Source organism: Nocardioides sp., from assembly GCF_051876515.1.
GTDB lineage: Bacteria > Actinomycetota > Actinomycetes > Propionibacteriales > Nocardioidaceae > Nocardioides.
The window spans coordinates 1-47,825 of the sequence record NZ_JBJEHY010000076.1; the positions used below are offsets into that span (position 1 = coordinate 1).

At 72.5% G+C, this 47,825-nt stretch carries 43 protein-coding genes and 1 tRNA gene; 18 read left to right on the plus strand and 26 right to left on the minus strand.

All coding sequences use genetic code 11. The features are described from left to right. Positions 1-177: 177 nt before the first annotated feature. The 11 genes from ACI379_RS04885 to ACI379_RS04935 are packed head-to-tail and all read right to left on the minus strand — an operon-like array spanning position 178 to position 13,481. Positions 178-705: a flavin reductase family protein gene (locus ACI379_RS04885; RefSeq protein ID WP_439790946.1), complete on the minus strand. Its 528-nt coding sequence runs from the start codon at positions 703-705 to the stop codon at positions 178-180. After that, positions 702-2,147 (minus strand): amidohydrolase family protein, encoded by a 1,446-nt coding sequence (locus ACI379_RS04890; RefSeq protein WP_439790947.1) that lies wholly within the window; start codon positions 2,145-2,147, stop codon positions 702-704. Before ACI379_RS04890 ends, ACI379_RS04885 begins: the two co-directional genes overlap by 4 nt. Before the next feature lie 5 nt (positions 2,148-2,152). Continuing rightward, positions 2,153-3,058: a polysaccharide deacetylase family protein gene (locus ACI379_RS04895; RefSeq protein ID WP_439790948.1), complete on the minus strand. Its 906-nt coding sequence runs from the start codon at positions 3,056-3,058 to the stop codon at positions 2,153-2,155. A 3-nt stretch (positions 3,059-3,061) separates the two neighbouring features. Then, positions 3,062-4,534 (minus strand): NAD(P)-binding domain-containing protein, encoded by a 1,473-nt coding sequence (locus tag ACI379_RS04900; RefSeq protein WP_439790949.1) that lies wholly within the window; start codon positions 4,532-4,534, stop codon positions 3,062-3,064. Beyond that, positions 4,531-6,573: an amidase family protein gene (locus ACI379_RS04905; protein ID WP_439790950.1), complete on the minus strand. Its 2,043-nt coding sequence runs from the start codon at positions 6,571-6,573 to the stop codon at positions 4,531-4,533. Before ACI379_RS04905 ends, ACI379_RS04900 begins: the two co-directional genes overlap by 4 nt. Continuing rightward, positions 6,570-7,814, minus strand: coding sequence for an amidase family protein (locus ACI379_RS04910; protein WP_439790951.1), 1,245 nt, complete (start codon positions 7,812-7,814; stop codon positions 6,570-6,572). The genes ACI379_RS04905 and ACI379_RS04910 overlap by 4 nt, the downstream gene beginning before the upstream one ends. Then, positions 7,811-9,286 (minus strand): 4-hydroxyphenylacetate 3-hydroxylase family protein, encoded by a 1,476-nt coding sequence (locus tag ACI379_RS04915; RefSeq protein WP_439790952.1) that lies wholly within the window; start codon positions 9,284-9,286, stop codon positions 7,811-7,813. Before ACI379_RS04915 ends, ACI379_RS04910 begins: the two co-directional genes overlap by 4 nt. 10 nt (positions 9,287-9,296) lie before the next feature. Continuing rightward, on the minus strand, positions 9,297-10,277 hold the full coding sequence (locus tag ACI379_RS04920) for a hypothetical protein (RefSeq protein ID WP_439790953.1): 981 nt from the start codon (positions 10,275-10,277) through the stop codon (positions 9,297-9,299). Continuing rightward, positions 10,277-11,203 carry a GntR family transcriptional regulator gene (locus ACI379_RS04925; protein ID WP_439790954.1) on the minus strand — a complete coding sequence of 309 codons (927 nt, stop codon included), beginning with the start codon at positions 11,201-11,203 and terminating at the stop codon, positions 10,277-10,279. The genes ACI379_RS04920 and ACI379_RS04925 overlap by 1 nt, the downstream gene beginning before the upstream one ends. Next, a complete protein-coding gene (locus ACI379_RS04930; RefSeq protein WP_439790955.1) occupies positions 11,200-12,585 on the minus strand; it encodes an amidohydrolase family protein in 1,386 nt (461 codons plus the stop codon). The genes ACI379_RS04925 and ACI379_RS04930 overlap by 4 nt, the downstream gene beginning before the upstream one ends. After that, positions 12,582-13,481 (minus strand): carbon-nitrogen hydrolase family protein, encoded by a 900-nt coding sequence (locus tag ACI379_RS04935; RefSeq protein ID WP_439790956.1) that lies wholly within the window; start codon positions 13,479-13,481, stop codon positions 12,582-12,584. The genes ACI379_RS04930 and ACI379_RS04935 overlap by 4 nt, the downstream gene beginning before the upstream one ends. Before the next feature lie 222 nt (positions 13,482-13,703). Between ACI379_RS04935 and ACI379_RS04940 the strand changes: the two genes are divergently transcribed. After that, the gene (locus ACI379_RS04940) at positions 13,704-14,750 is read left to right on the plus strand and encodes an AbrB family transcriptional regulator (protein WP_439790957.1); all 1,047 of its coding nucleotides are present in this window, start codon (positions 13,704-13,706) and stop codon (positions 14,748-14,750) included. On the opposite strand, the gene ACI379_RS04945 is transcribed toward ACI379_RS04940, so the two are convergent. The 5 genes from ACI379_RS04945 to ACI379_RS04965 form a co-directional block, all read right to left on the minus strand. Then, on the minus strand, positions 14,747-15,049 hold the full coding sequence (locus tag ACI379_RS04945) for a hypothetical protein (RefSeq protein ID WP_439790958.1): 303 nt from the start codon (positions 15,047-15,049) through the stop codon (positions 14,747-14,749). The two genes, ACI379_RS04940 and ACI379_RS04945, sit on opposite strands and share 4 nt — an antisense overlap. A gap of 1 nt (position 15,050) precedes the next feature. Beyond that, entirely contained in the window at positions 15,051-15,407 is a 357-nt protein-coding gene (locus ACI379_RS04950; RefSeq protein ID WP_439790959.1) for a hypothetical protein, read from the minus strand. Beyond that, on the minus strand, positions 15,404-16,387 hold the full coding sequence (locus ACI379_RS04955; protein ID WP_439790960.1) for a WXG100 family type VII secretion target: 984 nt from the start codon (positions 16,385-16,387) through the stop codon (positions 15,404-15,406). The genes ACI379_RS04950 and ACI379_RS04955 overlap by 4 nt, the downstream gene beginning before the upstream one ends. Before the next feature lie 95 nt (positions 16,388-16,482). Further along, on the minus strand, positions 16,483-17,241 hold the full coding sequence (locus ACI379_RS04960) for an ABC transporter permease (RefSeq protein WP_439790961.1): 759 nt from the start codon (positions 17,239-17,241) through the stop codon (positions 16,483-16,485). Further along, positions 17,238-18,284 carry an ATP-binding cassette domain-containing protein gene (locus ACI379_RS04965; RefSeq protein WP_439790962.1) on the minus strand — a complete coding sequence of 349 codons (1,047 nt, stop codon included), beginning with the start codon at positions 18,282-18,284 and terminating at the stop codon, positions 17,238-17,240. The genes ACI379_RS04960 and ACI379_RS04965 overlap by 4 nt, the downstream gene beginning before the upstream one ends. Before the next feature lie 128 nt (positions 18,285-18,412). Here ACI379_RS04965 and ppgK point away from each other — a divergent pair, with 128 nt between their 5' ends. Next, positions 18,413-19,153 carry a polyphosphate--glucose phosphotransferase gene (ppgK, locus tag ACI379_RS04970; RefSeq protein WP_439790963.1) on the plus strand — a complete coding sequence of 247 codons (741 nt, stop codon included), beginning with the start codon at positions 18,413-18,415 and terminating at the stop codon, positions 19,151-19,153. Between the two features lie 19 nt (positions 19,154-19,172). On the opposite strand, the gene ACI379_RS04975 is transcribed toward ppgK, so the two are convergent. After that, positions 19,173-19,658 (minus strand): MarR family winged helix-turn-helix transcriptional regulator, encoded by a 486-nt coding sequence (locus ACI379_RS04975; RefSeq protein WP_439790964.1) that lies wholly within the window; start codon positions 19,656-19,658, stop codon positions 19,173-19,175. Positions 19,659-19,740: 82 nt separating this feature from the next. Between ACI379_RS04975 and ACI379_RS04980 the strand changes: the two genes are divergently transcribed. Beyond that, positions 19,741-21,900 carry an MMPL family transporter gene (locus tag ACI379_RS04980; RefSeq protein ID WP_439790965.1) on the plus strand — a complete coding sequence of 720 codons (2,160 nt, stop codon included), beginning with the start codon at positions 19,741-19,743 and terminating at the stop codon, positions 21,898-21,900. Positions 21,901-21,913: 13 nt separating this feature from the next. On the opposite strand, the gene ACI379_RS04985 is transcribed toward ACI379_RS04980, so the two are convergent. Both ACI379_RS04985 and ACI379_RS04990 read right to left on the minus strand, forming a co-directional pair. Next, complete coding sequence (locus tag ACI379_RS04985; RefSeq protein ID WP_439790966.1) at positions 21,914-22,399, minus strand: glutathione peroxidase; 486 nt, start codon at positions 22,397-22,399, stop codon at positions 21,914-21,916. Then, the gene (locus ACI379_RS04990) at positions 22,396-22,872 is read right to left on the minus strand and encodes a hypothetical protein (protein WP_439790967.1); all 477 of its coding nucleotides are present in this window, start codon (positions 22,870-22,872) and stop codon (positions 22,396-22,398) included. The genes ACI379_RS04985 and ACI379_RS04990 overlap by 4 nt, the downstream gene beginning before the upstream one ends. 119 nt (positions 22,873-22,991) lie before the next feature. Here ACI379_RS04990 and ACI379_RS04995 point away from each other — a divergent pair, with 119 nt between their 5' ends. Next, positions 22,992-23,150 carry a hypothetical protein gene (locus ACI379_RS04995; protein ID WP_439790968.1) on the plus strand — a complete coding sequence of 53 codons (159 nt, stop codon included), beginning with the start codon at positions 22,992-22,994 and terminating at the stop codon, positions 23,148-23,150. Positions 23,151-23,400: 250 nt separating this feature from the next. Continuing rightward, positions 23,401-24,714 carry a PAS domain-containing protein gene (locus tag ACI379_RS05000; protein WP_439790969.1) on the plus strand — a complete coding sequence of 438 codons (1,314 nt, stop codon included), beginning with the start codon at positions 23,401-23,403 and terminating at the stop codon, positions 24,712-24,714. Positions 24,715-24,717: 3 nt separating this feature from the next. Here ACI379_RS05000 and ACI379_RS05005 read toward each other — a convergent pair whose 3' ends face one another. Continuing rightward, entirely contained in the window at positions 24,718-26,247 is a 1,530-nt protein-coding gene (locus tag ACI379_RS05005) for a hypothetical protein (RefSeq protein ID WP_439790970.1), read from the minus strand. A gap of 42 nt (positions 26,248-26,289) precedes the next feature. Beyond that, positions 26,290-27,075, minus strand: coding sequence for an alpha/beta fold hydrolase (locus ACI379_RS05010; protein ID WP_439790971.1), 786 nt, complete (start codon positions 27,073-27,075; stop codon positions 26,290-26,292). A 266-nt stretch (positions 27,076-27,341) separates the two neighbouring features. On the opposite strand from ACI379_RS05010, the gene ACI379_RS05015 reads away from it, so the two are divergent. Together ACI379_RS05015 and ACI379_RS05020 are read left to right on the plus strand one after the other, a co-directional pair. Continuing rightward, positions 27,342-28,940: a condensation domain-containing protein gene (locus tag ACI379_RS05015; protein WP_439790972.1), complete on the plus strand. Its 1,599-nt coding sequence runs from the start codon at positions 27,342-27,344 to the stop codon at positions 28,938-28,940. 100 nt (positions 28,941-29,040) lie between these two features. After that, positions 29,041-30,210: a YibE/F family protein gene (locus ACI379_RS05020; protein ID WP_439790973.1), complete on the plus strand. Its 1,170-nt coding sequence runs from the start codon at positions 29,041-29,043 to the stop codon at positions 30,208-30,210. 7 nt (positions 30,211-30,217) lie between these two features. On the opposite strand, the gene ACI379_RS05025 is transcribed toward ACI379_RS05020, so the two are convergent. Continuing rightward, a complete protein-coding gene (locus ACI379_RS05025; protein ID WP_439790974.1) occupies positions 30,218-32,668 on the minus strand; it encodes a DUF6351 family protein in 2,451 nt (816 codons plus the stop codon). Between the two features lie 151 nt (positions 32,669-32,819). Here ACI379_RS05025 and ACI379_RS05030 point away from each other — a divergent pair, with 151 nt between their 5' ends. The 6 genes from ACI379_RS05030 (at position 32,820) to ACI379_RS05055 (ending at position 39,576) form a co-directional block, all read left to right on the plus strand. Beyond that, complete coding sequence (locus tag ACI379_RS05030) at positions 32,820-33,371, plus strand: TetR/AcrR family transcriptional regulator (RefSeq protein WP_439790975.1); 552 nt, start codon at positions 32,820-32,822, stop codon at positions 33,369-33,371. 220 nt (positions 33,372-33,591) lie between these two features. Further along, positions 33,592-34,500, plus strand: a complete 909-nt coding sequence (gene cysD, locus ACI379_RS05035) for a sulfate adenylyltransferase subunit CysD (protein WP_439790976.1) — start codon at positions 33,592-33,594, stop codon at positions 34,498-34,500. Next, positions 34,500-36,392 (plus strand): adenylyl-sulfate kinase, encoded by a 1,893-nt coding sequence (gene cysC, locus ACI379_RS05040; protein WP_439790977.1) that lies wholly within the window; start codon positions 34,500-34,502, stop codon positions 36,390-36,392. The genes cysD and cysC overlap by 1 nt, the downstream gene beginning before the upstream one ends. After that, positions 36,389-37,543 carry a hypothetical protein gene (locus ACI379_RS05045; RefSeq protein ID WP_439790978.1) on the plus strand — a complete coding sequence of 385 codons (1,155 nt, stop codon included), beginning with the start codon at positions 36,389-36,391 and terminating at the stop codon, positions 37,541-37,543. The genes cysC and ACI379_RS05045 overlap by 4 nt, the downstream gene beginning before the upstream one ends. Positions 37,544-37,575: 32 nt before the next feature. Then, a complete protein-coding gene (locus tag ACI379_RS05050; RefSeq protein WP_439790979.1) occupies positions 37,576-38,733 on the plus strand; it encodes a sulfotransferase family protein in 1,158 nt (385 codons plus the stop codon). A gap of 24 nt (positions 38,734-38,757) precedes the next feature. After that, positions 38,758-39,576, plus strand: a complete 819-nt coding sequence (locus ACI379_RS05055; RefSeq protein WP_439790980.1) for an SDR family oxidoreductase — start codon at positions 38,758-38,760, stop codon at positions 39,574-39,576. Between the two features lie 102 nt (positions 39,577-39,678). Here the strand turns inward: ACI379_RS05055 and tpx are convergent, their stop codons facing one another. Both tpx and ACI379_RS05065 read right to left on the minus strand, forming a co-directional pair. Beyond that, positions 39,679-40,173 (minus strand): thiol peroxidase, encoded by a 495-nt coding sequence (tpx, locus tag ACI379_RS05060; RefSeq protein ID WP_439790981.1) that lies wholly within the window; start codon positions 40,171-40,173, stop codon positions 39,679-39,681. Between the two features lie 91 nt (positions 40,174-40,264). Next, positions 40,265-41,818, minus strand: coding sequence for an Ig-like domain-containing protein (locus tag ACI379_RS05065; protein ID WP_439790982.1), 1,554 nt, complete (start codon positions 41,816-41,818; stop codon positions 40,265-40,267). A 146-nt stretch (positions 41,819-41,964) separates the two neighbouring features. Here ACI379_RS05065 and hemG point away from each other — a divergent pair, with 146 nt between their 5' ends. Beyond that, on the plus strand, positions 41,965-43,437 hold the full coding sequence (gene hemG / locus ACI379_RS05070) for a protoporphyrinogen oxidase (protein ID WP_439790983.1): 1,473 nt from the start codon (positions 41,965-41,967) through the stop codon (positions 43,435-43,437). Then, the gene (locus ACI379_RS05075) at positions 43,434-44,570 is read left to right on the plus strand and encodes a TIGR04053 family radical SAM/SPASM domain-containing protein (RefSeq protein ID WP_439790984.1); all 1,137 of its coding nucleotides are present in this window, start codon (positions 43,434-43,436) and stop codon (positions 44,568-44,570) included. Before hemG ends, ACI379_RS05075 begins: the two co-directional genes overlap by 4 nt. Before the next feature lie 38 nt (positions 44,571-44,608). Here the strand turns inward: ACI379_RS05075 and ACI379_RS05080 are convergent, their stop codons facing one another. Both ACI379_RS05080 and ACI379_RS05085 read right to left on the minus strand, forming a co-directional pair. Further along, positions 44,609-44,980: a hypothetical protein gene (locus tag ACI379_RS05080; RefSeq protein ID WP_439790985.1), complete on the minus strand. Its 372-nt coding sequence runs from the start codon at positions 44,978-44,980 to the stop codon at positions 44,609-44,611. Positions 44,981-45,239: 259 nt separating this feature from the next. Then, positions 45,240-45,323: transfer RNA gene (locus ACI379_RS05085), tRNA-Leu, on the minus strand. 288 nt (positions 45,324-45,611) lie between these two features. On the opposite strand from ACI379_RS05085, the gene ACI379_RS05090 reads away from it, so the two are divergent. From ACI379_RS05090 to ACI379_RS05100, 3 genes are all read left to right on the plus strand, one after another. Next, a complete protein-coding gene (locus ACI379_RS05090; RefSeq protein WP_439790986.1) occupies positions 45,612-46,313 on the plus strand; it encodes an FhaA domain-containing protein in 702 nt (233 codons plus the stop codon). Beyond that, the gene (locus ACI379_RS05095; RefSeq protein ID WP_439790987.1) at positions 46,306-46,776 is read left to right on the plus strand and encodes an FHA domain-containing protein FhaB/FipA; all 471 of its coding nucleotides are present in this window, start codon (positions 46,306-46,308) and stop codon (positions 46,774-46,776) included. Before ACI379_RS05090 ends, ACI379_RS05095 begins: the two co-directional genes overlap by 8 nt. A gap of 5 nt (positions 46,777-46,781) precedes the next feature. Beyond that, positions 46,782-47,825 (plus strand): PP2C family protein-serine/threonine phosphatase (locus tag ACI379_RS05100; protein ID WP_439790988.1); only part of this gene is annotated, 1,044 nt, incomplete at its 3' end.

Here is a 47,825-nt window from a genome sequence, read left to right on the forward strand (position 1 = left end):
GAAGTCCTCAACACCATGAAGACGGTTGCCTCGGCAACGACAACGCTCCACGGAGTACCCATCTGCAGCTACCACGTCCGCGAGGTGCACGGAAGCGCGACGTCAGGTGCGGCCAAGGCCGTCCGTCGTCTGGTGTTGTAGGGAACTCAGGGACCCGATAAGGACGGTAGGCACGCCTCACACCACGTCCACCAACCCCCTGAACCTCCGGTCCTGGTAGACCAGCGGCGCGTGCACGCGGCGTACGACCTGCTCGACGTGGAGGACCAGCATCACGTGGTCGCCGAGCACGGGGGTCTGGACAACCCGGCCCACGATGGCGCCCATCGCGTCGTCGATCACCGGGGCCGACGGGTACCCCGCGTCCAACTCCACGTGGGCGAACTTGTCGTCGACCTTCGATGCGAAGACCCCGGCCACGTCGGACTGCTCGTCGGAGAGCAGGTTGATGGCCACCACCTCGGCGGCACGGAAGGTGTCGTACGAGCGCGACGTCTGGCCGACGAACACCCCCACCAGCGGCGGCTCGACCGAGATGTTCACGAAGCTGCTCGCCGTGAAGCCCACCGGCCCCGACTCCGTGTACGTCGCGACCAGGGTCACGGGCGCCGGCACCCGGGCGATGGTGCGGCGGAGCTCGTGGGGGTCGACCGTGGTGGGCCCGGTTTCGACAGGCTCAACCAGCGTGGACGTGGGGGTGGTCATCGGACTCCTGTTCGGGGTGAGTGGGTGGACACGAGCTCGGCCAGCGAGGCGGCGCAGGCAGCGGCCTGAGCAGCAGCGGACTCGCGCAACGGCAGAGCCCCGCCGTGCAGCTCCTCCACCAGCTCGAGGAACCGACCCCGCGCACCAGCCACGTCGACGCCGACGGGCGCACCGCCGGCCAGCACCGGCCGCCCGCCCACGTACACGTCGCGCACGTCAGCAGCGCGCCCGGCGGTCACCAGCTGGTTCGTCAGGTCGTTCACCGGCCAGAACGCCGGCGCGTCGAGGTCCCACAGGACCAGGTCGGCGGCGTACCCGGGCGCGAGCACGCCCACGTCCGACCAGCCGCACGCCGCGGCACCGCCCGCGCTGGCGGCCGACAGGGTCTCCTCCGGCGTCAGCCACGACGGCGGTCCGCCGCCGGAGACCCGCGACAGCAGCGCAGCCAGCCGGGCGGCGTCGAGCTGGTCCATCCGGTCCGCCGAGTTCGCGCCGTCCGTACCGACCGCGAGACGCACCCCGGCCGACAGCAGCCCGCGGATGTCCGCCACGCCCGACCCCAACCGCAGGTTCGAGCCCGGCACCGTCACCGCCACGGCACCCGCCTCAGCGAGCAGCTCACGATCAGCACCGTCCACCCACAGGGCGTGCGCCACCGTCAGCCGGCCGTCCAGCACCCCCTGCGCCGCCAGCTCGGCGGTGATCGAACGGCCGAACCGCTCCCGCCCACTCACCGCCTGCGGCACCGACTCCGCCAGGTGCAGGTGCACCCGCAGGTCGTGCTCGACCGCCACCCGGTGCAACCCAGCCACCAGCTCCGGCGTGCAGTGCGCCGGGATCGTCGGCGCCACCGCCGCCTGCACACCCGCGGGCCGGGCAGTCGAGGCCCAGCGCGCCGACAACGCCACCAGCTCGGCAGCAGTAGCCGCTGAGCCAGGCACCCCGCAGCACTCCCCGATCACCGGCACCGCCTCGTGCACCGACCGGTCCGCCACCATCGGCGCCAGCACCGCACGCACCCCGGCCGCGGCGTACCCCTCGGCGACCGCCGACAGGCCCTCCACGTCCGGCAGCGGCGACTGCGCCACCAGGTCGAACGCGCCCGTGCACCCCGACCCCAGCAGCTCCACTCCGCACAGCAGCGCCGACAACCGCGCCAGCTCCGCCGTACGCGGGGCCGACAACCAGCCGCCGTGCAGCAAGGAGGTCTCCAACGTCCAGTCCCGGTTCACCCCACGCGCGTGCAGCGCCTGCGAGTGCGTGTGCCCGTTCACCAGCCCCGCCGTCACCAGCCGCCGCGAGGCGTCCACCCGCTCCGCGTCCACGTGGTCGAAGCTGCCGTGCGGCTCGAGCGCGGCCACCACGCCGTCCACGACCAGCACGTCGGCGGCCTCGGGCACCCAGTCGGCCCCGGCCAGGACGGTCCCTCCCGTGAGGAGCATGCGTCTCATCGCGGGTGCACCGCCCGCCAGTGCTCCGCGATCTCCGAGCGCGTCGCCACCCACACGTCGTCGTGCGCGGCCACGTGGTCCAGGAACCGCGCCAGCCCCGCCGCCCGCGCCGGGTGCCCCGTGATCCGCGGGTGCAGCGACACCACCAGCATCCCGCCGCCCTCCGCGTACAACACGTCGAACGAGTCCCGCAGGTACGTGAACGCGTCGTCGGCCGTCGCCCACCAGCCCTTCGCGTACTTGTTGTCGTTGGCCGAGAACGTGTGCGGCACCACCAGGTGGTCGCGCCCCGCCACGCTCGTCCAGTACGGCAGCTCGTCGTCGTAGGCGTTCGAGTCGTACGACAACCTCGCCTCCACCAGCAGCCGCCGCGTGCTCAGCGACGGCCCGTAACGGCAGTACCAACCAGCCGGCCGGCTCCCCCAGGTCCGCTCGAACGACGCCAGCGCCGCACCGATCTCCGCACGCTCCGCCTCCTCGTCGAGGAGGTAGTGCTTCGTGAACCGGTACCCGTGACCCAGCAGGTCCCAGCCCGCCTCCCGCGCCGCCGACGCGATGTCGGGCGTACGCTCCAGCGCCAGCGCGCACGCCGACGTCGTCGCGACCAGGCCACGCTCGGACAGCATCCGGTGGATCCGCCAGAAGCCGACCCGCGACCCGTACGCCACCATCGACTCCGCGGCCAGGTCACGGCCCGGCACGTCGGCACCGGCGGCACCGCCGTCGGTCAGCGGCGACTCGCTCGCCGGGTCGCCGTCGCCGACCTGGTACTCCGCGCCCTCCTCGACGTTGACGGTCAGGTTGAGCGCGATCCGCGCACCGCCCGGCCACGCCGGGTCCGGGCGGTGCCGGCCGTACCCGACCAAGTCGCGGTCGGTCCCCGGCCCCGGCAGTCCGGGCACGGCTCAGACCCCGACCGGGGCGGGCACCGGCACCGTCTCGGCCGGCCGACCCGTGTCGACCAGCTCGGCCACGTCGAACGCCTGGTACGAGGCGAAGAAGCCGTCGCGGTCCTCGAGGAACATCGAGCGTGACAGGGCGTCCGCGAGCCGTCGTCCGCCGGCGCCCAGCCCGGAGTTCATGTTGCCGTTGAGCCCCATCGACAGCCGCGCGCCGTAGGTGAAGTCGTGCACGTGGCCGATCCACGGCGCCCGGCCCGGCTCCACCTCGGTGAAGGAGAAGTCGTCGGCCAGGTACGGGTACGTCGCCAGGGCGTCGTCCTCCCAGCCCTCGGGCGCGGTGAACCGGTCGCGCCACGACGCCACCTCCGGCGCGAGGCGCGCCAGCTCCGGGCGCGCGGCCAGCTCGACCGTCGGCCCGGTGGCGCTGATGACGGAGTCGAACCGGAACTCGCCCGCACCGGAGTCGACCACGATCTCGTCGCCGTCCATGCGCACCGCGTCCCAGCCGGCCGACGTGTGCCACCCGAACCCGTCGAAGCGGGTGCAGCGGAACCAGGTCGGCTGCGGCGGAGGCTGGTTGACCCGCTGGAACTGGACCGTGAAGCGCCACTTGTCCTCGTCCGGCAGGTCCGGGAAGTGCGCCCCGAACGCGTAGAACTCCATCCACCGGAACGGGTTGACCCTCGGGATCTCCGCGCGCCGGTAGAAGAGGTCCACCGACTGCGCACCGTGCTCCAGCGCCGAGGCCGCGTAGTCGAACGCCGACGCGCCGCCGCCGAGCACCCCGACCCGCTGCCCGGCGAAGCGGGAGAAGTCGACCGGCGCACCCGTGTGCACGTACCGCTCCGTCGGTACCGCGTCCGCGATGATCGACGGCACGCCCCAGGCGCCGTTGCCGGCGAGCCCGGTGGCCAGGACCACCCGGCGCGCCAGCGTCGTTCCCGAGGTGTGCGTGACCTCCAGCAGGCCGTCGTCGGTCGGGCGTACGTCGGTGACCGCGTCCTCGTTGTTCATCCGCGGCGCCGTCACCTGGCGGAACCACGCGAGGTAGTCCTGCCAGTGCTCCTTCGGGATGTGCGTCAGCGACTCCCACGCCGCGTCGCCGTGCGCGGCGCGGTACCAGGACTCCGGCGTCAGCGCCGGCACGCCCTGGTCCGGCCCCGTCAGCGCCTTCGGCGTGCGCAGCGTGTGCATCGCGGCGTACGTCGTCCACGGGCCCTCGCTGCCCGCCGGGGCCGCCTCCAGGATGAGCGTGTTCGTGATCGCCCGACGCTTCAGCGCGAACGCAAGCGTCAGACCCGCCTGACCGCCGCCGATGATGAGCACGTCCACCGCCTCGCGACCGTCCGCGGCCACCTTCGGGGTCAGCCACTGCGGGCGCGGGTACGCGGTGAGGCCGAGCTGGCGCTCCACCTCGGCCTCCAGGGCGGCCAGGCTGGCCAGACCGGTGTGAGGGGTGGGGTTGGGAGTGTTCATCGGGTCTCCTCCTCGAGGATCTGAAGGGTGTGGGCGGCGGCGAGGAGCTCCTCGTCGCGGCCCGCGAAGCCGAGCAGCTGGACGCCCAGCGGGCGGCCGTCGACGGTGAGCCAGGGGGCGGACAGGGCCGGCACCCCCAGCAGGGACGAGGTCGCCGGCATCCGCCGGCACCCGGTGCTGTCGTGCCCGTACGGCGCGGGGCCCGTCGTGGCCAGCGTCAGCAGCACGTCGACCTCGGCGGAGAGCGCGGCGTACTGCTCGGCGAGGACCGCGCGACGCTGCAGCGCGAGCGCCAGACCGTCCGGCCCGGTCGCCTCGGCGTGCGCGACCATCTCGCCCAGCCGCGGGTCGGGCTCCCCGGCGGCGACGTACGACGCCAGCGCCGGGGCGCTCTGCCCCGCGAAGATGTCGAAGCAGACCAGCCCGGACCCGGCCAGCGCCTCGTCCAGGGCCACGAGCGGCGGGGTGCCGCGGACGACCTCGACCGCGGCCGTGGTTGCGAAGCGGTCCACGAGCGCCGCCAGGGCCGTACGGGTCTCCTCGTCCGGCAGGTCGCCGTCGTCGAGCCGGACCACCCCGACCCGCAGCCGGGCCGGCCGAGCGACGTCGCGCCAGTCGTCGGCCAGCACCGGCAGCACCGCGGCCAGGTCGTCCCGCGTCGCCGCCAGCACCCCGAGGTCGTCGAGGTCGTCGGCGAGCAGGTGCATCCCGTCCCGCGGCAGCCGCAGGTGCGTCGGCTTGAACCCCCACACCCCGCAGTACGACGCCGGGCGCAGCGTGGAGGCTTGGCTCTGGCTGCCGAGCGCGACGGAGACCAGTCCCGCCCCGACGGCCGCGCCGGAGCCGGCCGACGAACCGCCCGGCGTGTACCCGGGGGCGGCCGGGTTGTCCGTCACCGTCGTGGTGCCGCAGGCGTACGGGGTCGTGGTCACCATGCCGGCCACGTGCGCACCGGCCGCCCGCAACCGGGCGACGGCCTCCGCGTCGGCGGACGGGACGCGGTCGGCGAAGACACCGGAGCCGTACGTGGTCGGCATCCCCGCGACGTCGATGATCTCCTTCACCGCGACCGCCGTCCCGGCGAGCGGGCCGGAGGTCAGCGGCGCCTCGCCGGAGAGGTGGGTGAAGGCGCGGACCTCGTCGTGGAGCGGGGCCGGCACCTGCGCGGCGTACCAGTCGTGGACCTCGCCGGCCGTCACCGCGCGCACGCCCGGCGTACCCACGAGCAGCTCGACGATCTGCTCCAGCTCGGCGATGCGGTGCGGCACCCCCATCACGTGCGGGTGCAGGCCGACGGGCATCACCACCGGGTTGGCCGCACCCTCGGCGAGGTGCACGGCCAGCGTGCGGCGGGTGCGGTCGAGCAGCGCGCCGTCGGCGAGCTGGGCGACCTGGTAGACGGTGACGTCGTTGAGGGTCAGCGTGTACGGAAGCCCCAGCACCGGCCCGGCCGCGCTGTCCAGCCACACCGGCCGGTCGTCGACCATCCAGTCGTGGTTGTACGCGATCCCGTGGCGCGCCAGGTGGGCCAGCGAGTCGTCGGTCTGGTTCATGCCGGGGCTCAGCCAGCCGCGCGGCGCCCCGAAGCGGGCGGTGATCGCCTCGACCGTCCCGGCCACCCAGGCGGCCTCGTCGTCCACCGACTGGACGGACTGCTGGCGCAGCCCGTGGGCGGCGACCTCCCAGCCGTACGACTCGACGAGGTCGGCGACCGCCGGGTAGCGCTCGATCACCTCGGCGTTGAGAGCGACCGTCACCTTCGTACCCAGCGGCGCCAGCGCGCGGGCGACCCGCGGCAGCCCGACCCGCAGGCCGTACAGCACCCACGAGTGGTTGGCCACGTCCGGCACGACGCTGAGGCCGTGCGGGGCGGGCAGGGCCGCCCGCGGCATCGGCCGGTCAAGCGTCCAGTGCTCCAGGTTGAGCACCACCTGCGCCAGCACGGCGGCGCCCTCGAGGGGTCGCAGCACCGGCGCGTCGGTGCTCAGCACGAACGGGGTCGGCGCGACCCGCTCACCGGTCGCGGTCCGGGCGGTCACGAGACGACCCCGGAAACGTTCCGCACCCCGACCAGGTCGAGGAGCAGCTCGTCGTCCCCCGGCAGGCCCAACAGCGACACCCCGACCGGGGCGTCGGTGCCGGCCGCAGGCGAGGCGAGACGTCCGACCGGCATCGAGACCTGCGGCGCGCCGGTCAGCGAGGCGGGGACGACCAGGGCCAGGTTGCGGTCCCGGAACGCCATCAGCTCGGCGTGCGAGGCCGTCCGCAGCGGGGCCGTGGCGACCGTGGTCGGCAGCACCGCCACCCCGCCGTCGGCCAGCAGCGCCTCCAGCCGGGAGACCAGCGCGGCACGCTGCTCCTCCGCGCGAGCGACCTCGGCGTCGGTGACCAGACCGGCGTCGAGGATCCGCTCGCGGATCCCCTCCCCCAGCACCGGGTCCGCCTCGGAGACCCACGCCCCGTTCGTACGCCACAGCTCGCGGCTCATCAGCGGCCAGAAGATCTCGCGCAGCCCCGGCCAGCCGGCACCTGCGGGCACCAGGGTCTCCTCGACGACCTCCACGTCGAGGCGGGCCGCCCAGCCGGCGGTGCTCAGCCGGGTGCGGGCGGCGACGTCGGCGTCGGCCAGGTCGAGGAGATCGGTGAGCAGCACCAGCCGGGTGCAGGTACGCCTCTCGGCCACCGGGGCGGCCAGCGCCGCGAAGGCGGCCGCGACCCGGTCCGGGGTACGGGCCAGCAGCCCGACCGTGTCGAAGCGCGGCGCCATCGGTCGTACGCCGGTCAGGTCGATCCGGCCGTGGGTGGGCCGCAGCCCGACCAGGCCGCAGAACGCGGCCGGCACCCGGATCGAGCCGCCCGTGTCGGTGCCCAGGCCCAGGTCCGCGGCACCCGCCGCGACCGCCGCCGCGCTGCCCGACGACGACCCGCCCGGCACCCGGTCCACGGCAGCCGGGTTGAGCGGCGTGCCGTAGTGGGAGTTGGCGCCGAACATGCCCATCGCGAGCTCGTCGGTGGCGACCTTGCCGACCACCTCGGCACCCGCCGCGAGCAGCCCCGACACCGCGGCGGCGTGCCCGGTCGCGGGGGCGCCGGCGGCCAGCGTCGGGTTGCCGGCCGCGGTGACCCGACCGGCCACGTCGAAGAGGTCCTTCACCGCGACCCGGACGCCGTCCAGACGACCGCGGGCGGTGGCCGGGACGTGGACGTCGCCGGCGGGAGCCAGCAGGTCGGCGGGCAGCGCCGACCCGGCGGCGGGTGCCGGACTGGTCGTCGCCGTCATCGTGCGGGGGCGGAGAGGAAGCCGTCCACCAGCGCCTCGGCGTCGGCGAACGGGTAGTGGCGGAACGCGTATCCCTTCACCACCGGGGCCGCACCGGAGTAGAAGCGCTCGTACTGCACGTGGCGGCCCGCGAACTCCGACCCCACCAGGTCCCAGCAGAGCTTGAAGAGGCGCACCCGGTCGCGCACCGACAGGTGGTCCGACCCCATCACGACGTCCATCGAGGCGACCGTCTCGTCGTCGTCGAAGTCCAGCACCGAGCCGGGCACCTGGATCACGCCGCCGCCGGCGAGCTCGCCGAGGAGCTTGACCGCGCGCGGGTACACCTCGGTCTGCATGCCCAGCGCGGCGTACAGGAACTGCCCCTCGGGGCGCCACACGCCCTGCTCGTCCGGTCCGCCGAACGCCTGCGCCGACTCGGTCAGCGAGCGCGACACGGTGTGGATCGTGGCGAGGTCGGCCAGCTGCATCTTGATCGCCATGTCGGCGTCGCGGCCGTTGGCCTTCGCGATCCGGCTGGCCACGCCGACCAGGAACTGCAGCTTGGCGGTGAGCCGCACGATCGACTGCATGTTGCCGATCTGGTGGGCGGCGGTGCCGAAGAACTGGCGGTTCACCACGGCCACGTCGCCGGCCGCGAAGACCCGCCACCACGGCACGAACACGCGGTCGAAGACCACCATCGCGTCGGTCTCGTCGAAGCGGTTGCTCAGCGGGTAGTCGAACTCCTCACCGGCCGTCGCGTACGGGCGGCGGCAGATCAGCCGCAGCCCCTCCGCGTTGACCGGCAGCACGAACGACAGGGCCTTCTCGCCCTCGTTCGGGCCGAGCGGGCGGACGCTGGTCACGAAGATCTCGTCGGCCACCGCGGCGCCCGTGCCGAGCATCTGCGCGCCGTCGACGACGATCCCGTCCTCGCGGACCTCCACCAGCTGCACCGGCTTCACGCGGCTGGTCGGGTCGTGCGGGTTCTGCTGCGGCGGGACGATCGAGTTCGAGATCCACAGCCCGCGGGCGGCGGCGTACGCGTGGAACGCCTCGACGGTGCCGGGCACGTCGCGGTCGGTCCCCTCGCCCGTGGTCGGGGTGAAGGCCGCCGAGTTGCCGGCGAAGCCGGCGAGCAGGCCGGCGACGTGGTCGGGTCCGCGACCGATGAACCCGTGCGTCATCCCCACCCACGCCTCCAGCGCCGCCTTGCGGAGCGCGTGCTGCTCGGCGGTGCGGGGGATCGTGAAGAAGGCGAGCTGCCCCGTGGCCGGGTCGACCAGCGGCGACCCCGGCTCGTGGGCGGCGTCGTACGCGGCCGCCATCGTCAGCGCCATGCCGCGGAACGCCGGGTGCGCGGCCAGGTCGGCGACGCGCTCGCCGTCGACGCGTACGTCACGCCCGTCGTTGAGGCTCTCCAGGTAGTCGTGGCCGGTGCGCAGGCCGGCGTCGACCTGGGGGGCGGGAGTGGTGGGGGTAGTGCTCATGCGGGGCTCCTCAGGTGTGCAGGACGTCGGTGTCGCCGGGACCGCGGAACAGGTCCTCGGGCGTGAACTCGGTGGTGATGAGGCCGTCGGCCAGGCAGTACTCGACGGTCGTGGCGAGCATGTGGCGGTTGGCGGCGAGGCCGACCGGCCACGGGTCCGGCCCCAGCTGGCGCTCGGTCTCGAGCAGGTCGTCGAGCTCCCACGGCAGGAACGTCTCCAGCGCCGCGGAGTCGAGCAGCTGCGCGCGGGCCACGGCCTGGGCCTGCGTGAATGCACGCAGCAGCGCCATCGGCAGCTCCGGGTACGCCTCGGCGACGCTGCGCTTGAGGGCCACCACGTGCATCGCCGGGAAGATCCCGGTCTCGCGGTGGTACGCCAGCTCCTCGGCGCGCGGGTCCTTGAAGAACCGCCGCACGCCGCCGTCGGGCCACGTCGAGGGCGCCCGCGCCGTCATCAGGGCGTCGATCTCGCCCGCGGCCAGCAGGTCCGCGAGGCTGGCATCCGTACGGTGCTCGAAGGTGAAGCCGGGCGGGTAGTACTGCGGGTGCTCGTCGCCGGTGCGGGCGTGCTCCAGGCCCCCGATGACGTACGTCGGGGCGAACCGGTCCAGGCCGTAACGCTCCTGCAGGATGCCGCGCAGCCACACCCCGGCCGCCATGTCGAACGTCGGGATCCCGATCCGGCGCCCGGCCAGGTCGGCCGGCACCACCACGTCGCTGCGCTCGGAGGCGTACACGCTGGACAGGCGGAAGTGGCGCGAGGGGAAGACCGGGACCGCCAGGTACGGCTGGCCCGGCTGCTCCAGGCTGCGCAGGTACGTGCCCAGCGGGAACTCGCAGATGTCGAAGGTGTGCTCGGCGAGCTGGTGGTTGAACAGGTCCTGGACGCCCATCAGGGTGACGTCGAGGTCGGCGCCCTCGACGACCACGCGGCCGTCGGCGAGCGGGCGGGTACGGGCGGAGTCGGACAGGCCGACGCGCAGACGGGACATCAGGAAGCCTCCAGTCGTGGGGTGCGGCGGGAGTCGATGACCGCGTCGATCCGCCCGGCCAGGCCGGCGGCGAAGCGGTGGTCGAGCTCCCACTCGATGGCGATGACGCGGTGCAGCTGGTTCTCCAGCGCCGCCGGGACGTTGGCGGCGTTGTTCACGACCACCGCGGGCGCCTCGGCGAGCAGCTCGGGGTCGTCGGTGCCGATGACGAAGCCGTCGATCTCGCCCGGGTAGTACTGGCCGACGATCGCCGTCATCCACTGCACGCCCCGCGCGGTCGGCGCGACCACCACGACCCGCTCCAGGTCGCGCAGCGAGATGAGGCGGCGCAGCGCCGTCGGCGACGTCACCAGCGGCAGCTCGATCACGGCGTCCATGTCGCCCACCAGCGCGGCGACGTCGTTGAGGTGGAAGACCGGGACCGCGACGGCGTCGAACTCCTCGTCGAGGCGGCGGCCGACCGCGTCGCAGAGCAGCACCGGCTGCACCTCGACCCGGCCCGCGGCCTGCACGATCTCCTGCAGGCGCCGCATGTCGCGGTCGTTGCACTCGACCAGCGCGATCCTGCGCATCTGGTCCACCCGGTCGCGGGCACCGGCGAGCAGCTCGTCCAGCTCCTCACGCGTCAGGCCGAGCCGGCGGGCCCGCAGCAGCACCTCGTCGAGCTGGGCGCGGACCACGTCGCGGGCGTCGCTGGCGCCCTCGCCGGAGTCGACGACGTACGTCCCGCGCCGCGGCACCGTACGGACCCGGCCGCGGTGCGCGAGGCGGCTGATCGCCCGGTCCACGGTGGTGGAGTTGGAGTTGAGGTCGGCGGCCAGGGCACGGCACGACGGCAGCTTCGAGCCGACCGGGTAGGCGCCGGAGACGATCCGGTCGAGCAGGGTGCGGTGCACCTCGTCGAGGGTCGGGGCGATGTCGCTCATGACGCCCCCACCAGGGCCGGCTCCGCGAGAACAGACTGGGCGGCGAGCCCGGACCGGGAGACCAGCTCGACCGCCACCGGCCGCGACTGCGCGGCGACCTCGGCGGCGTCGACGGTGACGACGTCGTGGTCCAGGACGCTGGCCCGGCCGTCGACCCAGACCTCCTTGACCTCCCGCGACCCCGCCACGAAGACGACCGCCTGGTACGGGTCGTGGACGTTGGCGAGCGTGGGGCCGGTGCCGTCGAGGATGACGACGTCGGCCTTCTTGCCGACCTCCAGCGAGCCGATCTCGTCGTCCATCCGCAGCGCCCGCGCACCACCGATGGTGGCCATCTCGTACGCCTCCCTGGCGTGCATCGCCGTCGCCTGCAGGTCGCGAACCCGGGCCAGCAGGGCGGCCGTCTTCACCGCCTGCAGGAAGTCCTGGGAGTCGTTGGAGGCGGCCCCGTCGACGCCGATGCCGACGTCGATCCCCAGCGCCCGCATCTCCGCGACCGGCGCGATCCCGGAGGCGAGGATGCCGTTGGCGACCGGGTTGTGGGCGACGCCGACGCGGTGCTCGGCCATCAGCGCGCGGTCGTGGCGGTCGACCCAGACGCAGTGGGCGGCCAGGGTCGGCGCCGCGAACAGGCCCTCGTGGGCGCAGTGGGCGACCGCGGTCCGGCCGTACGCCGCCATCACGGCGGTGACCTCCTCGCGGATCTCCTGCAGGTGGATGTGGACGCCGTGCCCGCCGTCGACGGCCAGCGCGACGGTCCGGCCGAACATCTCCGGCGACTGGGCGCCCAGCGCACCGACGCCGACCCGGAACGTCGAGAGCCGGCTGGCGCGGGCCGCCTCCAGCAGCGCCTCGTGCTCGGTGAACTGCGGCTCGAGGTCGTCGTTGTCGCGGTCGCCGGCCCCGAAGGAGACGACGCCGCGCAGGTTGAGCTCGTCGAGCGCGGTGACCACGGCCGGGGTGACCGGGCCGTCGGGGCGCGGCTGCGTGACGAACATGTCGTTGGCGGTCGTGATCCCGCTGCGCAGCATCTGGATCCCCGACACCAGCGTGCCGGCGCGCGCCACCTCGGCGGTCGTGTGCGGCTTGAGCCTGCGGATCAGCGCGTCGATCCACTCCCACAGCGTGTACTGGCTGGCGATGCCGGTCACCAGGCCCTCGGAGAAGTGGCCGTGGGTGTTGACGAACCCGGGACCGACGATGTCGTACGCGCTGCCGCGGACCTCCGCGTCCGGGTACTGCGCGGCCAGCTCGGCGTACGGACCGACCGCGACGATCCGGTCGTCGCTCCACACCACCGCGCCGTCGCGGACCGGGGTCGGCGCCATCACCCAGGCGCCGCGGGCCAGGACCGTACGGCCGCCGCCCTCCACCGGGGTCATGCCGAGGCTCCGGCGGGGCGACCGTTGGCGTAGTCGTACGCGTCGGGCTGCGGGGCGGCCAGCTCGGCGTACAGCTCGGGGCGCCGCGCCCGCAGCAGGCCCGGGATGGAGGTGAACGCCTTCGGTGCGGCCATCGTGTCGTCGTGGGCGCGCAGCCACCGCAGCCGTGCGAGGTCGAGCTCGCAGACCAGCAGCTCCTCGCGGCCGGCGTACCCGAGCGGGTACTCCGGGCCGGTGATCATCGCCGCGCCCTCCTCGACGCCGAAGCGGTTGTTGGTGAGCGCGACGTAGCACTGGTTCTCGATCGCACGGACCTGGTTGACGAGCTGCCAGTTGCGGGTCAGCGCGGTGAAGCCGCCACCGGCGGGCGACAGGATGATCTCGGCGCCGCGCAGGGCCACGATCCGGGCCACCTCGGGGGTCCACATCTCCGAGCAGACGACGATGCCGAGGCGCAGGCCGTCGATGTCGAAGACGCCGAACGCGTTGCCGGGGCTGATCACGCCCTTGGTCTCGGCCGGCGGCAGCGTGGCGGGGTGGGTGCGTTCGTAGCGCAGGTGGCGGGCGCCGGTGCGGTCGGTCACGTAGACGACGAGACGGTCCAGGCCGTCCTCGCACCGCTCCGTACGGCTCCACACCACGTTGATGCCGTGCTCGGCGGCCGCCGCCGACAGGGCGGGCTCGGCGTCGTAGAAGGGGTCGCCGGCGTCGACCGGTCCGGGGCAGAACTCGGGGAAGAGCAGCAGGTCCGCGCCACGGGCGGCGGCCCGGCCGACGATCGCCACCGCCTGGTCCACGTTGGGGGTGCCGTCCTCGCCCACGATGCGCAGCGGCTGGGTGGCCGCCACGGTGTAGCGCTCCGGGGTGTCCGTGGCCTGCTGGTTGAGGTCTGGCACGAGTCCCGCTCCGATCCCTGGGGCCGGGCCGAGTGCCCGACGACAGGGCTGAATCTAGGGACGAATTCGGCCTGTCCCGCCGGGGTTCACAGGCTGTTTACAGCGGTCGGAGCAGACTTCTCGCGGCTGTTACATGGACTGGGACAGCGGGACACACGATCGTAAAATCGCAGGTCAGGCGGGGTTTTGTGTCCCGGCTGTCCCGCGTTACATTCCCGCGCCATGCGCCGTTGGTCGATCATCCTGCTGCTGGCCCTGGCCGCCTCGGGCCTGCTCGCGTGGGCCGGGCTGCCGACGCCGTTCCTGTTCGGCGGACTGCTCGGCGCGCTCGTGTGGGCGCTGCTGCCGACCGAGGGCGCCCGGCTCCCGGCGGTCGCGTTCAACGGCGGCCAGGCCGTCGTGGGCGTCGTGGTGGGCGCGTCGGTCGACTGGGCCTCCATGCGCGACCTCGGTGGCGGCTGGGCGATGGTGCTGCTGGCCTCCTGCTTCTCACTGGTGGTCAGCGTCCTGGCCGGACGGCTCCTGCTGCGCCACGGCGTCTCGCGCCCCACCGCCACCTTCTCCACGATCGCCGGCGGGGCCGCCGGCCTGACCGCACTCGCCGAGGACCTCGGCGCCGACGACCGGGTGGTCGCGGTGCTGCAGTACCTGCGGCTCCTCGTCGTGCTGGTGACGATGCCGGTGGTGGTCGTGGTCGTGCTGGGCGCGGGGGCCAACGGGTCCGGAAGCCCCGTCGAGACCGGGTCGTGGGTCGACTGGGTGTACGCCGCCGCCGCCGTCGCGCTCGGGCTGGTCGGCGGCAAGGTCGTACGGATGCCGTCGTTCCAGATGCTGGGTCCGCTGGTCGCGGCCGCGGTGCTGTCGTTGACGCCGGCCTTCTCCGACGCGGCCGTGCCGCCGGTCGTGAAGGCGCTCGGCTACCTCGCCATCGGCGTCCACGTGGGTCTGAAGTTCACCCCCGCGTCGATCCGCCAGATCGGGGCGCTGGTGCCGACCGCACTCGTCGCCACCAGCATCACCCTCGTCTCCTGCGCGGCGCTCGCGTGGCTGCTCACCGTGACCACCGGCGTCAGCGCGCTCGACGCCTACCTGGCCACCACGCCCGGAGGCATCTACGCAGTGATGGGTACGGCCGAGGCCACCGGCGGTGACGTCGGCTTCGTGGCCGCCTCGCAGGTCGTACGGCTGCTCATCATCCTCGGCTCGGCGCCGTTCGTGGCAGCGTACCTGCGGCGCGGGGAGCCGGGCCGCTCGTCGGGGCGAGGCTAGGCGGCCTTCCACATCCAGACGAGCAGGCCCACGTCGAGGAGCAGGATCGGGACCACGAGTGCCCACATGGCCGGGTCGCTCCACTTGCGTGCCATCGCGAACCACGGCAGCGCCATGCCGAGCACGCCGACGACGACGCCGACCGCGATCCAGGCGGGCTGCTTGGTGATGATGCCCGCGATGAGCACGATCAGCGACATGAAGATCGCGCCGTTGCTCACCGCCTCCAGCAGGAACCCCTGCACCACCCGGAGGAACCCACCACCCGCAGAGACCTCGTCGCCACGCTGAGCGTCCACGTCACTCCTCCACGGGGCTGGGGTCGAAGGTGGGGTCGTCCTCGAGCGTACGCTTCCAGTCCTCCGCGTAGCGCTCCTCCATCGTGTCGAGGTGGCCGTGCAGGAGCTCGGCGTACTCGGTGGTGCCCTCGAAGACCTCGCCCCAGCTGGTGTCGCCGTCCTCGACGTGCTGGGCGAGCCGCTTCATGTCGGGGCCGAGGCGTCCGCTGAGCGCGTCCTCGTGGAACTCGCGCCGCTCCTCGGGCGTGTGCACCGGGTCGGAGGCGACGGCAGCCATGTGCGCGCGGGACGCCTCCAGGGTGCCCCGGAACGCCGCCACGGCCTCGGCGAACGCCTCCTCCGCGGCCGAGGTGCTCACGCGGGGACCGCGGGAACGTCAGGCAGCGACTCGGCCGTGATGGCGTGGACGAAGGAGATGATCAGGTTCTTGAAGGTCGTGATGATCTGCCAGAACGCCATGATCGCCTTGCGGGCGGTCTTGAACAGCTCCCACGCCTCCTTGATCGTCTTGACCGCCTTCCACTGACCCCACAGCGGGATGTACGACGACGAGATCGCCGCGCTGCAGATCGAGATGATCATGCGGATGATGTCGACGACGTTCTGGGCGAGGTCGACCGCACCGCGGATCATGTCCTTGAGGTGGGTACTGACCTTGGCCATCGCGTTGGACTGCTTGGCCAGGGCGTCGGTCCAGCGCTCCATGTACCGCTGCGCCTTGCGCGAGGCGCCGCCGGTCCAGGTGGCGGAGATCGCGGAGGCCCCGGAGGCGAGGTTGCGCTCGGCCTTGTCGAGGCAGTCGCTGACGTGCTGCCAGGCGCTGGCGTGCAGGGCGGCCTTCTCGATGTCGCCGGCGATCCACTTCGTGACGTACTCGCGCGGGTCGATGCCGATGATCCAGTTGGTGAGGTCGCAGATCTTGTCGAGGACGAACCCGAAAGAGACCTTGGGCAGCTCGGCGGTGTCGCAGCTCGGGGCCGGCACGGGCAGCACGCCCGCGACGTCGTAGAACCCCTGGGCCCGCTTGTCGTCGGTGATCGCCCGGCCGACGCCGAACTCCTGGGAGACGTTGCGGTCGGTCTCCGCGTAGTCGGCCGCGGTCTCCGTCAGGGAGACGCCCGCCGCCTTGAGACGCTCGCCGTCGAGGGTGAGGACCTCGGTGAACGAGGGGATCATCGACTCGTACTCCATGGTCAGCAGCTCCAGGATCATCCCGAAGTCGCCGTCCGTGACGTGCGAGGCGAGGTAGTCACCCACCCCGGCGCACCCGGCACCGGCCCTCGACACCTGTCGGCCGTAGCCCCGCAGGTCTGCCAGCTCCACCGCGAATCCGGACATCTGCCGCTCCCCTCTCACGCCCCGTGTGGCCGTGGCCACCATGCCCCGTGGGGGACGGGGACAAACCCGGGCGACGCGGGGCGACGCGGTGGCCGTCAGGCGTTCTCCTTGCGGAAGGTCGCGGTGCCCCACCAGATGCCGAGCACCGAGAGGGCCACGGCCCACCCGATGCCCCAGGCGAGCTGGTTGGCGACGAACTCCCCGGAGAACGAGGTGCGGACGGCGTCGACGACCCAGCGGAACGGGACGACGTCGCTGACCCGCTCCAGCCAGGCCGGACCCAGCGTCATCGGCAGCATGATCCCGCTGAGCAGCAGGATCGGCATCATCACCATGTTGATGAGCGGCGCCATCACGTCCTCGGACTTGGTGGTCAGCGCGACCGCGTTGGAGGCGGCCGCCATCGCCGTGCCCACGAGCAGCGCGATGCCCACGCCGAGGACCACCCCGGACCACGACGGCTCCATGCCCATCGCCCAGCCCAGCGCGATCAGGAGCAGCGCCTGCACGAAGATCTGCAGCAGGTCGCGCATGAGTCGCCCGACCAGCAGGGCGGTGCGCGAGGCCGGCGTGACCCGCTCGGCCTCGATCACGCCCTCGCGCCACTCGGCGATCAGGCCGAAGCCGGCGAACATCGCACCGAACATCGCCAGCTGCACGAGCAGCCCGGGGACCAGGAACGTGTACGCGTTGGTGGCTCCGAACTGCCCCACCAACGGCTTGAGCAGCGGCCCGAACAGGACGAGGTAGAGCACCGGCTGCATCACTCCGATGATCACCCAGGCGGGGTTGCGCAGGTTCATCCGCAGCTGGCGGTTGAAGACAATCATGCACTCGCGGACGAAGGTGCTCATCGGGTCGCTCCCGTCTCGTCGGTCTCGGTCTCGTCGTCGGTCCGCGTCTCTGCCTCGTTGTCGGCCCGCGTCTCTGCCTCCGCGTCGCGCAGCGAGCGGCCGGTGAGGCTGAGGAAGACGTCGTCGAGGGTCGGCCTCATCACCTCGATCGACTCGAGCGTCACGCCGTGGCCCTCCAAGTCGCGCAGGAGGCCGGGGACGACCCGACCCGCGCGCGGCACCCGGCCGCGTACGTGGGTACCGTCGGTCTCCACGGCACCGGCGACGGCCGCGAGCTTCTCGGCGGCCAGGCTCACCTGCTCGGGCGCGACCTGCAGGTCGACCAGGTCGCCGGAGACCTGCGCCTTGAGGCTCTCGCTGGTGTCGGAGGCGACGATCCGGCCGTTGTCGATGATGACGATCCGGTCGGAGAGCGCGTCGGCCTCGTCAAGGTAGTGGGTGGTCAGGAAGACCGTCGCGCCGCGCTGGCTGCGCAGCTCGGCGATGTGCTGCCACAGGTTGGCCCGGGCCTGCGGGTCCAGCCCGGTGGTGGGCTCGTCGAGGAAGACCAGCGTCGGGTCGTGGACGAGCCCCATCGCGATGTCGAGGCGACGCTTCTGCCCGCCCGACATGTTGCGCGGCATCCGCTCCCACAGCCCGTCGAGCTGGAGCTGCTCGAACAGCTCGCGGCCCCGGGTCTCGGCCTGCCTCTTGGAGATGCCGTAGAGCATGCCGTGGTCGACGACCTCCTCGCCGGCCCGCGCCGAGGAGAACGTGCCGCCCGACTGGGAGACGTACCCGATGGAGCGACGCACCTGCTCGGACTGCGTGGCGACGTCGTACCCCGCGACACGCGCCGTGCCGGCCGTGGGGCGCAGCAGGGTGGTGAGCATCCGCAGCGTCGTGGTCTTGCCGGCCCCGTTGGGGCCGAGGAACCCGACCACCTCGCCCTCGGCGACGTCGAGGTCCACGCCGTCGACCGCTCGTACCTCCTTGTTGGCCCGTCCCTGCCTGGTGTGGAAGGTCTGCACGAGGCCCCGCGCCTCGATCATGGACCCACTCATGTGTCTCCTCCGCTCGTCGGCGGGGACCGCGCATCCTCGCGGTCTGACCCGTCGACCACCCTCGCACGGGCCACCGACATTCCCCATGGGCTTTTTCCCGGGACCGACGGCCCCGCTAGCGTTCAGCCATGGCATTCGGCATCGACTTCGGCGGCACGGCGGTCAAGGGCGCCCCCGTGGACCCCTCCACCGGGCAGGTCACGGCCGAGGTGGCCAACGTGCCCACCCCCAACCCCGCCACCCCCGAGGCGCTGCGCGGTGTCTTCGTCGACCTCGTGGCCGGCTTCGCCGACGTCGAGGGCCCGGTCGGGGTCACGGTCCCCGGCGTGGTCCGGCACGGCACGGTGCACACGGCCGCCAACATCGACCCGGCCTGGATCGGGACGGACGCCGACGCCCTGTTCACCGAGGCCCTGGGTCGCGAGGTGCACGTGGTCAACGACGCCGACGCCGCCGGCCTCGCCGAGGTCTCCCACGGCGCCGCCATGGGGCGGTCCGGCCTCGTCGTGGTGACCACGCTGGGCACCGGGATCGGGTCCGCGCTGGTGCACGACGGCGTCCTGGTGCCCAACTCCGAGTTCGGGCACCTCGAGATCGACGGCCGCGACGCCGAGGACTGGGCAGCCAACTCCGTACGGGTCGCCGAGAAGCTCTCGTACGAGGCCTGGGCGGCGCGCCTCACGCGGTACTACCGCACGCTCGAGCGGCTGCTCAACCCCGACCTGTTCGTCGTCGGCGGCGGTGTGAGTGCCGGCTGGGACGACTTCGGCCACCTGATCGAGATCGACACCGAGATCGTCCCGGCGACCCTGCGCAACAACGCCGGCATCGTCGGGGCGGCGCTCGCCGCGACGCAGGTCAGCGGCTGACGCTCGCGACCCTGGCGCCTCAGTCCACCGGGTCCCGCAGCTCCCGGTACGCCTCCAGCGCGCCCAGGAGGTAGCGCTGCACCACCTCCCGCTCGCCCTCGTCGAGCGCGGCGTCCACGTCGTCGAGCGCGGTGAACATGGGCAGCATCAGCTCGACCATCCGCCTGCGCCCCGTCGGGGAGATGACCAGCTCCGTACGGCGCCGGTCGCCGGGGTGCGGGTGGCGCTCGACGTACCCCCGCTGCTCCAGCTTGTCGACGATGCCGGTCGTCGCGGCCGTGGTGAGGCCGAGCCGTCGTGCGATCTCGGCGGGTCCCACCCGGTCCTGGGAGAGGTGCGCGAGGGTCACCAGCTCCGAGACGGACATGCCTGCGCGGCGGGCGACGAGGTGGTTGGAGTGGACGACCTCGTTGATCAGGGCGCGGAGCGCGAGCAGGGTGGACGTCTGCTGCCAGGTCCCCGCAAGAGCAGGGGGAACCCCCTGCTGCGTGCTGCCGTGCTCCACGGGCCCTCCTTGTGACGTTCTTGACCCGAGAGGTAGCATACTTCACTAGTAGTTAACTTTCTTAATGATTCAGGAGCCCACGGTGCCCTCTCCCAGCACTGAACGCACACCCGGACGATTCGCCCGCGCGCTCACCGGTCGCAGGGTCAGCAAGCTGCTGGCGCTGGTGCCTCTGCTGCTGGGGATCCTCGTCATCGCACTCGTCCCGGCCGCCACGCACGACCAGGCGCCGACCGACTCGATGCCGGCCGGGATGGACAGCACCCTGGCCGCCGAACTGGCCGACGAGCTGCCCGAGACCGACGCCGAGGTGGCGATCGCTCTGTGGACCACCACCGACGACGGCGAGCTCTCGCCGCAGGCCGTTCGTCAGGTGTCCCGTCAGACGCTCCAGCTGCTCTCCGAGCTCACCGCAGGTGAGGCCGACGGCATGGAGCACACCCGCGACCGGGGCGAGAAGGGCGCTGCGCCTGCTGGTGGCGAGGAGGCAGGCGACCACCCCGAGGCCGAGAGCCCGCTGACCGTCTCCGAGGACGGGTCGGCCGCGATGGCGGTCCTGCCGGTCACCGCCACCAACTCCGACCAGCGCATCGACGCGGTCGAGGACCTGCGCAAGCGGCTGGCTGAAGAGACGCCCGACGGCGTCGACGTGGCCGTCACCGGTCCCGCTGCCCTGCAGGCCGACTTCGGCCAGGTCTTCGCCGGCGCGGACTTCAAGCTGCTCGGCGTCACCGCCGTGGTGGTCGCCATCCTGCTGATCATCACGTACCGCAGCCCCGTGCTCTGGCTGGTGCCGCTGCTGGTCGTCGGCGTCGCCGACCGTACGGCCTCGATCGCCGCCACCCACGTGCTCTCAGGGCTCGGGCTGGTCTGGAACGAGTCGACCGTCGGCATCCTCAGCGTCCTCGTCTTCGGCGCGGGCACCAACTACGCACTGCTGCTGATCTCCCGCTACCGCGACGAGCTGAAGAGCACCGACGACCGTTTCGAGGCGATGGCCCGGGCGTACGGCCCCACCGCCGAGGCCGTCTTCGCCAGCGCCACGACCGTCATCCTGGGCCTGCTCACCCTGCTGCTGTCCCTGGTGCCGAACACCCGCGGCCTGGGGCTGGCGTGCGCGGTGGGCGTCCTGATCGCGGCGTCGTTCGTGATGCTCGTGCTGCCGGCGGCGATGCTGCTCTTCGGCCGCGGACTGTTCTGGCCGGTGGTTCCGCGCGTCGGTGAGGCGCTGCTCGTCGACAGCGAGACCTCCATCTGGAGCCGGATCGGTCGCGCCGTCTCCGGCCGCCCGCGCACCTTCGTGGCCGCCAGCCTGCTCGTCGTGATCGGCCTGGGGCTGGGCATGACCCAGATCCAGGTCGGCCTGCGCGCCGCCGAGCAGTTCCTCGACACCCCCGAGTCCGTCTCGGGTGCCGAGCGGCTCGGCGAACACTTCCCCGCCGGCAGCTCCGACCCGGTCACCGTGCTGACCCGCCAGGACCCGCAGCTGGTGGTGGACAGGATCTCCGGCGCCGACGACGTGACCGCCGTACGGGTCAGCGCCCAGGGCGAGGGCGTGGCACGCCTCGACGTGACCACCGAGAGCTCACCGAGCACGGAGGCCAACGAGGCCACCGTCCGCGCACTGCGGGCGGAGCTCGAGGACCTCGACGACACCCACGTGGGCGGCGGGACCGCCGAGGAGATGGACGAGTCGGAGGGCGCGTCGCGCGACGAGCGCCTCCTGGTGCCGATCATCCTCGGGCTCGTGGTGGTCGCGCTGGTGCTGATCCTGCGCTCGGTGGTCGCGCCACTGATCCTGGTCTCGACGGTGCTGGCCACGTTCGTCGCCGCGATGGGTGCGTCGTGGTGGGTCTTCACCCAGGTGCTCGACTTCTCGGCGCTGCACACGTCCGTGCCGCTGCTGGCCTTCCTGTTCCTGGTGGCCCTCGGCGTCGACTACAACATCTTCCTCGTCACCCGCGCCGTCGAGGAGGCCCGCAACGTCGGCACCCGGACCGGCATCCTGCGGGCGCTCACCGCGACCGGCGGGGTGATCACGTCGGCCGGCATCCTGCTCGCCTCGGTCTTCGCCGTCCTGGGCGTGCTGCCGCTGGTGATGCTGGCCCAGTTCGGCGTGGTCGTCTTCATCGGCGTCCTGCTGGACACGCTGCTGGTGCGCACGGTCCTCGTACCGGCGGTCGTGCTCACCCTGGGCGACCGGTTCTGGTGGCCGCGGAAGGTGGGTCCGACCGAGGGCTGAGGCCGGCCGGGGCTCAGGAGCCCAGCGCCGCCTCGATGTCGGCCGCGATGGCCTCGGGCGTCGTCTTCGGTGCGTACCGGGCGAGCACCTGGCCGTCGCGGCCGATGAGGAACTTGGTGAAGTTCCACTTGATGCCGCGGCTGCCGAGCACGCCCGACTTCTCGCCCTTCATCCAGGTCCACAGGGGGTGCGCGTCGGAGCCGTTGACGTCGATCTTCGCGAAGAGCGGGAACGTGACGCCGAAGGTGAGGTCGCAGAACTCGGCGATCTCGGAGGAGTCGCCCGGCTCCTGGGAGGCGAACTGGTTGCACGGGAACCCGAGCACGGTGAAGCCCCGGTCGGCGTACGTCTCCTGCAGCTGCTGCAGGCCCTTGTACTGCGGGGTGAAGCCGCACTTGGAGGCGGTGTTGACGACCAGCACGACCTGCCCGGCGTACTCGGAGAGGTCGCGCGCGGTGCCGTCGATCAGGGGAGCGTCGAAGTCGTTGAACGTGGTCACGTGGAGCTCCTGACGGGGGACGTCTCGCGGCGGGGTCGTCGCGAGTACATCATGTACGCGAAGCCGCCCAGGATCAGCAGGTCCACCACGATCGTGGTCAGGCCGACGACGTGTCCCTCCTCGGCCCCCTCGACCTTGTGCTCCTCGGGGTCCTCGGCGAGCACCTGCACGCGGATGGTGTCGCGCAGGTCGGCCCGCTTCCACACGGGCTCGCTGACCCGCACGCTGTGCTCGGTGCGGTCGCCGTACTCGTCGGGCAGCCGGTAGTCGAGCCAGAACTCCTCGTCCTCGCCCTCCCCGACCGTCCGGAGCTCGGTCACGGTGGCGTTGCCGATGACCCCGTCGGTACGGATGTGGCGCTCCTTGAGCCCGCCGACGACGAACGGCACGTTGGCGAGCAGCACCAGGACCGTCACGCCGATGATGAGGGCGCGACGGTAGGGGTCGGCCCACGCGGCCTTGAGCGCTTCCATCCTTCTCCCCAGTCGTCCGAGGAGGACACTGTGGCAGGAACGGGCGCCGTCGGGGCCGAAATCGCGTCAGGATGGTGCGTCGTGAGCGAGCCCCTGGTCGAGACCCCCTCCCCGACGGCGTGCAGCAGGCCCTCGAGGTCGCGCGCCGGTGGCTGCCGGCGTTCCTGGAGGGGCGTCGTGCTGACGAGGAGCTGTACGCCGACGAGGTGACCACCTGGCACAACATCGGACCTCCGCAGCCGGGGCTCCCGTACGGATCCCGGTCTGCCTGGTGGTGACGCTGGTCGACGGCCGGATCGCGCGGTTCGAGGAGTACGCGGACTCCGCCGCCACGGCGTCCCTGCTCGGGTGACCGTTCGGCTCTATTTCCGTGCCGTTCGGCCCACGACCACCACGGGCCCGGCACCGCGACCCTAGGCTTGCGCCGCTCTCGGGGACTCCGTGGCGTACCCCTCGCGCACGCCGTGACTGGAAGGAACCCTGACCGTGGAAACGTCGACGACGACCCCCATTCCTCATGAGGTGCAGATGGGTCCGGAGGAGCTGTTCTTCTCCACCACCGACGTCCGCGGCGTGATCCGCCAGGGCAACTCCGTCTTCGTGCGCGTCTCCGGCTACCCCCTCGACGAGCTCCTCGGCACCGCCCACAACGTGGTGCGGCACCCCGACATGCCGGCCGGCGCGTTCCGCCTCATGTGGGACTCGCTGGCCGCCGGCACCCCCGTCGCCGTGTACGTGTGCAACCGCACCAAGGCCGGGGACCACTACTGGGTCTGCGCCGTGGTCAGCCCGCTGCACGACGGCTTCGTCTCCGTCCGGGTCGCGCCGACGCCGGAGGCCGTCGACCTGGTCAGCGAGGTGTACGTCGAGGCGGTGCGCGTCGAGCGCGACGCCGCCGCGGCCGGGCTGTCGCGGCGCGAGGTGGCCGAGCGCGGCGCCCAGGCGATCGTCGCGACGCTCGCCACCTACGGCTTCTCCTCGTACGAGGAGTTCATGCACGTCGCCCTCCCGCTCGAGATCTCCGCCCGCGGGCACCGCGTCTCCGAGGCGCACCAGCGGTCGGCGGCGACCGGCGACGTCGCGTCCGTGCTGGCCGGGACCGGCGCGCTGGCCGACCAGCTGGACGCGATGGTGGAGTCGTTGGCGACCTACCAGGCCCTCGGCGACGAGCTGGCCGACGCGGCGGTGCACGTCCTCGACATGGCGCACCGGCTCGAGGTGTCGGTGCACACCGCGCAGCAGGCCTCCGCCCTGGTCGCCGAGAAGTCCCCGGTGCTGTCCAACGTGGCGCGGGTGATGGCGCAGCCGATGACCGACGCGGTGACCGCCCTGGCCCAGCTTCCCGAGGACTTCTCGCGGTTGCGGGGCGACATCGGCCGGGTCCGGTTCCAGATCGCGCTGACCGCGCTGTACGACGAGATGGCCGCCGCGTTCGCCGCGGAGGTCCACGACGGCGTCGCCCCGGCCAGCTCGCTCACCGCGGTGCCGCTGCTGTGCGACGCCGCCGAGACATCGGTGGCCGAGATGGCCGCGCAGGTCGAGAAGGTCAACGGCGACCTGCAGCACGTCGCCGCCCTGGTCAGCGAGGCCGGCACCCTGCTCGACGACTTCCGCCGCTTCATCGGGCAGTGGCGCCACCTGGTACTGCGTCACGCCCGCGCGGCGCTGGCCGAGCAGGTCCGCCCGATCGACGAGGAGCTGACCACGAGCTGGCAGTGGACCGAGCAGCTGCGTGCGCTCGGCCGACAGGCGTCCTCCGCGGTCGTACGGTTCGACCGGGACGCCGCGCACGCGCACCTCGAGGCCGTGCGGGAGCCCGCCCGTCGGCTCGCCGCGGGCTGAGCCTCACGCGCAGCCGTACGCCTTCCTGATCCGCTCGTAGGTGGCGATGACCTCGCCGTCGGCGGTCGTGTACTCCAGGTGGTCGGCCCCGGTGACGGTGGCGTAGCCGTACAGCATCCCCTGCGCGTACGGCCAGCCCGTGGGCGCCGAGTCGTCGCCGGCGCCGGTCTCGATGTCGGGTCCGCGGTCGGTGCGCCCCCACGGCTTGCCGCCGAACCAGAAGTGCGTCATGCCGCAGTGCAAGTACATCGGCGCGTGGTACCGGGTGCCGACCACCGGCTCCTCGTCCTCGCCGAGGGTGACCAGCTCGACGGTCTCCGGCTCGACCGGGTCGGCGGCCTCCGGCGGGGTGGTGCCGGCGGCGAGCTCGTGGACGGCCATGCCGTCCCCGTCGCCGGTCAGGACGAGCGTACGGCCGTCGGCGGTGCCGACCACCTCGTCCACGGAGCCGTCGAGGTCGACGGCGGTCCAGCTGTCCCCGTCGGCGCTGGTCACCAGTCTGGGCCCGGGGTTCTTGCCGCACTGGTCGAGGTCGGCGTAGCAGACCTCCGGCCGGCTCCAGCGCATCTCGTCCACGCCCGTGAGCGTCCAGAACCCGGCACCGCCGGCCCAGACCGGAGCCCACGCCCCGTCCTCGGATCCGTTGCGGAGCGCCTCGACGGCCGACCAGGAGTCGCCCGCGTCGGTGGAGGCGTACGCGGTGTGGCGGCCCTCGGCGACCCCCGCCAGCACGGTGTCGCCGACGACGGTGAGGCTGCTGAGGTCGTACACGTCGAGGCCGGCACCGACCTGCTGCCAGGTGGCGCCCGCGTCGTCGGTGGCCCAGAGGGCGGCGTCCCGTCCGGTCCGTCCGCCGACCAGCAGCCGGTCGCCGACGACGGCGGCGTGGCCGGCGTACGACTCGGTGCGGTAACCGGTGTACGCCGGGACGCCCGGCAGGTCGACGCGGGTGAAGCGCTCCCCGTCGGCGCTGGTCCACGCGTGCGCCTCGAAGCCACCCATCCCCGGGTCCTTCGCGGTGCGGTACGTGCCCGCGACCACGATCGTGCCGTCGACGACCTCCAGGGCGCCGATGTCGACGGCGTCGGTGAAGCCGTCGACGTCGACCTCCTCCCAGCTCAGCCCGTCGGCGCTGCGGAAGGCGTGCGGCTCGAACAGCATCCGCTCGTCGTTGCCCGAGCCCGCCAGCCCGCCGCTGCCCAGGACGTACCAGTCGCCGTCGGGCAGGCGTACGGCGTCACCGAGCTCCAGGTAGGTGACGCCCGCGTCGAGCGGGGTGCCGCGCTCGAAGTCGGCGCCCTCGACCGACACGTGGGAGACGAGCTCGCCGTCCTCGGAGACGGTCAGCAGCAGCGCGTCGTCGCCGTCGGTCACGAAGACCGGGGAGGCGTCGGGCCCGGGGGTGGCGTCGAGGCGCTGGGTCTGCCAGACGTCGCCGGGGCTGCTTCCGTCAGGGTCGGAGGGCTCGGTGCCGCAGGCCGTGAGGAGCGAGGCGGTCAGCAGGGCGACGGCCAGCAGAGGAATCGGGCGCATGGGGCTCGGACGGCGCAGTGACGCCGGGCGTTCCCCGGCTCCTCAGCCCCCGGCGGCCCGCGTCACGTCGGCCATCAGGATCTGCGGCCACCGCCCCACGTCGGCGGGCGTGCGGGCGACCTCGAGCGTGGCGTCGGGCAGCAGCTCGAGCAGGGCCTCGGCGGTCGACACCGGGTGGGCGGGGTCGTCGACCCACGCCAGGATCGTGACGGGTACGCCGATGCGCGCCACGTCGCGGCGGGCCGGGAGGTCGGTGAGCGCCGCGCCCCGCAGCAGGGTCGGCAGCAGCTCCTCGCCCACGACGGGGACGGTCTCCGGGGAGTCGACGGTCGCGGGCGGGCGCGGAGCCGTACGCCCCGCCTCCACGAAGGCGGCCATCCCCTGGGTCTCCACCACCTCGGCGGCGGCGCGGTAGTCGTCGGCCTTCGCGGCCCGGGTCTCCCACGACGTGGGCGGCACCAGCAGGGTCAAGCCGCTGAACCGGTCGGGGTCTCGCACGGCCGCGTGCAGCAGCGTCGCGCAGCCCATCGACGGGCCGACCCCGTGCACCTTCTCGCCGGGAAACCACGCGTCCAGCAGCCGCAGCAGGTCGTCGGCCAGGACGGCCCAGTGGTAATCCTGCGGCACCGGGCGACCGGTGGAGCGGCCGTGCCCGCGGGCGTCGTACCGCAGCAGCCGGGTGCCGCTCAGGCCGCGCCCCAGGTCGAGGTCGAGGAGCCGGTCGCGGTGACGGCTCGAGGTGAGCCCGTGCAGCTGGACGACGGGGTGTCCGCCCTCGTCGCTCAGCTCGACGTCGAGCTCCGCCCCGGGGACCTGGAAGGTGGGCATCGTCTCTCCTCACGCCGCTGTCACGGGCACGCTAACCGCCTGCGGACGCCGCCGGGCGGCGTTGCACGCACCTCGTGCGTCACGCCACCAGAAACCTGGTGACCGTCGTCACCGGACCACAGGGCCGCGGCCCTCGTCGACACCCTCGGCACGTGCTTCCTCAACTCCGGCGTGCGCGAGTTCCTGCAGACCAGGACGATCAACAACCCTGCTGCTGGGTGAGCCGAACGGGTGCCCCGGGCAGGGCTCGCACCTAGGCTTGCCGCATGCGGCTGACCAACGTTGCGCATCTCCGTCTCCCGTTCGGCCGCCTTCTCGGGTACGACGTGACGGTCGTCAAGCAGGGTCGTGAGCTGCCGGTCTCGTTCGACCAGAGTCGTCACGTCGGGCACGGGGCGCGCCCGGGCTCGTGGATGGCGCTGTCGTTCCGGCTCCCACAGCCGGTCGACCCCGACGACCTGGCGGCGGCCTGGCTCGCCGTGGTCGCCCGCCACGGCACCCTGCGGACGGTCTTCGAGCCCGGCGAGGACGGCCCGCGGCTGCACGAGGTCGAGCTCGGCCCCGGCCGCTGGACCGAGCACCCGGTCGCCCCCGGGCAGGCCGTCAACGAGGCGCTGCGCGACGTCCTCGACACGGCCTGCTCGCCGTACGCCACCCCCTCGCACCGCCTGTGCCTGCTGGAGACGGCCGCCGGGCAGACCGTCGTCGTGGGTGCCGACCACGCCCACACCGACATGTGGTCGATGCTGGTGGTAGCGCGCGACCTGCTGGCCGCGATCGGGGCCGTACGCGCCGGCACCGCGCCGCAGCTGCCGCCCGCGCCGTCGTTCGCGGAGCACACGCACGCCCTGCGCGAGCGCCCCGTCGCACCGGCGGAGGTACGCCGACGCTGGGCCGAGATCATCGCCGACGGCGGCGACGTGATGCCGCGCTTCCCCCTGCCGCTGGGCGACGTGGCACGTCCGCAGCGCGAACGGGTCGAGGTGCGCGACGTGCTCGACGTCGCGGGGTGCGCCGGACTCGCGGCGAGTGCGGCCGAGCAGGGCGTCTCGACCCTCAGCCTCGTGGTGAGCGCGATGACGGCGGTCACCCGCGAGCTGGCCGACCAGCCGCTGCGCGCCGTCTTCCCCGTGCACAGCCGGTACGAACCGACGTGGCACGACTCGGTCGGCTGGTTCATCACCAACTCCGTCCTCGAGTGCGTCGACGCCGACCCCCGCGAGGCCGCCCGCGCGGTCCGCGAGACCGTCGAGCTGGGGTCCTGGCCGCTCGCCGACGTGCTCGAGCCGTGGGGCGGGATGCCGACCGCTCCCGGCATGTTCGCGATCTCGTGGCTCGACCTGCGGCGGCTGCCGGTCCGCGTCGACTCCGTCGGGCTGGAGGCGCAGTACGTCGGCGCCGAGATCCTCACCGACGGCGTGATGGCGTGGTTCATCCTCGACGACTCCGGCCTGCACCTGCGCTGCCGCTACCCCGACACCGACGAGGCGCGGCGCCACGTCGGCGGGTGGCTGGACGCCCTGATCGCGCACCTGCAGGTGGCCGCGCACCTGTGGATCGAGACCCACCGCGAGCCGTCGTTCGACGAGTCCACCGTGACCCGCGCGGTGCACGAGGCCGTGGCGGCCAAGCTGCGCCCCGGCGAGCTCGACGACCTGCGAATCACCTTCGTACGACCGACCGGCGAGGGGCGGTGCGACGAGTTCGTGATCACCCTGGTGGCCGCCGGCGAGCAGTGGCGGCAGGTGTACGAGCTGTCGTTCTTCGACGCCCCCTGGCACGGCCCGGACATCAGGGCGCGCATCGAGTGGGACCTGTTCGACTTCATCGCCGAGTCCCGCTTCGGGTGGGGACAGCAGCGCTGAGACGCCCGCGGCGGCCCAGCCGTACGGCGCGACTAGCATCGAGAGTCGCCCGGTCCGGGCGCCGCCCCCGTCCGGGGGCACCACTCCGGGAGGGAACGGCATGGGCGGTCACCACGCGCACCACGCGGCACGCGAGAGCAGGAGCCTGCGGCGGCTCGCGGTCGCCGTCGTCGCCCCGCTGGCGCTGCTCACCGTCGTCGCGCTCGTCGTGCTGTGGCCCTCCGGCGGGCTGCCCACCAGCGAGAACGCGGCCGCCGCCGCCGAGTCGCGCGGCGAGGTGGTCTCCCTGGAGCGCGAGACGTGCGCCGAGGAGCTGCCCGACGACGTCAACGGCTGCGGGACCGCGAAGGTCACGCTCAGCGACGGCCCCGACGCCGGCCAGACCGTGACGGTGCCGCTGCCCAACGGGATCGGCGCCCCCGAGGTCGCCGAGGGACACCGGGTCGTCCTCATCACCACCACGACCCCGGACGGCGAGACGTACGCGATCGTCGACCACCAGCGCGCCAGCGGCATGTGGGTCCTGGTCGGGGCGTTCGTGCTGGCCCTGGTCGCGTTCGGGCGCCTGCGCGGCGTCACCGCGCTGGTCGGGCTGGGGATCACCTTCGCCCTGCTGATCCTGTTCATGGTGCCCGCGGTGCTGGCGGGGTCCTCGCCGCTGCTGGTCGCGCTGGTCGCCTCGTCGGCGATCATCCTGTCGGTGCTGTACCTGACCCACGGGTTCTCGATGTCGACGACGGTCGCCGTGCTGGGCACCCTGGCCAGCCTCGCCCTGACCGGCGCCCTGTCCGCCCTCGCGGTCAGCGCCCTGCACCTGACCGGCGTCACCGACGACATCTCCAACTCGCTCGGCGTCAGCCACACCGTCAACATGCAGGGTCTGCTGCTCGCCGGGATCGTGATCGGTTCGCTCGGCGTCCTCGACGACGTCACCGTCACCCAGGCGGCGACGGTCACCGAGCTGGCGCGCGCCAACCCCGCGTACCGCTTCCTCGACCTCTACCGGGCCGGCAGCCGCGTCGGGCGCTCCCACATCGCGTCGGTGGTCAACACGATCGTGCTGGCGTACGCCGGCTCGTCCCTGCCTCTGCTGATCCTCATCGTCGCCAACAACAACTCCCTCGGCGGCGTCCTCACCGACCAGGTGATCGCCCAGGAGGTCGTACGCAGCATCGTCGCCACGCTCGGCCTGATCGCCGCGGTGCCGGTGACGACCGCGCTGGCCGCGCTGGTCTTCGGCGGGCGCGGCGAGGAGACGTCGGCTGGTTGACGGCGCCTCAGCGGCGACCCCGCTGCGGCTTGCCCACGTCGGGCTTGGAGTAGTCGCACACGCCGGTCGGGAAGATCTCGGCGAGGCGCTGCTTCTCCGTCGCGCTCGGGCGCCAGTCGCCGTACAGACCCTTGCGGACGGCACGCTCGACGGGCTGCAGCGCGCACTTCCACACGCCACCCTCGTACGGGCCGCCGGCGACGCGGCGCGAGGAGGAGTAGATCGGGAACCGCTGCGTGCAGGACCCGTCCGGACCGTCGTCGAGGACGCCGTCCCACACCCCGGCCCCGGACGCGATCAGCTCGCCGGTGCTGGTCCAGCAGGAGTCGACCGCCTCGGCCGGCTTGTTGCCGACGACGCCGCGCCGCGGGTCGGCCTCGATGTTGGCCATCCACCGGTCGATGACCTCGAACGCCTTCAGCGTGGGGTCGTACTGCTGGGTCGGGCGGGCGTCGGCGAACCAGATCACCTGGTTGCCGGCGTCGCCGTCCACGTTGAGCATCCGCTGGCGGGTCGCGAACGACTGCTGCGTGTTGTGCATGTCGAGCTCGTCCTCGAGGTACGGACGCAGGTCGATGACCGGGATGTCGATGTCGCCGGTGAACTGCATCCCCGAGGTGTACGCCGCCCGGATCGCGGTGAGGTCACCGCTGCGCCGCGCGGCCGGCGTGGTGCCGTCGTCGGGGCTGAGGTTCATGTTGCGCGAGCTCCACGGGTCGAAGTTCGCGGGGGTCAGCGCGCCCGCGAACGGGGCACCCTCGGTGACCATCTCGCCGGCCTCCTTCCACGAGCCGACCTGCGCGTTGAGGTCGAGGAACTCGGCGGGGGTGATGACGCCCTCGGTGAGCGCCTGGAGGCCGTACTGCACGCCGACGTTGTCCCACGGCACGCGGGCGTACCCGGTCTCGTCGGTCCCGTAGATGTTGACCAGGTCGGCGAAGTGGGTCCACTGCACGCCCTCGGTGCCCTGGGCGAGCTTGTCGAGGTCCTGCACGTCGGTGAAGGTCGGGTTGAGCGCGAGCGGGGTCAGCCCGAACCAGCCGGGCTTGCACTCCATCAGCGCGGGTGCCGCGGAGCCGGGCTTGCGGTCCATCACCTGGTAGCCGAGCGCGCCCATCGCGCCGTACAGCTGGTTCCACTGGTTGATCTCGCCGGCGGAGAGGTTCTTGGGCTCGTTGGTGCCGTTGAGGCCGATGACGGCCTGCCGGACCTCCGGGTCCTTCCACTTCGCGTTGGCGCGGTCGGTGGCGTCGAAGTAGTGCTCCAGCAGCTCGCAGTCACCGACGTGGATGATCTGGGTGACCATGTCCGGGTAGGAGTACTGCGGGATCGCGGCGTCGATGAGGCCGGGGTGGTTCTGGGCGTACACGTACTGCTGGATCGCGCCGCCCGAGCCGCCGACGGCGACGGTGTAGTCGGGCACGCCGTACGTCTCGACCGCCCGCTCCTTGAGCATCAGTGCCGTCTCGCCGCCGAGCTGCAGGTTGTAGTGGGTGCTGGTGCGGTTGCCGCTGGACCACAGGACGCCGTACCCGCGGCTGAGCAGGTCGTGCGGCAGCATCGCGGACTCGCTCGTGGTGCCCTGGGTGTGGCCGATCGCGACACCACCCTGGAACGAGAAGACCAGGCGGCGGTTCCACAGCGACGTGTCGGGCTGCTCCGCGTCGTCACCCACCGGCGCCAGCGCGGCGATGCTGTAGACGAACCGGTTGATGGTGCCGCGCTCCCAGCGGACCACGTACGGCACGGTCGAGCCGTCGGGCGCGGTCGTCGTGGCCGTGTCGGCGGGCGGCGACGAGGGATCGTCGAGCCAGTGGAACCGGTTGTCCGTGGTGGAGCGGTAGAGGTACGAGATCCGGCGTTCGGCCGCACAGTTGCCGCTCCAGCCGACGATCTCCGCGGCGGCCGTCGGATAGCCGCGACCGTCCTGCGGGTACGACCCGTCGGCGGCCTCCTTGGCGACGGGGATGCCGAAGTGGTCGGTGTTGTCGACGATGGGTTGGCCGAGGATCTTGCGGCCGTCGAAGGTGCCGCGGGCGGTGGTGCAGACGAACGGCTGCTGCTGCGGGCCGGAGAAGATCGGCCCGGCCTGCGGGTGGTTGCGGACCCGCAGCGACGTGGAGCCCGCCTTGCGCGCGGTCGCCCGCAGGGTGGTGGTCCCCTCGGGCAGGTCCTCGACGAGACCCACGAGGGTGCCCGCACCGGTCGCCTCGAACGCGGAGGTGACGTCGCGCGAGCCGGCCTTGACGCGTACGTCGGAGGCCTTGACCCTGCGCGGCACCGACACCTGGACCAGCGCGTCGCCCGCACTCACCTGGTCGGGCGCGCTGGAGAGGACGGAGATCCGCAGGTGCCCCGGCGAGGGCCGCGGCTTCGCCTGCGCGACGGCCCCGATCGGGGCGACCAGGGCGCAGGTGGCCAGGACGACGGTGACGGCGGTACGACGACGGACAGGCATGACGCCTCCTCGAACCAGGGCTCCGGGAAGTTCGGGCTTCGCCGGACGCTACTGTGACGCGCGTCACGCTGTCATCCCCTGAATACGGGGCTCTCCGCAGCGGGTCCGGGTCAGCGCCCGCGCCCGCGCACCCCGGCGTTACAGTCAGCGCATGTCCGAGGGAGCCCGCGCGTACGACAGCTCCCGCCGGCAGAGCAGGGGCCGCGACCGGATCCTCGAGGCCGCCCTCGAGCTCGCCCACGCCGGCGCCGGCTGGGACTGGGCCGGGATCACGTTCAAGGCGGTCGCCGAGGCCGCGGGGATCAGCGAGCGCACCGTCTACCGCCACTTCCCCACCCAGCGCGACCTGCACGACGAGATGCTGCTGCGGATCAACCAGCGCGCCTCCATCTCCTACGACGACCTCACCCTCGACGGCGTCGGCGAGGTGGTCGGGCGGCTCTTCGAGTCGCTGGACACCTTCACCCCCGACACCCCGTCCCTGACCCGGCCCTCCGACGCAGCGGTGGCGATGAACCGCGAGCGCATGCAGGCGCTGCTGCAGGCCAGCGGCGGGGACGTACGCCTCGCCGCCCTCCTCGACGTGCTCTGGAGCAACGAGACGTACGAGCGCCTGGTCAAGGTGTGGCGGATGTCGACGCCCGAGGCGGTCGACACCGTCCGCGGGGCGCTTGACGCGCTGGTGGAGCGTCGGGGGGACTGAGCTCCGTCGGAGTTCCCCACAACGTGTCGGAGTTCCCTACGTCACGTCGAAGTCCCCGCTCAGGCGGGGACTTCGTCACGTTGTAGGCGTTGCAACCCCCACAACAGGTCAAAGTTCCCCACACCAACCGCTCGGCGGCCCACTGAGTGCGACGCCGATTCCCCACTCCCGACATTTCGTGTCATTGTTCTGACACGAAATCGACGAGAGGGGAACGTCCGTGACGACCTTCCACGAACAGACACACCTGGACCGGCTCGAGTCCGAGTCGGTGCACATCTTCCGAGAGGTGGCCGCGACCGCCGAGAAGCCCGGCCTGCTCTTCTCCGGCGGCAAGGACTCCGTGGTGATGCTGCACCTGGCGATGAAGGCCTTCTGGCCCGCGCCGGTGCCGTTCCCGGTCATGCACGTCGACACCGGCCAGAACTTCGACGAGGTCATCGAGTACCGCGACCGCACCGTCGAGCAGTACGGCCTGCGCCTGCTGGTCGCCAGCGTCCAGGACGACATCGACGCCGGCCGCTCGCACGAGGAGTACCCGGGCGCCCCGCGCAACCGCCTCCAGACGACCGCACTGCTGCGTGGCATCACCGAGAACGGCTTCGGCGCCGTCTTCGGCGGCGCCCGCCGCGACGAGGAGAAGGCGCGGGCCAAGGAGCGGGTCTTCTCGTTCCGCGACTCCTTCGGCCAGTGGGACCCCCGCAACCAGCGCCCCGAGCTGTGGAACCTGTACAACGGCCGCCACCGCAAGGGCGAGAACATCCGCGTCTTCCCGCTGTCCAACTGGACCGAGCTGGACATCTGGGCGTACATCGAGCGCGAGGGCATCGAGCTCCCCTCGATGTACTACGCCCGCCCACGCACGGTCGTCGAGCGCGACGGGATGCTGCTCGAGGTCAACCGGTTCATCACCCCGCTGGAGGGCGAGGAGCCGTTCGAGGCGCTCACCCGGTTCCGCACCGTCGGGGACGCCACCTGCACCGGCTGCGTCGAGTCGACCGCCGCCACCCCCGCCGACGTGGTGGCCGAGGTCGCCGCCGCCCGCGTGACCGAGCGCGGCGCCACCCGCGCCGACGACCGCATCTCCGAGGCCGGGATGGAAGACCGCAAGAAGGAAGGGTATTTCTGATGAGCGAGCTGCTGCGCATCGCCACTGCCGGCTCCGTCGACGACGGGAAGTCGACCCTGATCGGGCGCCTCCTGTACGACTCGAAGGCGATCTTCGCCGACCAGCTCGACGCCGTGGAGACGGCCAGCCGCAACCGCGGCTCCGAGGCCCCCGACCTGGCTCTGCTGACCGACGGACTGCGCGCCGAGCGCGAGCAGGGGATCACGATCGACGTCGCCTACCGCTATTTCGCCACACCGCGGCGGAAGTTCATCATCGCCGACACCCCCGGCCACATCCAGTACACCCGCAACATGGTCACCGGCGCCTCGACCGCCGACGTCGCGATCATCCTCGTCGACGCCCGCCAGGGCGTCCTGGAGCAGTCGCGCCGCCACGCGTTCCTCGCCTCCCTGCTGGCCATCCCGCACATCGTGGTCTGCGTCAACAAGATGGACCTCGTCGGCTTCGACCAGGCCGTGTACGAGCGGATCCGCGGCGAGTTCGAGCAGTTCGCCGCCAAGCTCGAGGTCTCCGACCTCTCCTTCATCCCGATCAGCGCGCTCACCGGCGACAACGTGGTCACCCGCAGCGCCGAGATGGCCTGGTACAAGGGCTCCTCGCTGCTGGACACCCTGGAGAACCTGCACGTCGGCTCCGACCGCAACCTGATCGACGTCCGCCTCCCCGTGCAGTACGTCATCCGTCCGCACTCCTCACGCGACGCCGACCTGCACGACTTCCGCGGGTACGCCGGCACCGTCGCCGGTGGCGTGATGAAGCCGGGCGACGAGGTCACCGTGCTCCCCGTCGGCCGCACCTCCACGATCACCCGCCTGTGGGCGCCGGGCGGCAAGCCGCTCAGCGAGGCCGCCGCCGGTCGTGCCGTCACCGTCGAGCTCGCCGACGACATCGACATCGCCCGCGGCGACCTGATCTGCCGCCCGCAGAACCGGCCGCACGTAGGCCAGGACGTCGACGCGATGGTCTGCTGGCTCACCGACGCCTCCACCCTCGAGCCCGGTCGCCGGTACACGATCCAGCACACCACCCGTTCCACGCGCGCCACCGTCGAGCAGGTCGACTACCGCCTCGACGTCAACACGCTGCACCGCGACACGGACGTGCACGCGCTGGCCCTCAACGAGATCGGCCGCGTCACGCTGCGCACCCAGCAGCCGCTGCTCTTCGACAGCTACCGCCGCAGCCGCGAGACGGGAGCGTTCATCCTCGTCGACGAGGCCACCAACGCGACCGTCGCGGCCGGCATGATCACCGGCCCGGCGCAGCAGCACGAGAACGTCGTGTGGCACGAGGGCGCCGTCTCCCGCGAGGAGCGCCCCGCCGCCGCCCCCGGCGCCGGGATGACGGTGTGGCTGACCGGCCTGTCGGGTTCCGGCAAGTCGACCATCGCCGCCGAGGCGGAGCGACTGCTGACCGAGCAGGGTCGCGCCGCGTACCTGCTCGACGGCGACAACCTGCGCCACGGCCTCAACGCCGACCTCGGGTTCTCCGTCGCCGACCGCGCCGAGGCCGTACGCCGGGCCGGCGAGGTCGCCACCCTGCTCGCCGACGCCGGACAGGTCGCCCTCGTGGCCCTGGTCTCGCCCGACCGCGAGGCCCGCGACCGGGTCCGCGCCGCGCACGAGGCGGCCGGGCTGCGGTTCGTCGAGGTCTTCGTCGACACCTCGCTGGAGGCGTGCGAGGGCCGCGACCCCAAGGGCCTGTACGCCCGGGCGCGCGCCGGCGAGATCCGCGACTTCACCGGCATCGACGCCGCGTACGAACCGCCGATGGACCCGGAACTGCGCCTGGTCGGCGTCGGCTCCGTCGAGGCGGCCGCACGCCGGCTGGTGCAGCTGGTCGACGGTCTCGACACGCTCGACCAGCGAGGGAATGGAGGAGAGCGATGACTGACGACTGGACCCTGCCCTTCCGCGAGGCGCTCGCCGAGGCGGAGGCGCTGATCGCGGACCCGCCGTTCGAGGTGACCGAGCAGGAGCGCGCCGAGGGGTACGACTACCTCTCCGGCTGCATCCGCTCGGCCGTCCAGGCGGCGTTCTCGTACGACCTGCAGCACCCGGTGCTCATGAACGGCACCCACCAGTACGCACGCCAGGGGCTCGACAACCCCGACGCGATCTACTTCAACGCCTACCTCGACGAGGGCGGGACGTACGAGATCTCCGGCACCCGCGGCACCACCGCCGACCTCAGCTTCCAGGTCGTCGACGGCAACTACACGCCCGAGGGGAGCCCGACCACGCTGGCCGCGTTCGACGACCGCGAGCTGGACGTCGCCGAGGACGGGTCGTTCAGCTGGACCTTCGGGCCCGAGCTGGGCGCCACCAAGGGGTCGAGCGTCATCATCCGCGAGGTCTACAGCGACTGGGTGGGCGAGCGGCGCGGCACGATCCGGATCCAGCGGCTCGACACCGCCGGCGTCCCCCGTCCGCCGGTGACCCGCGAGAGCGTCACCAAGCGGTACGCGGTGGCCGCGAAGGCGGTCACGACCCGGATCCGGACGTGGTTCGAGTTCCCGAAGTGGTTCACCTACCGCGAGCCGGTCAACACGCTGACCGTCCCGCGCACCACCCCCGGCGGTCTGGCCAGCCAGTACTCGTCGCTGGGCCACTACGACCTGCGCGACGACCAGGCGCTGGTCGTGACCGTGCCGGTGTGCGCGCACGCCGGCTACCAGGCGATCCAGATCGGGTCGAAGTGGTACGTCTCCACCGACTACGAGCACCACCAGACGTCGCTGACGGCGGCGCAGTCGCAGGCGGACCCCGACGGGAAGTTCCGGTACGTCATCTCCACCCGCAACCCCGGCGTCGCGAACTGGCTCGACACCACCGACCACGCCACCGGCGTGATCATGCTGCGCTGGCAGCGCGTGGAGCAGCCGCTGACCGAGGCGGACGGGCCCGTCGTGGAGCTGGTCGAGCTCGACGACCTCGCCGACCACCTGCCGTTCCTCCCCGACAACCGCGTCACCCCCGAGCAGTACGCCGCCCGCATCGCCGACCGCCAGGTGGGCGTCGCCCGCCGGATGATCTCGTGAGGACCCCCTCGCACGAGGAACAGGAGCAAGCCATGAGCGACAACGTGATGGTGCGCGAGCGCGCCGAGGTCGGGACGTACGAGGAGATCGCCGAGGCGGCGGTCCGCTCCACCGGGCTGTCCGACTTCGGCGACGGCGCCCATGAGGAGGGCCTGCGGGTCATCGTCGAGGACCTCAACTCCGCCGAGGCCGGGCTCACCGGCCGCGGCCGGGCGTTCCAGCGGGCCGAGGTGAAGAGCGCGCTGACCGGCGTGCTGCTCACCGAGGCGGCGTTCGCGGCCCACCCCGGGCACGCGGACGTGGCGATCGAGCGGCCCGTCTTCCTGATGGGGCTGCCGCGGACGGGGACGACGATCCTGCACCGGCTGCTGCACGCCGACCCGGCCAGCCAGGGGCTGGAGATGTGGCTGACGCAGTTCCCGCAGCCGCGCCCGCCGCGGGACAGCTGGGAGGCGGACCCCCGCTACGCGGCCATGCAGCGCGCGTTCGCGGCGCACCACGCGGAGTCGCCGGAGTTCATGGGGATCCACTACATGGACGCGGCGACGGTGGAGGAGTGCTGGCGGCTGCTGCGCCAGACCGGCAAGTCCAACTCGTACGAGTCGACGGCGTACCTGCCGCGCTACACCGAGTGGCTGGCCGGGCAGGACTGGACCGACGCGTACGCCCGGCACCGCCGCAACCTGCAGCTGGTGGGCCTCAACGACCCCGACAAGCGGTGGGTGCTGAAGAACCCGTCCCACATGACGGCGCTCGACGCGCTCATGGCGGCGTACCCGGACGCGCTCGTGGTGTACACGCACCGCGACCCCGTCACCTGCATCACCTCGGCGTGCTCGCTGGCCGTGGGCGCCACCGAGGGGCACTCGGAGACGTTCGTGGGCGAGACGATCGGCCGTACGCAGCTCGACCTGTGGTCCCGCTCGTACCACGCGTTCCACGACGCCCGGGGCCGCTACGACCAGTCCCAGTTCGTCGACGTCGCGTTCGGCGACCTGGTCCGCGACCAGGTCGGCACGGTCCGGTCGGTGTACGACGCGTTCGGGCTGGACTGGACCCCCGAGGTCGAGGCGGCCGTCACCGAGATCGACCGCGAGGCCAAGCAGGGCAAGGCCGCGCCGCGGCACACGTACTCGATGGGCGACTACGGCCTCAGCGAGAGGACCGTGCTCGACGCCTTCGCGCGCTGAGCACCCACCGACGGAGGAGACGACATGACCACCACCATCGAGACGCCGCCGCGTCCGCCCGCCCCGCCGATCCTGCCCGGCAAGGTCGTCCTCGTCGCCGGCGCCGGCCCCGACCTGGGGCGCTCGCTGGCCGTACGCGCGGCGGAGGCGGGGGCCGACGTGGTCCTCGCCGCCCGGGACGGCGCCCGCCTGGACGCGATCGCCGAGGAGGTGCGGGCCACCGGGCGACGCGCCCTCGCCGTCCCCACCGACGTGACGGACGCGGCGGCCCGCCGCCACCTGGTGGCGGCCGCGGTGGAGGAGCTCGGGCGCGTCGACGTCCTGGCGTACGCGGCCTTCACCCACACGACCGCCGAGAAGCTGCTCGAGGTCGACCTGGACCTCGTACGCCGCACCACCGACGTCAACGTCCTGGCCGCCGTCGGGCTGGTCCAGGAGCTCGCCCCGACTCTCACCGCCCACGGCGGGTCGGTGGTGCTGGTGAACTCGATCGTGATCCGCAACCGGCTGTCCGGGTACGGCAGCTACCGGATGGACAAGGCGGCCCTGCTGGCCGCGGCCCGCAGCCTGTCGGTCGAGCTCGGGCCCCGGGGCGTCCGGGTGAACTCGGTGGCGCCCGGCTACATCTGGGGCGACAAGCTGCGGCGCTCCTTCGAGCGGCTCGAGGAGCGGGGCGGCAGGACGGTGGTCGAGTCGTACGGCCAGGTCGCGGCCCAGACGGACTCGCGGCGCCTGCCGACGCCGGACGAGATCGCCGACGCGGCGCTCTTCCTGGCCTCGGACCTCGCCAGCGGGGTCACCGGCCAGTGCCTCGACGTCACCTGCGGGCAGAGTCACCACTGACGGGCACGGCGGTGACGACCACGTTCCCGGTGCAGCGCCCGCTGGTTGAGCCTGTCGAAACCCCGACACCCAACCAGCGGGCGGACACACCGGTGACGAGCCTCAGCCCAGCGCGGCGACCGCGGCGTCGTAGTCGGGCTCGGTGGTGATCTCGTCGACGAGCTGGGAGTGGATGACCTGCCCGTTCTCGTCGAGGACGACGACCGAGCGCGCGAGGAGACCGGCGAGCGGGCCGTCAGTCATGGTGACGCCGAAGTCCTGGCCGAAGGCGGAGCGGAACGTCGAGCCCACCTTAGCGTTCTCGATGCCCTCGGCGCCGCAGAAGCGGGCCTGCGCGAACGGCAGGTCGGCGGAGACGTTGATGACGGTGGTGTTCTCGAGGCCGGCAGCGAGCTCGTTGAACGTGCGGACGCTGGCCGCGCACACGCCGGTGTCGACGCTCGGGAAGATGTTGAGGACCGTGCGGCCCGACAGGTCGCCGGAGGTCAACGACGAGAGGCCCTCGCCGACGAGCTCGAAGGCGGGAGCAGCGGCACCGACGGCGGGAAGGTCGCCGACGGTCTGGACGGGGTTGCCCTTGAAAGCGGTAGTAGCCATGTCGTAGTTCTAGCCGCCCAGCGGGCGTGCGGGGGAATCCACCCACCACGTGGGCACTGTCCCGCGGCCGGTGGTTGCGCCTGTCGAGACCTCAGCGCCGCACGCGCAGGGTCCGCGCCTTGCTGCTGGCGCGCTGCGTGTTGGTGTCGCCCAGGTAGACCGCGCGCACCTTCGTGGTCCGGCGCAGGGTGACGGTGCGCTGGAAGACGCCGTGCGTCACCCGCCCGGGGCGGCCGAGCTTCTTGCCGCCCGCGTACAGCTGGACGGATCCGGTCGGGAGGAAGCCGTTTGTCATGACGACCGCCCCGATGGAGAACCGGCGCTGCGTGCCCCGTACGCGCTGACCCACCAGCACCACCTTGGGCGTGGCCTTGGTCGTGGTGAGGGTGACGGCGCGGCTGCTGCGCACGGGGATCGTCCCGCGCGGCGAGTAGCGGGCCACGACCTGGTGCTCACCGGGGGCGTACCGGGCCGGGAAGGTCGCGCTCGCGACGCCGTCCGTGACGCGGGCGACGGTCGCCTCCGTGCCATCGACCTCGATCGATACATACCCGTCCGCGGCCGCACCGCCGCCGACGGTGACGTCGATGCGGACCTGCGCGCCGTACGCGGTGGTGGGTGGCGTGGTCACCTCGAGGCCGGTCACGGTGGCCGGGTGCGTCTGCTCGCCCGGGTGCAGCTCGTACAGGCCCCACACGGGGCTGGCGTTGACGAACCGGCCGGGCTGGCAGGTGATGTCGGCGCTGGCGAAGCGGGTGCCGTCCATGTGCGCGCTGACCGTGTGGGTGCCGGTGGGGACGTCGACCCACAGGACGCCGCCGTCACCCGACGTCTTCTGCTGGTTGGGGTTGGGCGTGACGGTGTCGTCGAAGTAGATGGGGTTGAGCAGAGCGCCGCCCGCGATGCCGGCGCCGGGGATCTTGTCGGCCGTCGCGCCCGCCCGGCCGTGCGGCGGGTTGGCGTAGAAGATGTCGAAGTACTCCTTGTGGGTGGGCGCGTGCTGGTCCCCGGAGGTGTCGACGACGATGCGCTTGTCGGCGCGGTACACGGTGGAGGCGACGACGCAGACGTCCTCGGTGCCGTTGTTGAGGGCGCCGTACCCGTCGTTGAGGTCGAGCGCTCCGCTGCCGCCGTCGAGGTCCTCGTACGGCCACAGGTCACCGCGGACGTTGAGCCCGAAGCCGGCGGCCAGCTGCTTCACGACCGGCTCGGCCGGCACCTGGAAGGTGACGAAGTTGAGGTCGTCCCCGCTCGTGTGGAACGTCTGGTTGTACGTGGTGTGGAACGGGATCGGCAGCGAGGGCAGCGGGCCGGACCCGTCGAGGTCGTACGAGGGGCGCGCCGCCTCGGGCACGGTCGCGAACAGCGACACGGCCGCGTCGTCGGGCACCTCGATCTCGTAGTACCCGTCCGCGTCCGCGACGACCGGCGTCACCACGCTGGCGTCCGGGGCGTTGCCGTTGATCTCCGCGTCCACCACCGCGCCCGGCAAGACGCCGCGGAACATCGACTTGGAGAACTGGAAGACATACCCACGGATCGTGACCGTGTCCCCGTCAGCCTGCGCGGCACCGCTCGGGACGGCCGCCACCGAGGCGGCGAGGGCGACGACGGCGGCTGACGCGACGCGAGTACGGAGTGACATGTGCAGACCCTTCAGATCCCCCACGGTTGTGACGGTGGTCACCGTAGCCGCCGCGCGCTCCCACTGACCCCAACTTGGGTCAGGTGACCCAACTTGGGGTCACAGGGAGACCACAGCCGGCCTCTGCGGTGGATCCGTGGCATCAGGTGGCGCGGATCCACCGCAGACGTCCGACCGCACCGCCCCTGGAGGGGCAACTCGGGACGACGAGAACACCCCCGTACGATCGACACATGGGTCCCGAGAGAGACCAAGCCGTCCGGCGAGTGGCCGTGGTCGGGGCTGGCGTGTCCGGCCTCGTGGCCGCCCGTTCCCTCCTCCAGCAGGGCGCGGAGGTGACCCTCCTCGAGGCGGCCCACCGGGTCGGCGGGCAGGTCGAGAGCCGGGAGGTCTCCGACGGCGTCTGGCTCGACCTCGGCGCGGAGTCCGTCCACCTGTCCGCACCGGGGATGGCGGAGCTGATCGAGGAGCTGGGGCTCACCGGCTCCGTGGTCAGGGCGGCACCGGGGAGCAGTCTGCTGGCGACCCGCCGCGGGTTGCGTACGTTGCCCGCCGGGGTGGGGCCGGCAGGCCCCTCGCGCCTCGCGCCCGTCCTGACCAGCCGCACCCTCACCGTCCCCCAGCTGGTGCGGGCGGGGCTCGAACCCCTCGCGTCGCGACGCACCGCGGCGCTGGCCCCCAACGCCGACATCTCCGTCGGCGACTTCGTGGCCCGGCGGTTCGGACGCGCCGTCAGCGGAACCTTCGTCGATCCCCTGCTCGGCAACCTGCACGCCGGAGACGTGGGCAGGCTGAGTCTGCGCTCGTGCGCGCCGATGCTGGTCCCGAGCGCCACCTCCGGCACCTCACTGCTGCGTCGCCGTACGCACGCCGGCGCCGCGCCACAGTTCGTCACCTGGCCACAGGGGTTGCGGGCGGTGACCGATGCCCTGGCAGCGACGCCCGGGCTGGACACCCGGACCGGCAGCCGGGTGAGCGCCATCGAGCCCACCGGGGTCGGCTACCTCGTACGGACCGCAGGTGCCGGCCCGAACGCGACCGAGGTCGATGCTGTCGTGCTGGCCGTTCCGGCCGCTGCGGCGGCGGAACTGCTCACGCTCGTGGCGCCCGCGGCCCGCGCCCCCCTCACGACCGTCGAGGCCGCTGACGTCGCCACCGTCCTGGTCGCCGTCCCGGCGAGCGCCGCCCGGCAGCACCTGCGGGGCACGGGGCTGCTCCTCGGGTCCGGCACCGGACGCCTGCTGAAGGCCGCAACCTTCGTCGGCGCCAAGTGGCCGCACCTGTCCGGCGCCCAGGACCACTGGCTGCGCCTGTCGGCGGGACGTGCCGGCGACAGGCGGATCGCCGACCTCGACGACGCCGCACTCGTCGCGCACCTGATGCGTGACCTGTGCGAGCTGACCCGGCTCGACGTCGAGCCCACCCGTTCCGTCGTACGCCGCTGGCCGGCGACGATGCCCCAGCTGACCGTGGGGCACGCCCAGCGGATCGCCGCCGCGCGTGCCGCGCTCCCTCCGGGAGTGTTCCTGGCCGGCGCCTCGTACGACGGCCTCGGCCTGGCCGCCTGCGTGCGCTCGGGTCGGGCAGCGGCCGACGCGGCCAGACAGGAGATTCCATGACCGTCCAGCGCACTGCCGTCCGCCACCTGCGTCACGACGTGGGCGAGCGTCCGATGATCACGATCTGGGAGGTGACGAGGGCCTGTGCGCTGGTGTGCCAGCACTGCCGCGCCGACGCCCAGACTCGCGCCCATCCGCGGCAGCTCACCACCGACCAGGGCAAGGCGCTGCTCGACGACATCGCGGGGTTCGGGAAGCCGTACCCGATCGTCGTCCTCACCGGGGGCGACCCGTTCGAGCGGCCCGACCTGGCCGAGCTGGTCCGCCACGGGACCTCCCTGGGACTGCACGTGGCGCTGTCGCCGTCGGTGACCCCGCGGCTCACCCCGGACGTGCTCGGCGCGCTGCGCGAGGCCGGCGCCAAGGCCGTCTCCCTCTCACTGGACGGCGCCTGCGCCGCCACGCACGACTCCTTCCGTGGCGTCCCGGGCGTGTACGACGACACCGTCAGCGCGGCGAGGTGGGTGCGAGAGGCGGGGTTCCGGCTGCAGATCAACACGACGGTGACCCGTTCGAACGCGCGCGAGCTCCCTGAGGTGCTGCGTACGGTCCTGGACCTCGAGGCGTCCCTGTGGAGCGTCTTCTTCCTCGTGCCGACCGGGCGGGGATCGTCCCTGGAGGCGTTGCGCCCCTCCGAGACGGAGGACGTCCTGAACTGGATGCACGACGTCTCCGACCTCGTGGCCGTCAAGGCGACCGAGGCACCTCACTACCGCCGGGTGGCGATCGAGCGCGCCCGCGGCGTCGCACCGGATCTCGGAGGACTGCACGCCGAGCTGAGCGCCGCCACCGAGGAGGTACGTGCTGGCCGCGTCGGCCGCGAGCGCCGGCCCCGCCCCCCGATCGACGTCAACTCGGGGCGGGGGTTCGCCTTCATCGACCATCTCGGTGACGTCTACCCGTCAGGTTTCCTGCCGATGAACTGCGGCAACGTGGTGGAGCAGAGCTTCCGCGAGATCTACACCTCCAGTCCGGTGCTGCGGTCGCTGCGCGACCCCGCCGGCTTCCACGGCCCGTGTGGCTCGTGCGAGTTCGGCGAGGTGTGCGGCGGCTCCCGGTCGCACGCGTACGCGGTCACCGGCGACCTCCTGGCCTCCGACCCGAGTTGCGTACGGGTGGCCGCGGCCCCGTGACGCGGGGCGGGACACGCGGGCGCTCCAGCGGCGGACCCTCAGGCCAGCGGAAGCTCCTCCCACCGCACGCTCATCCCCTGCTCCGGCGCGACCACCGCACCGAACAGCTCCTGCACCGAGTGATCGAGCGACTCCAGCACGTCCAGTCCCCCGGAGGAGAGGACCAGGACCAGACCGTGGGCAGACCGTTCAACGATCCGTACGGCGGCCCCGCCCTGCCAGTACTCGTCCGCGCCGCCACCCAGGCCCGAGAGCCACGCGCGGCAGCGCTGGTCGACGACGCCCTCGACCGGGTGCTCCAGCGTCACGCGCAGGGATGCGACCAACGTCAGCTCGTGGTTCTCCTCCGACCAGACCCAGGCAGGGTCGACGCGGTACGCCCGCGGGTCGCCGCTCCACCCCGGCTTCATGCAGTCAGCGTAGGCGTACCGGTCCGACTCACGATGGCGCGGAGGGCCGCCCAAGTTGGGGAGGGTGGGAGAGGTTCTTGGGGTCCAGAGACCTCTCCCAGCGACCCCAAATCGGTCCGCCCCTCTCCCGGCGACCCCAAAGTGGGTCATCTGACCCACTTTGGGGTCACCCGGAGAGACGACGCGGGAGACGACCCACACCCACCGACCGACCCCAGAAATGACTGAAGGCCCCGGATCTCTCCGGGGCCTTCTCACGTGCGCGAGGGGGGAGTTGAACCCCCACGTCCTTTCGGACACACGGACCTGAACCGTGCGCGTCTGCCTATTCCGCCACTCGCGCGTGAAGCGAGAGACAACTTATCCCATGGGGTCCGCGTCCACCAATCCGGGGCCACCGGGTGCCCGGTTTGGCCGGGGCCGCGCCGGGCACGCTGCGTACGGACCCCGCGACGCGCCGGGCCGTACGGTGTGGCCGGACCGGACGTCCGCGGCCCTCGCCCGAGCGGCCAGTACGATCGGGGGACCGGCTCGGGCGACCCTGCCGACCCCTGCCTGTGCGACCACCCCCTGTGGCCGCGCGCCCGCACCCGGACGCACGTCCACACCAACAGAGAGGAGGCGCAGAGAAGTGAGTGGACTCCAACGCTTCGAGAAGAAGTTGGAGACGATGATCTCCGGTGTCTTCGCCCGCGCCTTCCGCAGCGCCGTCCAGCCCGTGGAGATCGCCTCGGCCCTGCAGCGCGAGTGCGACAACAACTCCCAGGTGCTCAGCCGCCAGCGCCGCCTGGTCCCCAACGACTTCCACGTCGAGCTGTCCACGGCCGACCTGGACCGCATGCACGACCTCGGCCCCGCCCTCGAGCGCGATCTGGTCGACCAGCTCAAGGACCACGCCGACGCGCAGGGGTACGTCTTCACCGGCCCCGTCTCCATCGACTTCGACGCCGCCGACGACCTCACCACCGGCCGGTTCCGCATCCGCAGCCGCAACCAGGCCTCGGTGACGGACAACGACGACCGCACCCGTTCGCGCCGCCACGTCGCGCTGCTCGAGGTCAACGGCACCCTGCACCCGCTGCGCGCCCCCGGCCTGGTCATCGGCCGCGGCGCCGAGGCCGACCTGCGGATCAGCGACCCGGGCGTGAGCCGTACGCACCTCGACCTGGTGATCGAGAACGACCGCGTGTACGCCGTCGACATGGGCTCCACCAACGGGATCCTCGTCGACGGCCGCAAGGTGGAGCGCGCCGAGCTGCGCGACGGCTCCACCATCAAGATCGGGCACACCGAGATGGTGCTCCGCGTCGAGGACGAGGAGCTCCATGACTGAGCTGACCCTGTTCCTGATCCGCTTCGCCTACCTGGCGGTCCTGTGGATCTTCGTCCTCTCCGCCATCTCCGTCATCCGCTCCGACATGTTCGGCGCGCGCGTGCCCGAGGGCGACCGGGCCCCCAAGCCGACCCGCAAGGCCAACGGCAAGCCCCCGACGAAGCGCCGCGGCTCCCCGACCCACCTGATCGTGGTCGAGGGCGACAACGTGGGCGCCCGGGCCGAGCTGGCCGACGCCCCCCTGCTGATCGGACGCGGCACGGACGCCGCGATCCGCCTGGACGACGACTACGTCTCCACCCGCCACGCGCGGGTCGCGCACAGCGGCACGGACTGGTTCGTGGAGGACCTCGGCTCGACCAACGGCACCTACGTCGGTCCCAGCCGGATCACCCAGCCCACCACCATCGGCCTCGGCGTGCAGGTCCGCGTCGGCAAGACGATCCTCGAGCTGCGGAAGTAGGCCCGATGAGCCAGTTGCGTCTGCACTACGCGGCGATCTCCGACGTCGGTCGGGTCCGCAAGGAGAACCAGGACTCCGGGTACGCCGGCCCCTGGGTCCTCACGGTCTGCGACGGCGTCGGTGGGGCCGTGCGCGGTGACCTCGCCTCGAGCACCGCGGTCTCGCAGCTGCGCAAGATCGACAAGCCCGCCGACGACCTCATCGGCCAGGTGGGCGGCGCCATCCACCGCGCCGACGACCGGATCGCCGAGATGGTCGAGGACGACCCCGAGCTCAACGGCACCAGCACCACCGTCACCGTGGTCGGCTTCAACGGCTCCACGTACGGTGTGGGCCACCTCGGCGACTCGCGCGCTTACCTGCTCCGCGACGGCGAGCTGCGCCAGCTGACCCACGACCACACGTTCGTGCAGACCCTGATCGACGAGGGCCGGATCACCGAGGAGCAGGCGCGCACGCACCCGCACCGCAACCTGATCCTCAAGGCGCTCGACGGCCTGCGGCACGAGGAGCCCGACCTGTTCGAGGTCTCCGCGCAGGCGGGCGACCGCCTGATGGTCTGCTCCGACGGCGCCTGCGGCGTCCTGGACGCCTCCCGGATCGCCTCCATCCTCGGCACCGGCACCCCCGAGTACGCCGCCGTCGAGCTCGTCCGCGACAGCCTGGAGGCCGGGTCCACCGACAACGTCACCGTGGTGGTGGCCGACGTGCTCGACACCGACCCGCCCGAGGAGCTGTCCCCGCTGGTCGTGGGCGCGGCGGCGGAGATGCCGCGGCCCCCGCAGCGCGGCACCGGCACGGCGAAGCGTCGCTACAACATCCCCGCCGACCTGCCGGACGACCTGCCCGCCGACATGCACCCGATCGCGGCGGACCCGATCGACCCGGAGGCGGCGCGCTACGCCCCGCAGCCGCCACAGCGGTACGCCTGGCTGCAGCGGGGCCTGCTCACCGCCGTGTTCCTGGGCGTCGCCTGGGTGGCCGGCGCGGCCGCCTGGTCGTGGAGCCAGCAGCAGTTCTTCGTCGGCGAGCAGGACGGCCGGATGACC

Coding starts and splice junctions, on each gene's coding strand:
- ACI379_RS04885 (WP_439790946.1), bottom strand. CDS start 705: ATGACCACCCCCACGTCCACGCTGGTTGAGCCTGTCGAAACCGGGCCC.
- ACI379_RS04890 (WP_439790947.1), bottom strand. CDS start 2,147: ATGCTCCTCACGGGAGGGACCGTCCTGGCCGGGGCCGACTGGGTGCCC.
- ACI379_RS04900 (WP_439790949.1), bottom strand. CDS start 4,534: ATGAACACTCCCAACCCCACCCCTCACACCGGTCTGGCCAGCCTGGCC.
- ACI379_RS04910 (WP_439790951.1), bottom strand. CDS start 7,814: ATGACGGCGACGACCAGTCCGGCACCCGCCGCCGGGTCGGCGCTGCCC.
- ACI379_RS04915 (WP_439790952.1), bottom strand. CDS start 9,286: ATGAGCACTACCCCCACCACTCCCGCCCCCCAGGTCGACGCCGGCCTG.
- ACI379_RS04920 (WP_439790953.1), bottom strand. CDS start 10,277: ATGTCCCGTCTGCGCGTCGGCCTGTCCGACTCCGCCCGTACCCGCCCG.
- ACI379_RS04925 (WP_439790954.1), bottom strand. CDS start 11,203: ATGAGCGACATCGCCCCGACCCTCGACGAGGTGCACCGCACCCTGCTC.
- ACI379_RS04930 (WP_439790955.1), bottom strand. CDS start 12,585: ATGACCCCGGTGGAGGGCGGCGGCCGTACGGTCCTGGCCCGCGGCGCC.
- ACI379_RS04940 (WP_439790957.1), top strand. CDS start 13,704: ATGCGCCGTTGGTCGATCATCCTGCTGCTGGCCCTGGCCGCCTCGGGC.
- ACI379_RS04955 (WP_439790960.1), bottom strand. CDS start 16,387: ATGTCCGGATTCGCGGTGGAGCTGGCAGACCTGCGGGGCTACGGCCGA.
- ACI379_RS04960 (WP_439790961.1), bottom strand. CDS start 17,241: ATGAGCACCTTCGTCCGCGAGTGCATGATTGTCTTCAACCGCCAGCTG.
- ACI379_RS04965 (WP_439790962.1), bottom strand. CDS start 18,284: ATGAGTGGGTCCATGATCGAGGCGCGGGGCCTCGTGCAGACCTTCCAC.
- ppgK (WP_439790963.1), top strand. CDS start 18,413: ATGGCATTCGGCATCGACTTCGGCGGCACGGCGGTCAAGGGCGCCCCC.
- ACI379_RS04990 (WP_439790967.1), bottom strand. CDS start 22,872: ATGGAAGCGCTCAAGGCCGCGTGGGCCGACCCCTACCGTCGCGCCCTC.
- ACI379_RS05000 (WP_439790969.1), top strand. CDS start 23,401: ATGGGTCCGGAGGAGCTGTTCTTCTCCACCACCGACGTCCGCGGCGTG.
- ACI379_RS05005 (WP_439790970.1), bottom strand. CDS start 26,247: ATGCGCCCGATTCCTCTGCTGGCCGTCGCCCTGCTGACCGCCTCGCTC.
- ACI379_RS05010 (WP_439790971.1), bottom strand. CDS start 27,075: ATGCCCACCTTCCAGGTCCCCGGGGCGGAGCTCGACGTCGAGCTGAGC.
- ACI379_RS05015 (WP_439790972.1), top strand. CDS start 27,342: ATGCGGCTGACCAACGTTGCGCATCTCCGTCTCCCGTTCGGCCGCCTT.
- ACI379_RS05020 (WP_439790973.1), top strand. CDS start 29,041: ATGGGCGGTCACCACGCGCACCACGCGGCACGCGAGAGCAGGAGCCTG.
- ACI379_RS05025 (WP_439790974.1), bottom strand. CDS start 32,668: ATGCCTGTCCGTCGTCGTACCGCCGTCACCGTCGTCCTGGCCACCTGC.
- ACI379_RS05030 (WP_439790975.1), top strand. CDS start 32,820: ATGTCCGAGGGAGCCCGCGCGTACGACAGCTCCCGCCGGCAGAGCAGG.
- cysC (WP_439790977.1), top strand. CDS start 34,500: ATGAGCGAGCTGCTGCGCATCGCCACTGCCGGCTCCGTCGACGACGGG.
- ACI379_RS05045 (WP_439790978.1), top strand. CDS start 36,389: ATGACTGACGACTGGACCCTGCCCTTCCGCGAGGCGCTCGCCGAGGCG.
- ACI379_RS05050 (WP_439790979.1), top strand. CDS start 37,576: ATGAGCGACAACGTGATGGTGCGCGAGCGCGCCGAGGTCGGGACGTAC.
- ACI379_RS05055 (WP_439790980.1), top strand. CDS start 38,758: ATGACCACCACCATCGAGACGCCGCCGCGTCCGCCCGCCCCGCCGATC.
- tpx (WP_439790981.1), bottom strand. CDS start 40,173: ATGGCTACTACCGCTTTCAAGGGCAACCCCGTCCAGACCGTCGGCGAC.
- ACI379_RS05065 (WP_439790982.1), bottom strand. CDS start 41,818: ATGTCACTCCGTACTCGCGTCGCGTCAGCCGCCGTCGTCGCCCTCGCC.
- ACI379_RS05075 (WP_439790984.1), top strand. CDS start 43,434: ATGACCGTCCAGCGCACTGCCGTCCGCCACCTGCGTCACGACGTGGGC.
- ACI379_RS05080 (WP_439790985.1), bottom strand. CDS start 44,980: ATGAAGCCGGGGTGGAGCGGCGACCCGCGGGCGTACCGCGTCGACCCT.
- ACI379_RS05095 (WP_439790987.1), top strand. CDS start 46,306: ATGACTGAGCTGACCCTGTTCCTGATCCGCTTCGCCTACCTGGCGGTC.